Genomic DNA, 57,671 nt, shown 5'->3' on the forward strand with positions numbered 1-57,671 from the left:
GTTTTTTCACTCTGAGAAGCTTTCCAATTGTAAAAAAGTGGTTAAACAGTCTGGTCCCAACTGTTTAACCACTTCTGTGCATGCCTATTATTTCTTGCGGTGCTCTTACTCTAAGTGAAAATGGCAAATTAAAGCGCACCATCTCTCACCATACCATCAATCGAGTCCAAAACAGTCTGTTCTTTCGTGAATAATGGCCGCCAAGCGAGTATATCTTTAGCCTTTTGATTACTGATAGTATGGTTCAGATTCGGCAGAAGGATTTCCAATTTAGCAGGATCCTTAAACACGGCGGCAACATCTAATACCCTTTGAGGAATCTCTCTAGCGGCCAATTGGGCTGCCATTTCTGGACGTTCTTTACGGAGTAGCTTTTCAATCTTCCACATCGTAATCTTGCCCGTAGCAGCAATAAAGCGTTGATTTTTGGCTTCTGGAGTAATCATTGCACGAATATGGATATCTGCCAAATCTCTTACATCAACTATATTCAAAGGTAGATCGGGAAATCCTTTTACGAAGACCATTTTCAGCATACTAAAACTTCCTGATTTATAGCCATCCAGCGGAGGACCGAGAATTGCTACTGGATTGACTGTCACAAGCTCCATGCCACTAGGATCATTTTCGATAAATTCCCAAGCTGCTTTTTCTGCCAAAAGCTTAAACTTATCGTAGTAAGAGAGTCCTGGTTGGTTTTCCTCTGCCCAATCCTGTTCAGTAAATACCTTGCTCTTTTCCAAGCTTCTGGAAGCTATTGTATTAAAGCTAGAGGTCAGGATTATCCGTTTGACACCTGCTCTACTAGCAGCTGTCAAAACGCGTCGAACTCCTTGAACGACTGGGGGATTTATTTCGTTTCTATCTTCAAATGATACCTCAGAAGGATACGCAACGTTCAACACATACTCTTGATTTTCAACCGCCTGATCCCAACCTTCATCCTTCAACAAATCAGCTTCCACGAAGGTCAGCTTGCTAAGGTCGGTAATCCCGTTCGCACGCAGTGTTTCCTTTATATGATCAGCGCTTTTTAATGAGCGGACAGTTGTTCGAACCTTGTAATCCTGTTGCAGTAGTTGATAGATGATATGCAGCGCTAAATATCCATTACCACCAGTAACTAATACCGTTTTATTCATAGCGAATGCCTCCTCGCCAAAGCAGAATAACATAGGTTTAGTGGTAAGTCATCTATTTACTCTGGCAACTTGTTAGGATCGGTCTTTTGCCATTCGGTACTCAAGAATTTTTTATTATTGATTTGGTAGTTTACCTCTACTGGTTGTTTGTTTTCCAAAAATGGTTGGATCGACTGATCGGCTGTCAGCCAGCCCTTCCAGCCTAAATGAATCGTGTCCTGCATAAAATAAGGAACATTCGCTTTATCTGTCATGTCCACAACATTATTGAAGCCTTGAGAATTCAATTGGTACTTAATTTTGTGAGCAAATTGTTCCAGCATTGGCTGTGACAATCCAGTATAGGCAGCCCAACGGCCATTGACTGGCGGAATAATGAATAGACAATCCGTATGCTCTTTGGCTAATTGATCTAAGGCTAACTGAAAGTCAGAAAATTCAGTAGAATAGCGATAATCCCAATTCTTTTGTGAGCCTTCCATTTGCTTCAATTGCGGTTGAATCCGTTGCTTGAAGAAGTGGTGTTGGATTTCAAAGTTATTCCCTCTGGTTGCTTTGCGTCCAATTTGATCGGCTAGTTGATCCAGTGTTGCAAGGTCATACTTATCAGGCAATGCTTTGGTACTCTTATCAATCGACTCTTGCTTCGAGCGCATACCAATCGTACTAAATAATTCATCTTCACGACTAAGCATGTTGTATTTCAACTGGCTGATGCGCAAGTCTTCTTTATCTGGCAGCTTACCTTCCTTGATATTATCCAGCATGCGAGCTAAGCGATCATCTTTATTCACAACACCGTAGCTTAACAAACGGCCAGCTAAATATTGGTCACTTGCTTCAACTTTTTTCAAATCCAGCACCCAATTTAAGGTTTGTTCTGGTGAATAGTAGGCATCGAAATAATCTCGATTGATACCATCTTTGACGAACCATTGGGGTGAAATGACAAAGACAGCTTTCTTATCTTTTATTTCACTGCCCAAAGATTGCATCATCATAAATTGGGTCAGTGATTGCGTACCGGGTGCGCCCATTAGAAACGGTGTATAGCCTCGATGGTACTTTTCAGCTAGGACCGAAGGATGGAACGGACTGATACGGCTTAATTCTGATGAACCGAAAAACGGTACGTATTGTCCGGTTCGGATCGCGCCTCTTTTTATATCGTTGCCCCGCAAGACATTTCCTGACATTGAGCTGGATGCTTCTTTCAGCAATGCCGGATCACTCGTATTTTTTCTCACTGGAGAAAAGAACAGCAGCAGCAACAAAACCGCGGCAAGCAGGATCGGTCCGAAGATGCCGAACAGCTTTTTTTTCATTATTGCAATGCCTTTACTTGGGCAATAATTTTATTAGGGGTGTTCCATTGGTCGCGGTCAAACTCTGAAACAGGGACTTGGACATCCAGTTGTCCTTCTAATTCCACTAACAACTGAACAGTTGCTAGTGAATCCATCAAACCTTCGTCAAATAAATCCACATCAGGATTTGCCCTTACTTCGTCGGTACCAGTTATTTCTTCTAAAATGTTAAAAATACTTTCTTCCATGATAAATCGCTCCTTCTAATTATAGGTGGTGAAACAATAGCTTATCGAGAAATCCTGAGAAAATCAGGAAGCTAAAACATACAGCGTTGAACGTTAAAAATACTGCCAAGGCATGAGTCAAACGATTAGAAGGCAGCTCTTTATGCTTCTTCTTAAATCTCAACCAAACATCGGTTAAACAAATCAGCGTTGCATGATAAAAACCGTAAAGCAGATAATACCAGGTCAGCCCATGCCAAACGCCCATGATCATAAACAGGGCAAAGTAACCTACGTTTGAAGCCACAATACGACTCTTAAAGGTTTTCTTTTTCAGCAGGGTGAACATTAAACGCATATAAATATAATCACGGAACCAGAAGGACAAGGTCATGTGCCAGCGATTCCAGAATTCCTTAATATTCCAAGACAGAAATGGCTTATTAAAGTTCGGTGGTGTTTCAAAGCCCATCAGTTTACTAGTCCCGATTGCAAAGAGACTGTACCCAGCAAAATCGAAGAACAAGTACATGCTGTAAATGTACATGTAAGCAACCAAGGCCCATGAGAATCCACCATGCCGCATGGCAAGATGATCAGCAATTGGCAGCCATACTTGCCCGAAATAATAGCCAATAATGAACTTGTAAAGGAAGCCTAAGAAAATATTCTTAACTCCGTCTCCCAACAGATCGACGTATTTATCTGGTGTCGGCGGTTCTTCCAAATCTTTGGTGAATCGACGATACCGGTCAATTGGACCAGACGAAATCGTAGGAAAGAACAGCAAGAACTGGATGTAATGCAGCGGACTATATTCCTTGATCATACCGTCCCGCATTTCCATGATCATCTGTACCGACTTGAAGGTTAGGTAAGAAATTCCTAAAAAACCGACAATCGAAGCATTTCCATTTTCCAAAAACGGCGTAATCTTAACTAAGATGAGTGGCAAAATACTTAAAAATACCGCTGTATAAAAAACACCTGTTTTATTTTGCTTTGTACGATACCGATGATACAGCCAAACTAACAAGCTTTGATAAATGACGTATGCTATTAAGGCCAAACCTTGGTTAGCATCTGCTCCACCAAAGGAAATATAGAGAAATAGCAGCGTTACGATGGATTGATAGATTGGCAACCGTTTGCCCTTCCAAAGCAATGCTATGATAATCGGCAGCAATGCAATCACTAGATACACGAAATAGCTAGGTGCAGCGTACGGATTCATATGTGGCAATATCATGATTGATTCACCTCAGCAATCAATCCTTTACGATCCAGCTTGCCATTAGCAGTGCGAGGCAGCTGCTCCACATAGACAAAGCGTTGAGGTATCATGTAGTCCATCACACTATCTGCTAATTCTTCTTTAATAGCCTTGGTTAGCTGAAAAGCTTTCTCAAAGGAATTGTCTGTTGCAACGACATATGCTACCAGCTGTTGGACCTTATGCTGCTGGTACTTTGGCACAACAACTGCCTGTTGTACATAAGAAACTTGTTCTAAATGATGATCAATATCTTCCAATTCGATCCGATACCCATGAAGCTTCACTTGAAAATCAATTCGACCTTCATATAAAAGCAAGCCATCCTCAGTGATATGAATCGCATCACCTGTACGATAAACCCGGATACCCTCTTCGGTGAAGAACGCAGCTTCAGTTTTCTCAGGGTTGTTCATGTAACCCTTGGAAACACTGGGGCCTTTGATCAGCAGCTCATTGTCTTCAGTCAACCGAACTTCAGTATCAGCTTTTACGTAGCCAATTGGCACTCGATCGAACTTTTCCAACAAATCAGAGGTTACTTCCACCCCAGAGATAGCCACCGTTGCTTCAGTGGGTCCGTAGGTATTGAAAACCTTAGCGTCGGGGAAGCGCCGTAATAATTCTTGGGCTGTTTTCCGCGGCAGTTCTTCGCCACAAAACTGGAATATTTTTAAGGATGGAATATGTTCTCCATCGAACTTCTTTTCCATTAAACAAATATCCATAAATGAAGGAGTGGATACCCAGACATCTAAAGATAAAGTAGGCAAAAAGGCAAACAACGTTTTGAAATCATTAATGATTTGTTTTTCCATCGGTACTAGGGTTCCGCCACTGCACAATGCTGGATAGATACTCATGACTGATAGATCAAAGGAATACGGTGCTTGAGACAAAAAACGCATGCCTTCTTTAATCCCAAAATCTGCCAAGTCCCAGCTGACAAAGCTGATCAGATTGTCGTGGCTGATCTGAACCCCTTTAGGAACACCAGTGGTTCCTGAAGTAAAGATGATGTAGTAATTCTCGTCTCCTGCTACTGGTTGTAATGAAACCGGTGAGCAGCTTTTCATCTCTTCTTTCATTTCTACGAAGGGCAAGACAGGAATGTCCGTTTCTACACCTGATGGCCATTGACTGACACTTACTATTAATGCCGGTTTTGCTACTTCTAAGATTAATTGAATGCGATCAATCGGTGTAGTGGACTCGATGGGAATATACGCATGACCCGATTTTGCAGCGGCTAAAAAGCCTACCAGCATTTCAAATTCCAATTCACCAAATACGACAATCGGTGCTTTAGCTGGTACATTATCCTGCAAGTAATAGGCCAGCTGTTGAGATTGTTCTTGTAAAGTTTGATAGGTGAAAGATTCAGACTCAGATTGGTAGGCCAAGCGGTCAGGATCTTTTTGCGCCCATTGTTCAATTTGTTCAATAATTGTCATAGCTGCTGCCCTCCTTAAAACTCGTTGTAAATGAAATTACCACCATGAATGCTCTTGTAATGGTATAGGTAAATCAAAAATAAAATAATGGCAAAATAAAAGATGGTTTTGCCGACAAAGCCCAGCCAATACTTGACTGACGGCCGTTGTAGGATTTCTCGCATTGGTATGCCTCCCTTACTTTCGAACCCATTATAGTCAGTTTGGCAAGAAAAGACCATTTATTGGCCTTGTATTCAGCGAACAGTTTTGTCACATTAACCAATGTGGAGCTGTTTCAGCGATCAAAAACTCTTTTTGTTATAATTATAGAGAATAAACTAGAGAACCAGGAGTGATAGGATGAAGGATGCTACTTATTGGAGTGAACAATTTAAGCAAAAAGAAATCAGTTTAGCCGAATATTATCAAGCATTAAGCCAGCGGATAAAGCAGGAAAATTCTGCCTTGAATGCTTGGGTGGAATGGTCTGGAGAAGAACTGATGCAACAGCAAGTAGCTGATTTTGCAATTGCTGAAGATGCACCTTTTGCAGGTGTTCCCTTTCCGTTAAAAATGTTGGGCGGTCAAGACAAAGCGGGCTGGAAATCAACCAATGGCTCCCGGTTGTTGGCGGAGATACGCGCTCATAAAACCTCCAACTTCACCGAAAAAATTGAAGAACTAGGCTTTATTCCAGCTGGCAAAACCAATGCCCCAGAATTTGGTTTTAAAAATATCACAGATCCAGTGCTCTACGGACCAGCTCGCAATCCGTGGAATACCGAACATTCACCTGGTGGCTCCAGTGGCGGTGCAGCGGCAGCGGTAGCTAGTGGCATTGTTCCGATTGCCGGTGCCAGTGATGGAGGTGGCTCGATTCGAATTCCGGCTTCTTTCTGCGGATTAATCGGATTGAAGCCCACTCGCGGAGCAATGCCTAGCGGACCAGGCGGCTGGCGTGGCTGGCAGGGCGCATCGATTGATTTTGCTTTGACCGTTTCTATGCGGGATACGAAAAAATTATTTTATGCTTTACGAGGAAATGAGAAGGCTGCGCCCTATCATCCACCAATGGATGAGTGGCAATCCCACACAACTCCTAAGTCATTAAAGATTGCATATCTAACGGATTCGCCAATTGGCAGCAGCGTGTCGGATGAAGCGGTGAAGGCTGTGCAGAACAGCTTGAAACAGCTGATAGAATTAGGTCATGAGGTCACGGAAATTGCTTGGCCAGTGGATGGTCAACAATTGATTCGAAGCTATTATTCCATGAACGCCGCTGAGACTTCTGCGATGTTTGATGGCATTCAACAACGGCTAGGCAGACCATTAACAATTAACGATATGGAGTTGCTGACCTGGGGCATTTATCAATATGGTGAAAAGACACCAGTAAAGAACTACGTGAATGCTTTAAACTTATGGGATCGAGCCGCTGCTGCGATGGAGCAGCTATTTACTCAGTATGATCTATTCTTAACACCAACCACTGCTTTTCCAGCGCCGAGAATTGACGAGGAATTACAGAGCGACAATATCCGCGAACGATTGATGAATGCGGAAAGTCTGTCCGAAGAAAAATTAGCAAGTCTTGTTTATGAAATGTTTGAAAAGAGCCTGACATTGACACCTTTTACCCAGTTGGCGAATTTGACTGGACAGCCAGCGATTAGTTTACCTGCTCATTTAACGGCAGAAGGCTTGCCACTAGGGATTCAGTTTATGGCTTCTAAAGGTCGCGAGGACTTATTATTGGCGATTGGTCAACAGCTTGAGGAGCAGGGCTGCTTTATTTTACCGGAGGCTTATCGGGATAATTAAATAGTTGAAGTTGTAAAAAAGCCGTGACTGACAGTCACGGCTTCGTTTGAACATTTAGTTAAACGCCCAACTTTTCTTTTAGTGCTTCCGTTAGAACTAAAGAGAAATTAATGTTCTCTTCTTTACCAAGTGCATCGAGATAGCGCGGAATAGTCAGAGTCTTCTTAACTGCTTGGTTATCAAACTTTAGTCGATAAATATCTGTATTCACTTCAATTGGAATCAATAAGTCTCCCTTTGGAACTGAAATTTCAACTGGCTGCAACGGTTCAGGGATTGTTTCTCCATCATCCTCTGCGTTGATCAGCCAACCCGCTAATAGATCTTTAGCCATATATAAAGCATCGTGCATATCCGATCCGAAAGTAAAAGCACCATCTAATCCTGGAAATTCTATATTAATTCCATCATCAGCCAAGTTAAATAAAGCATAGTAAATATACATAGTATTGACCCCTTTCTAGTAGAAAATAGTGACACAGGTGTTCAAGAAAGCGAACATTTTTCATCTTAAACCTGCTTGGCTTAAGATGTTATTCGCAGTTCCTTTTGGGATATCTTTACTACCATGTTCAGGTACTGTAACTTTTCCCTTTTTTGTTGGATGAAGAAAATGTCTATGACTTCCTTTTTGATTCTTCTCGTACCAGCCATCAGATTCAAGCAGTTTGATCATTTCTTTTGCTTTCACACTCTATTCCTCTCTATCTACAGTATAGCACGTATAATAACACGTGTAAAACGAAAGTATGCCTATTTCTTAATCCTGACTTATCTTCCTTTAAAACCTCCGTTAATTTAATTACGTCATTCATCCCCACTCATCTTCAAGCTCCGCTACTTTATCTCTCCAGCTTTCGCCAAATACTTCTTCGACTGAGTAATATTTCTTAGTGGATATTTCAAAAGGAATTTTTTTCTTGTTGACAATTTGCTTGAAATACATGGTAATGGCAGTCGTGTAGTCTAAGCCTAATTCTTCAAGAACTTTTGCTGTTTCTTCTTTTAGTTCTTTGTCTAAATTAATATTTAACCTTTCTTTTGTCTTCATCGTGTTCTCCTTTCAAATCAAGACGTCTTTTACACACCATTTATACACCTGTTGTATTACTTTTTATATCCTTTACACATAAATTCCTTTCATTGCAGGCCTAAATATCTCGTGTATAAGCTTATTACAAAGAGAAAACACCAAAATGGACGAGCTTTTTCGCCATTTTGGTGTTTTCTCTTACTACTATAAGTTGTTAATTTGAGCTCAATGCGGTCTTGTCTTTGTCTCGCTAGAAAACAAGTTTCCCCGCAACCTTTGCTTTGATATTCACTGCTTGCTTCGGTAGATAAGCCAATGGAATAACTTCGATAGAAATAGTTGCTAGAGCTTCTTGCTTGGCACCAGATTCTATTGCCGCAGCTTCGGCTGTTTGAAGCGCTTGAGCTACTACCGCCTCTTGAGTGGTTCCTTCCAATGAATAGACAGAATTTACTTCACCAGAAACTTCTCCTAAAGCAGCCCCAATTGCATTGGCTGCATCATAATTTTCCGGAATAATCACTTCGGAGACACCACTCATTTCCTTTGGTAAAATAATGCTGCCGCCCCCCACAAGAATAACTGGAACTTCACCACTATCGGTTTTCATTTGATCGATAGCATCTTCAATCAAGTCCTTGATTTTTGCTTTAGCACCCGTCACTAACGCTTCGTCTAGGCTAGGTGCCTGAATACCAGCTATTTCATGATTTTCGCGATTGGCAATAGCAATGTCAGTCGCACACAACGTACTGCCGCCAAAGGCTAAGCTTTCTTCTAAAATACGGTACCCTAAACTTTCAGGTCCTACTTTGATTTCATCCTCTTGAGTGACGATCGTTCCGCCACCAAGACCAATTGACAAAACATCGGGCATTCTAAAATTGGTTCGAATGCCACCGATTACCGTCGCTAAGGAAGATTCACGAGGGAAGCCTTTCTTCAAAACACCAATATCCGTAGTCGTACCGCCAACGTCCACCACCAATGCATCCTTCAAGCCGCTTAAATGAGCAGCTCCACGAATCGAGTTAGTCGGGCCGCAACCGATAGTTAACACGGGATAACTCAATGCTTTAGTTAAATTCATTAGTGTCCCATCATTTTGACAGATATATACATCCGCAGAGATCTGATTTTTGGTTAGTGCCTGCTGAAGTCCTTGAACCATCTCAACAATTGTCTTGGTTAATGCTGCATTTAGAATACTGGCGTTTTCTCTTTCCAACAATCCGACTGAACCGATTTCACCAGAAAGAGTCACTGGGACATCCAGCTCTTCTGCTACTATTTTAGCGACTTCACGTTCCTGTTGGTTGTTGACGGGTGAAAAAACGCCAACTACAGCGACTGCTTCAACCTTACCTTTTAGCTTTTGACAAACCTGACGGATTTCAGCTTCATCAATTTCAGCGATTTTATCGCCATTGTATTCATAGCCGCCAGATACAATAAAGGATTGACAGTCCATTTTCTCGGCTAAATCCTCTGGCCAGCCGATCATCGGCTCTACCGAGGTAGTGGCTGGTTTTGCTAGGCGCAGAATCCCCACTTTACTTAGCTCTTTGCGTTGGACAATGGCATTGGTACAGTGCGTTGTTCCTAGCATGACAACCTTGATTTTTTCAGCAGGAATATTGGTTTCCTGCAGTACTTTTTGGATGGCTAAGTCGATGCCTTGGCTCACATCTTCCATGGTCGGGCTTTTAATTTTCCCGATGCAGTGCAGCTGTTCGTCTAAAATCGCGCAGTCTGTATTGGTTCCGCCAACGTCGATGCCTAATCTATACATGTACTTTTTCCCCCATCAATTTCTCTACCGGCACATAATCGATGTCGTAGCCGAAATATTTCGGTCCAGCCACCTCAATGCCTTTTTCGGTACGCCATTTGGGATCACAAGGTAAGGCGATCATGTGGATGCGAGCGCCATAGCGTAAAGTCTCTGTAGTGATCGGTCGGCCTGTTTCATGGTCCAGAGCGCAGATCAAGTCTGGAGTAGAAGCTACTACTTCCCCATTCTTTTTCGCTAAAAGCAGTTCATTTTGAAAAAGGACTTCCAGCTCTTCACCTTTATTTTGGTTAATTCCAGATAAGGTAGTACGGCCCCGAGTGAAGCCGCCCTCTACGTTGCGTTCAATGTGATTGATCTTACCTTCAAATAATGAATAACCCTTTAGTTTATTCAGTAAACTAGCCACTGGTGAAGCCGAGTCAGTTAAACGGGACAAGGTTGCCCCGATTTCTTTAGCTAGGCTTAGTGTCCCGCGGATAGCACATTCCTTGACGATTTCTCCTGGAAACACATTATCCACCATATTGGCATTTCCACCCATAACATCTGTGATGGAGCGAGCGATTTTTTCTGACCATTCGCCGTCCTTTGGATAATAAATAATTCGATTGCCTTGACTGTCGGCCATTGCTACTACTTCTGGCTGATAGCCCTTTAAGAAAAAGGTCACCATTTGCGATTCGGGGAAGGCCCGTCCCATGGCGTCTGCATCAACAATCGGCAGGCCCATTTTGGCAGCACAGGCAATTGGCAGCATCGAATTTCCTCCGCCAATTTCAATCGGCATGATTGCTTGGGTCTTTTCTTGAAAGAAGTCTTTTAATGCTTCTACTGGAGCAAAAAGTTCTTCTTCTGCCGCAATTTTTTCATTAGAAACTGAGGGTGCGCCAATCGCACCGACAGGCATCACCATAGCTTTATCATCTAGCTCATCAACGCTTAAAACCTTAACTGGTCCATATTTTTGCAGTGCTTGGAGAGCCATTAATTTACCGACGAAGGGATCGCCTCCACCGCCAGTTCCTAACAGGGTTGCGCCTGTAGCAATATCGTTTAAATCATCTACTGTGATCCATTCCATTAGCTATTTCCGTCCTTTAGTTAATTTGGTTAATACGAAGTAACAGATTCCAGCAGCAATAATACCGTCTAGAGCTGAAATATTAGTGATAGTAAACAAGCCGAAACCGGCAGGTGGGGCACTAGTCATAAAGGCTACGACACTGCCGATCACCCAAGAAATAATAGCAATCGGATAATAATCCTTCAGCTTGCTCTCATAGGCAAAATCATATTTTTCTTTATAGAACACATAGTCAATCATATAAATACCGGCAATTGGCGAAACCAGCACCGTAATAATCGAAAGAAAGGTTTCAAATTTGCCGTAAATTCCCAGCATAGCCATTAAAATTCCCAATGACCCGCTGATTACCGTAATTAACTTAGGATTCACTCGCCGAAAAACAATCGAAAAATCTAAAGAAGCCGAATACAGATTATTCGTATTAGTAGTCCACTGTGCTAAGGTTAAAACTAGAATTGACGGAATTCCTAATCCTAAAGCAAAGAAGACAGCAGTCAAATCACCGGTATCCATCACTTTCACCAAAATCAATGAAATGATAATCATGAAGCTGTTTCCGATAGTAAACCCAACAAAGCCGGCAATCATCGCCTGCTTAGGATTTTGGGCCCATCGAGCCACATCCGGTGCCATCACTACCCCAACCATATAAACACCAATAACCAACGAAACAGCTAAACCAAAAGAAATGGGTGTTCCTTGCGGCGCTGTTGCTAGGCCAGCAGTTCCGTTACTGCTAATCGACATAATTGTAGCTACAATGATCAATACAGCCAATAATGGCACTGAATACGTACATAGTTTTTCGATTGCTTGATAACCCCAAAAAGCTGACAGCATCATCAAGCCGCCGCCAATTAAAGAAAGCAGCCATAATGGTAAGGAGGCACCAGTTAATTGTGTAATGGCACCTCTAATATTTTCGGCAAAGAAACCAATTTGAACGCCAAACCAGCCTAACGAGGAGATCCCCATAATCAGCCCCATCAATGCTGCCCCATTTTTACCAAAGGCTACTCGGGAAATCATCCCGGTTGATAATCCGGCTTTAGCTCCAATATAGGTCGCACCAATGGCTAATATACCTAAAACAACTGAACCGATGACTACTGCAGCGATCGCTGTCCAAAATTCCATTCCTTGCGCCAAAGAAATCCCCATAAACATGCCGGATAGATCAATCCCGATTGCGATCCACACCATGCTGATGGAAAGCCAACGCTTCCGTTCACTTTCTGGTACCCGCTCTCTTTCATAATTTCCCGTATTCGTTTCCACAACCTCTTCCATGTATTCCCCTCATTTCTGAATTTTCTGATAAATAAATATTTTCAACATTATAGCGAAGGTCATGCGCAATCGCTATGTTTCAGGAACTAAAAACAAAACAGGCCTTTGTCTATTTTGACAAAGGCACTTGTTTATCAACGATATTTACGATAATAAATCAAACTTTTCACCAATAGATAACGAGAAGCAGTGTGAGAAAAAGACTGTCCTAACTGCTCTTGAGCCTTTTTCAATCGATACTTTATCGTATTATTATGCAAAAATAAAGCTTCAGCAGTATTGTTTATACTTTCATCATAATCCAAAAAGTAGGCAGCCAGGGTGTCGATCATTTCTTCGTCTTTTAAAGCTTGGGAAAGATCAATTGGAACAAAGTCAGCCGTTACATCTGTTACCAAACCTAAATCTTCAGGAATAAATAGCGACTTATTAGGAAATGCCCGCAACAAATCCTGCAAGTTTCTTTCAATTAGTTGCATTTGCTGATGAACGATTTCCAGCGTTGGAATTTGTTTGACTTGGAATAAAAACTCAGAAGAAGTCTTACGCTTTAAGCGTTCGCCTTTAGTAGTATCCACTGAATTTCCAATCAGCCATTCAAACTTGGCATCCTGATAATAAAGGTTATTGGAATACTCCTTGATCAATTCCTTTAACCGCTCTTCTCCCTGCTCTTTGTAAAAGCAATAGAAGTCCATTGGTTGATTCGTTGTAATCCCAGCTTTTTTTGCCAAAAGATTCGCCATCGCAAGATCTCCAGTTTGACAAGCGAAAAAGAATTGCTGGCTAGTATTCAGCAGCTGCTCTTCTCCGAAAAACTTAATCATCGTTTCAATCATTCGCTGCAGGCTGTTTAGCTGCGAGTCTGACAAGGGTTCTTTACGAAAAGCAGCCAAGAAATAAGGCTGAGACAGCGTCGGCAAATCCAAAGGAGCTTGTGTGTAGAAATAGACGGTCTGCTGCAGTTCAATTACCGCGTTCTTTTGTTTAACAGCTGTCGAATCCTGCAGATAATCTCTTAGATGATGATCTAGGCTTCTCGGCCAAGATTTCGAAACTAAAACATCCTGTTCCTTGTTCAGTAAAAAAAGGCTGCATTTTAATTTATCCGATAAAATACTTAGGCCGGTTTCAATTTGATGCTGGCCTTGGGGTAAGTTGCGAATAGTCTCGATTAAAATATCCTGCTGAGCTTCAAATTGAGACTCTTCATTGTTCACATAGCTTAATACTTCGGAAATGACTTCACTGTAACGCAGCTCCATTCGTTTCTCTGGCATCATAATCAAAACCATATTCAGCTCTTCCATTTTATCAATCAGCTGTTGTGAGACCTCAGGCATAATAATACCTACATAATAAAGAATAATTCCTAGTTGACTATGCTGATGCAAAATGGAAACGACTTCTAATTGCTTTTCGATATTATCGGCAATTTGAGCAAAAGAGGTGATTACAAACTCATTACCAGAATACTCCCCTTTGATCGGCATTTGGTTATAGGCAGCCGGTTCAGAAACTTCTAGGACTGAAATAGTCGTTACTAGTCGATCCAATTGATTTTCTCCTGCTAAAACCTTCGCCCCTTCCATGGATGGAATTTTTAGCATGTCCCTTACATTCATTAGAAGCCTCCCTTCTCTTATGAGCAGCATTCTCTACTCAGTTCGAATTTTTTCCTATACTAAATTAAACCACAAACCACTTAATTTCACTAATAAAGCGTTAGCAATTTATCCTTATATCAAATTAAATAAGTGTTCACCAGCTAAAAAGACACTAAAGAGATGAACACCCATCGCTTCAGTGACTTCTTGTCAAAAAACTATTTTAAAAATTTTACAGCCATTTTATAGTGTTCTTTATTCCCGGCATACCGATTTAAATGGTTAGTATATTTGTACAATTCATTTTCCTTAGCATCAAAGCGTTGATCGCTAAACAATACCTTTGGTTCAGATAGAAGCAATTTTAGGACTGCTTTTTGTTCCTTATAGCATTGGGAGTCTTTCATGTCAGATAAGCTCTTCAACTCTAGTCTTTGCAGGTTTAACTTTCTTAAGCCTAAGATTATTCTTGACATGTCGTCGCCTCCTATCGGTCACTATACTATAATGGTACAATGGTTTGTTATCGGTTGCAATGCTTTTGATTAGCCAGCTAGTCGCTTTCTTACATATTATTATTGACAAATTCATTCTATTTAGTTAGCATACTAACTAATTACAGGAGGATGAAGCTATGGATTCCGGCTATTTACTAATGAATATCTCCAAACAGTTAAAATACGATCTTAACCAAGCATTGCTTCAAAAAGGCGTGACTGTGCAGCAATGGGCAGTCATTCAACAGATCAATCAACGAACGAAAGCCACAGTCGCTGAATTATCTATTCAGCTGGATATGGATAAACCTACTGTTTCTGGGATTGTAAAGAGACTTGAAGGGAAACAGTTAGTGTCCAAGGTACCGCACCCTTCAGATCAACGTTCATCATTATTATTGCTAACGGAAGCAGGCAAGGTCATTTTGGAGGAATGTCAGAGGATTAGTGAACAGATTCTGCAAAAAAGTCTCTCTGTCTTATCTGTTGAAGAGCAGCAAACCTTGAACCATTTACTCACTAAAATCAACCAGGAAAGGAGGAAGCTTTAATGGATCATATTCTAATCATTGGCGGAACCGGCAATATTGGTTTTCCACTAATCGAATGCTTGTCAAAAAACAAAACTATCACAATGAATGTTGGCGTTCGTGACGTAACGAAATCTCAACAAAAGTTTGAAGGTATCGAAAATGTGACACTTGTTCCCTTTGATTTCCTAAATCCAGCTACTTTTCCGAAGGCTTTTTCCAAGGTGAACAAGGTATTTTTCATACGGGCACCGCAATTATCTAAGCCAAAGGAAGATATGGCACCCTTTTTAAACTATGCTCAGCAGCAACATCTTCAACAAATAGTGTTTGTTTCTCTACTAGGTGTTGAAAAAAATCCAGTAACGCCTCATCATCAAATCGAAAAAATGATTCGTGAGTTAGAGATTCCTTTTACTTTTATTCGTCCAAGCTTCTTTATGCAGAATTTGAACACGACCCACCGAGAAGATATTCAACACAATCATGACCTGTTCATTCCAGCAGGGCATGCGAAAACAAGCTTTATTGATACCCGAGATATTGGTGAGGCGGCTGCTATCTGTCTAACGGATTCTCACTATTTGAATCAAGCGTTGGAAATTACCGGCCCTGCTGCACTGACCTATGCTGAGATCGCCATTGAAATGAGTCGGATTTTAGGGACTACCATTACTTATAGCAAACCTAGCTTGCTAAGGTTTCGTCATACAATGATTAAACGCGGTGTGCCGAAGGAGTTCGTCAATGTGATGGTGATGCTTTATCTTATCACCCAGTTAGGTAATGCGAAAAAAAAACACCAACTCTAGAAAAAATTCTGAAGCATCCTCCCCGAACGATTCAAAACTATATCCATGATTATAAGGAGTACTTCGTAGAATAATACGTATGGCATGAAAAAGCAGTTTAATAGGGAACTGCTTTTTCTATTGGTCCAAAGAGGTTAGCAAAAACAAATGTGCTTTTATTCACAAGATCTATTGACAATGCTAGGGACTCTCAGGTACTCTTTTTATAGGTCAACAAGTTCGTTGATTCATCAAAATGTAAGCAGTTACTAAAAACAGATTGGGGATGGGTAAATGTTTGATTTAACAGGAAAAGTTGCTGTAGTTACTGGCGCAAGTAGTGGGTTAGGCCGTGATGCTGCAATCGCTTATGCTGAAGCAGGCGCAGATGTGGTCTTACTGGCAAGAAGACTGGAGCGTTTGGAAGAGGTAGCAGCGGAGATCAAAGAAATGGGTCGCGATGTTTTACCAATCAAGATGGACGTTACCGATGAAGAAAATGTAAAGGAAGGTATTCAAAAAGCCTTTGAGCACTTTGGTCATTTAGATATCCTCTTAAACAATGCTGGAATTGCTGTGCGTGGCGGTGTACATGAATTGTCTGTAGAAGACTTCGACAAATCAATGGATGTAAACGTTAAAGGGATTTTCTTGGTAAGCAAATATGTAGTCCCACACATGATGGACAATAAGTACGGCCGAATTGTCAATGTTGCCTCAATCAATGCAATTATGGCTGATAAATCGGATGTATTCATTCGTCATTCTTACAATGCCAGCAAATCAGCTGTTCTAGGACTGACTAAAGGGATGGCTGCTTCGTATGGTAAATACAATATTACCGTGAATGCGATTGGACCAGGTCTATTCGAATCGGAAATGACTGAAGACACCTTGTTCAAATCAGATGATTTCCTAAACCTATACAATGGAACAAATCCAATGTGCCGTCCAGGTAAACGGGGCGAACTCAATGGAACAATTATTTACTTCTCAAGTGACGGTTCAAGCTATACGACTGGTCAATTCATCGTTATCGATGGTGGAAGCTCAATCGTTTAATGTTCAAGTCATAAAGCGCTGACCAAATAGGTTAGCGTTTTTTGATTTGTCTATCCCCTAATTCTACCCTGTCCATCAATCACGTATTCGCTTCTCCTTATTATCATCGTTAGGAATTTCTAAATAATTCCAATTGATATTAGCGAAATCCACTAAATATTGATCAATATACACTTTGGAAAAAACATCCAATAAACGCATCCCTAATTCTGTAACAAAAATTTTTCTTCCTAAATTGGGCTTATGGATACTGCTTAATAAACCAGTAGCAAATAGCTTGCGCAAGTATTTAGTCATACTTGGCGAAACAATGTTGACGTCTTTCTTCTTTTTACCATAGATTTTTTCTTGATAAAAAACGATACCCATTTCCTCATTACTGAAAATATCATAAAGGTCATCAATGAGGATTGCTAAATGATATTTATAGGCAAACTTTAGCGTATACAAAAGGAAAAAATCATTGTATAAGAAGGTGTACCAAGAGCTTTTCGTCAAATAATCCGCAAGTTCTGTTTGTAAGAAAACCAGATTTTCTCGATTAAAGTTAAAGGTTCGATTGCTGTAAAAGCTCGTGCTGGCTAGATGGTCGCTGATTCTAAAGGTCAAATAATTATTTTCCCCTCTCACCAAACAAGCATACGCTGATTTCCGTTCCTTAGACATACTTAGTGCAACTAGCTGTTCGTCTTCACCTAGCTGTGAAATAATTGCCTTCTTAATGAATAGCTCATCCTCTAATTTCATGACGTTTCCTCCTCGCTCACCTTATTTTAACAATAGTTTCTGCTTTCACCAAAAAATCTTGCCGACTGAGAAACTTTAGCCGGCAAGATTTCATGGATTAAAGCAATAACTTTCTTTGGTAGCGATAAGTTAAATAGAAGAAAACACTGTAAACAATCAGCAAAATACCAAAGAACAGGTACACAAACCAGTAATCGGCACTTTCTACAACTTGTGAAAAGACATAGATGGCAAAGAAGCTGTGAAATAAACCTAAGATTACTGGTGGAAAAAACAGCATCTGATTTTCCCGGTATATCAACTGCTTCAAATCCCGTTGGCTGATTCCTAAATGACTCAATAAGCGGTAACGCTCTTTTTGGTCGCTCGTATCAGAAAGCTGGCGCAGACTAACTGTACTGGCGGTGATAACAATAAAAATCATTACTACGAAAGTAAAGACAAATAAATACAACCCAGCACTGCTGCGACTGGTACGATAAGTCTCATCGTAAGAAACGTAATTTGCCCGATACGTAGCATAACGCTTGAGATCATTGCTAGGATCATCCCCGGGGACTAGTTCCCCTGTCAGCTGCTTATTTTTCCAGCTTAACTCAGCTGTAATCGGATCAATCCAATCATAATTGATTCGTTTTTCTACTAATTGACTCAACTTGGCTTCCTGATTATCTGGTACATTCACAGCCTCTAGCTGATAAGTAATTCCCTGTACTCTTTGAAACAAATCATCCGATACTACCAGCAAATTTTGTCCGTAATGCAAAGAAGGATCACCCATATAATTTGTTTCTAACTGTCGGACCTCCAGCTTTTCACCGATTAAGTTTACGGTGCGGCTATAGTGCAAATACTCTCTAAAAACAGGCTGAAATGGCGTCAGCATCACTGCATCATTCGCCCCTTTCAAATGAATATCAGCTAAACGGTGGCTTAACTGCTGAAATTGCTGATACGTAGACAAAGCAACTAGATCAATCACCTCTGGACGCTCCTCTATGCCTTCTCCAGTAACCATCAGCGGCTGGATGCCCCCCACAGACTTAAAGGTGAGGGTCTGTTGTTCAAAGTTCGCCATTTTTTCTTGAATTTCAGGTGCTAGCTGTTCAAAGCTTCCACGATCCATCATCAAGGACACTGGAGCCACCTCGACTACTCGATTCATTTGAATCGAAACAGTAGCGGCGGTTGCCCCCAGAAAGGTTAATGCCAATCCTAAGAAAATCGTTACGGTACCTAAAAAATTCCGTTCACGATAAGAGCGAAACAGTCCTTCACTACGAGAAAGTACCCGCAATTTATGATAATTCCGACTCGTCTTACGGATATAAAACCAACGTAAGGTGTAATTGTAAAAGAGATAGGTTCCCACCACGCAAACAGCGAAAATTGCTAACATCGTATTAAAGTTCGCCCGCAGAAAACCAAATTGTTGAATAAATAGATTAACCACCTTGATATAGAAAACCGCCGCTGTCCATCCCGCAGCTAGCAGTAATGCACCTAAGACAGCCAGCATTTTTTGCCACCGATTCAAGTGGGAAATTCTACGTCGCGCCTTCTCTTCTTTACGCAGGGCGGATAAACGATAACCCGAAACCAGCCACAAGATTTGCAAGGAAACTAACCCTAGAATAATTAATAAAACCAAGCCGGTGGTACTTACCGCGCTAGCAGAAAAGAAGAATTTTACCTGCAATGACAAATCCATTGCCTTCAACAATACCATGCTGAACAATCGTGAAAACAGAATGCCCAATAAAATTCCGCTAATAAATGAAAGCAGTCCAATAAACAAAAACTCAAAAATAAACAGTAAACAGATCTGATAATACTTTAGACCATACAAATGAAAGATCGCAACGTCCTTCCGCCGGTTTTCAATTAGGAAGCGACTCGCACTCAGCATAAAAAAGATCAGGATCAAAACGATCAACAAGCCGCCAAAGACCAGCATGGCCACAATATTGTTGCTGGTATCTGCTCCTCGTTGAGCCAGCTGTTCATTACTCATAGTAGTGAAGGAATAATAAACCATTACGGCAAATACCATACTAAAGAAAAACAGCAAGTATCCTTTAGCCTGTTTCTTAAAACTCTTCCAGGCTAATCTGATCAGCATTGGTCTTCCCCCCTCCTCCGATAGTCGCCTGCATATCGATGACTTTTTCAAAGAAGGCCTGCCGTGAAGAACGGCGGACAATTTCAGAAAAGAATTTGCCATCCTTAATGAACAGCACCCGATTGCAATAGCTGGCCGTATAAGGATCATGGGTTACCATCAGAATTGTCGTATCCTCGTGCAGATTAATTTCTGCTAAGTAATGAAGGAAATCTGCAGATGATTTCGAATCCAGCGACCCCGTCGGTTCATCCGCAAACAAAATCTTTGGCTGAGTAATCAATGCTCTGGCAGCAGCAGTTCGCTGTCTTTGCCCTACGGAGATTTCTTCTGGGTAACGATCCAGAATTCCTCCAATATCTAAGATGCTGGCATAATGCTTCAACCGATGCTGCATTTGTTCATAGGTCATTTTGCTGACAGTCAATGGCAACAAAATATTATCCTCCACACTAAGACTATCGATTAAGTTAAACTCTTGAAAGATAAAGCCCAGGTTTTCTCGACGAAAATCCGTTAGCTGGCTGTCCCGCATCTGGGTAATGTTCTGACCATCAATACGGACTGACCCCATAGTAGGCAGTAAAATAGTGGATAGAATATTCATCAAGGTTGTTTTTCCCGCACCGCTGGGACCCATGATCCCAACGAACTCGCCTTCTTCAATGGAGAAGTTCAAATCATTCAACACACTGACCTTATTACTGCGATTTCCATAACTTTTGCTTAGATGTTGGACGTCAATTATTTTTTTCATATTCTTTCGCACCTCGACAAAACGCGTCAGTCCGTGCTTTTCACTTCCTTTAAAGAAATATTTGTAGAATTTCATACAAATTCTAATGTTTTCTTGGTTAGTTTTATGGTATCATATCTAAGGCTAAATAAGATGACGAACGCCTAATGATTGTCTGACAAATTTGTCATCTGACAGGATTTTTTTTTGCGTTATTTTTCACAAAAACCAAGACAACCAAATATGATGACCCGTAGTTTTCATTGAACTTTTCAATCACAAAGCACACTATATGTAGTGTGCTTTTTTGTTTTTTAAGCAAAATACCCACTATATATCGTTGCATCTTAGCGAAAAATACTATATGATTAAGTAGTCGAAATTAGAGAAAAGGAGTGGTTGATATGATGGAAATCCGAACCAAAGACGCGCAAGTCAACGATTTTCAACCTACTCTCAAAAGTATGAGAGTCATCAAACGCGATGGTCGTCACGTGGCCTTCGATGATCAAAAAATTTATGATGCATTGATCAAAGCAGAAACGAAAATTCATGGAACAATTGATCCTTTAGCCCATGGACGTATTCAATCAATTGTCGAACGAGTAGATGCGGAGCTTGCTCAACGATTTACAGATAATGTAAAAATCTACGAAATTCAAAACATTGTGGAGCATATCTTATTAGAAAGCAATGAGTATGAATTAGCAGAGGAATACATCAACTATCGTACACAACGGGATTTCTCCCGCAGCAAGGCAACCGATATTAACTTTACGATTGGCAAGTTAATTAACAAGGACCAGTCAGTTGTTAACGAGAATGCCAACAAAGACAGCGATGTCTTCAATACTCAACGGGATTTAACAGCGGGAATCGTTGGTAAATCTATCGGCTTAAAGATGCTGCCGCCACACGTTGCAAATGCGCATCAAAAAGGTGACATTCATTACCATGACTTGGATTACCATCCATACACACCGATGACTAACTGCTGTTTGATTGACTTCGAAGGTATGTTAAACAACGGCTTTAAGATTGGGAATGCTGATGTGGAAAGTCCAAAATCTATTCAAACAGCAACCGCCCAAATTTCACAAATTATCGCAAACGTAGCATCTAGTCAATATGGCGGCTGTTCAGCAGACCGTGTAGACGAACTGTTGGCGCCATTCGCCCGTTTGAACTACGAAAAGCATATGAAGGATGCTGAAGAATGGATCGAAAATCCTGAACGTCGTGAAGAATTTGCGAAACAAAAAACCCGCAAAGACATTTATGATGCTATGCAAAGTTTAGAATATGAAATTAATACCTTGTTTACCTCCAACGGTCAAACACCTTTTACTTCACTAGGCTTTGGTCTAGGAACAGACTGGTTCGAACGGGAAATCCAAAAAGCCATTCTGCAAATCCGGATTGATGGTTTGGGTATTGAAAAGCGTACAGCGATTTTCCCTAAGTTGATCTTCACTTTGCGTCGCGGCGTAAACTTAGATGCAGCTGATCCTAACTACGATGTGAAGCAATTGGCATTGGAATGTGCGACTAAACGTATGTATCCAGACATCTTGAACTATGATCGTTTGGTTGAGCTGACTGGCAGCTTCAAAGTACCAATGGGCTGTCGTTCTTTCTTGCAAGGCTGGAAAGATGAAAATGGTCAAGAAGTAAATGTTGGCCGCATGAACTTAGGGGTTGTTACCCTGAACCTGCCGCGAATTGCGATGGAAGCTGCTGGTGACCGTGATAAATTCTGGAGTTTGTTGGAAGAACGTCTGCAAACTGCTAAGGATGCCTTGGTTTTCCGAGTGGATCGTTGTAAAGAAGCAACACCAGCGAATGCTCCTATTCTTTATCAATACGGTGCTTTTGGCAAACGGTTGAAACGAACAGATTCTGTGGATGAATTATTCAAGAACAAACGGGCAACTGTTTCTCTTGGTTATATTGGCTTGTACGAAGTGGCTGCTTCCTTCTTTGGCGGCGACTGGGAAAGCAATCCTGAAGCAAAAGAATTCACCTTGGATATCCTAAAAGACCTGAAGCAGCATACTGATGCTTGGGGCAATGAATACGGCTACCACTTCAGCGTATACTCTACACCAAGCGAAAGCTTGACTGACCGCTTCTGTCGTCTAGACTTAGAACGTTTTGGAATTGTTGAGAACATTACTGACAAGGAATACTATACAAATAGCTTCCATTATGATGTTCGCAAAAATCCAACACCGTTTGAAAAATTGGATTTTGAAAAGGATTATCCAAAATATTGCTCAGGCGGCTTCATTCACTATTGTGAATACCCAGTACTGCAGCAAAATCCAAAAGCGTTAGAAGCCGTTTGGGATTATGGCTATGATCGGATCGGCTACTTAGGAACAAATACTCCGATTGATCACTGCTACGAATGCGGCTTTGAAGGAGACTTCAAGCCAACCAAACGTGGTTTTGAATGTCCACAATGCGGCAACCACGATCCAAAATCTTGTGATGTTGTGAAACGTACCTGCGGTTATCTAGGTAATCCGCAACAACGCCCAATGGTTCATGGACGTCATAAAGAAATTTCATCTCGTGTTAAACATATGAACAACTAAATTTATTAATAAAAACCGGACAGGGATAGCATTGCTTATCCCTGTTTCTTTAAAGAAATCAGGTGAAACTATGCGTAATCCACAGCCGAAGGAATGGCTGGCTAGTGAATTAAGCCAACAATTTATTGCCGATTACAAAGCGTTTAACTTTGTAGATGGTGAAGGCGTGCGCAACAGTCTTTATGTCAGCGGCTGCCCCTTTGCTTGCGAAGGCTGCTTTAATGTCGCTGCTCAAAACTTCCATTACGGCAAGCCTTATACGATGGAATTAGAAAATCAAATTATTCAAGATACGGCCCATAACTATGTCCAGGGGATTACTTTACTAGGTGGAGAGCCTTTCTTAAATACCCAAGTCTGCCTGCAGCTGGTTGATCGCATTCATGCTGAGTTTGGCGATACGAAGGATATTTGGTCGTGGAGCGGGTATACCTTTGAGGAATTGCTGCTGGACAGCGAAGACAAGCTGGAGCTGTTAAGCAAGATTGACATTCTGGTAGATGGACGGTTTGATATCAATAAGAAGAATTTGATGCTGCAATTTCGCGGCAGCTCTAACCAGCGCATCATAGATGTGAAACAATCCTTGGCAAAAGGCGAAGTTGTCATTTGGGAAAAGCTGCATGATTCAGAGAAAGCCTTTGAACAAATCAAAAAAAGTGAACTCATTTAAAAATAACCAGGCTTGAAGGCTTTCAACAGCTTTCAAATCTGGTTATTTTTATTGACTCAGCTTTACTAATTTATTTACGGTGTTGGCATTTCTGATCGTTACATGATTGTTAACGGTTGAACTGGCAATCTTTGACCATCTGGATTTAGCAAAGGTTTTTGCCGGTGCTGACCAGTAAATCACTCGTTTATGATGCGCAATCCTTTCATATTCCGGTTTGATCGCGCCTACTGCGTCAAAGACCTCTTCCATACTGATTGGCGGAATAAGAAAAATAGCATAGTGGATAATATCCTTATCCTCTCCCCACCAGTCCGGCGCATGCTTTAAAGTCTTAGCTAACTCACTGGCGGAAATAACATTAACTGGAACCGTCAACGAAAACGCTGAAGTAATTGCTGCTTCACACTGCTTGATCAATTCGGTTTTATCCAGACAGTCACTGGAAAAAACAACGTTCCCGCTGTTGATATATGTAACTACCTCTGTAAAACCAAACTCTTCAAAAGTCTGTCTCAAAAGGGGCATAGCAATTTTATTTTTGCCTCCGACATTTATCCCTCGTAAAAGGGCAATATATCTTCCCATATCATGTGCCCCCTTTTTTTCTCTGACTTAGTACTAGTAGGTTCGTTCTTCCCACAAAGGCAAGACAATATTTTCATACGCCATGGGATCTAGATTGGTTAAGGTAATTCCCAACAAACGAATGCCCTTTTCGATACCGCCAACCTCTTCCCAAATTAACCGGGCCTGGGAATACAACTCTTCTTTTTTCACTATGTAATAGGGCAGAGTTACCCGCTTCGTTACAGTTGTATAGTCAGTATAGCGAATCTTGACCACTACTGTCTTGCCGTGACGTTGAACGCGTCGCAAGGCACCTTCAACCTTTTCAGCCAATTGGCGTAGCTGTGACAGGACTTCATCTTCGGTCGTTAACGAACGGCCATACGTATGCTCCTTGCCGACCGATTTCCGTTCCCGAGTCACCGACACTGGCGAATCATGAATTCCCCGTACCTTCCGATACAAAGAGTAACCCATCTTGCCAAATTCCTGAATCATGAACATTTCACTTTTTTCGTATAAATCAGCGCCGGTAAAAATACCTAGGTCATTCATTTTTGGAACTGTTTTTTTCCCTACACCATGGAACTTCTCAATGGGCAAGCTTTTTAAAAAGTCTACGGCTTCCGCTGGTGAAATGACGGTTATGCCCCGAGGCTTTTGATAATCTGACGCCAGCTTAGCTAAGAACTTATTGTAGCTGACTCCCGCTGAACAGGTTAAATGCAGTTCCTGCCAAACATCTCGCTGAATCATGCGGGCAATCCGAATTGCTGAGATGGTGTTTACTTTGTTTTTAGTCACATCTAAGTAAGCCTCATCAATCGAAACCGGCTCAATCACATCGGTATAGCGATGGAAAATTTCCCGAACCTGTTTGGAAACTGCACTGTATTTTTCGTGATTTCCTGGTTTAAAAATGGCATGCGGACAGAGCTCATAAGCCTTTTGAGCACTCATGGCGGAATGAATACCATACTTGCGAGCCTTGTAATTCGCTGTAGTAACTACTCCTTTTCCCCCAGTGTCTGAAGGATGACGGGCAATCACTAAAGGATGCTTCGCCAGCTCAGGATCATCTCGCTCCTCTACCGAAGCGAAGAAGGCATCCATATCAATATGTATAATTTTTCTTGAGGTATCATTTTTCAGTGGAAAATATAGCTCTGCCATTTTAAAATCACCTGCCTTTACACTCTCATTATAACCGAACGTGCGTTCATAGACAAATTAAGAAAAGCGATCATTAGAGAAGTTTTAACGGTTTGATGGACTTGAATCGTCTACTTGCTTCATGAAAAAAAGCATTTAAAGGACCTCTCCCTTCAAATGCTTCTACTCATGATTGTTTAACGTTCAATCAAGTTTACTTTGCGAATGAGTACCTTATCTGTTCCTCGAGGCAGCTCTTCCAATTCAGCTACAATTTCGGCGTAAATAATCTTATTGTTTTCACGACGTCTCAGCTGATAAATGATTTTGCCAGTTTCAACTAATTCCCGCAACATTTCTGTCACACCGCCAAACCCGGTTTTCTTAGTAATGAAGCCCATAGCAACCATCCGCTCATCTAAGTAACGAGCCGATAATATTGAACCCATAGATACTGCTGAACGTAAAGCGTCCGCCAACTCCTCCAGCTCTTCTGGCACCGGCAGTTCATGCTCCACAGGCTGATATTGTTTATCTCGCAGATCGGTTAATTCTTCTAATAATTCTTCGTATTGTTCTTGGGTCAGCATCACACCTGCGATTTTTTCGCGGTTGAAGACATACACGCCAGTCCCCGCTTTGCGCGCTTGCGCGAAGACATCCATTGGTGACTTCTTTACTTCCGTGATGGAAGATGTGGGAACATCTAATTTCTTCAATTCCATAACTCTCTTCCCTTCAGACTGATTCATTCAATTATAGCATATTAGGGAATTGTAAAGACAGTATCTCCTTTTTTACTAGGAAAATATCGGACAGCCAGCTGAATTAAATCGCCAAAGGAAGGGTCCTCAATATAAATAATTTCATTTGGCTCATCCTCATAGGCAGGAGGACCTTCCACAATTAACAAATCATACTTTATGGCTGGAGTCCTTACGGGAAAAAAAGCAATGGGATGACCAAACTGGATCGCCTGATTCAGTTTGACACACGTATGCTCAATTTCTTCTAAAGAACCATTTAGCTTCAAACCGATAGAAAAAAGCGGCTGCCCCATCGAAACTGGATAAATTCGTTTTAAGATTGCATACAGCAGCAGAGAGACCTCTGAAGCGGAGCAGTTATCAAAGTAATACCAATCCCTTTTAATTTGATAGCTTACTTCAAGTAAATGCTGCGGGATTGCTACTGGTTGTTGACTATTGCTGTAATAATTGATTGGAATGCCGATATACAGCTCGACTAATACATTGAAAAAACGAATCTGCAAAATCGTCTTGAATTCCGCCGACACTTCTAAATAATGCAGCACATTTTTAGTAATGTCACAGGCTGCTCGATAAAGGAAGGTCGCTTTACGTTCGTGACTTTCGTAAAACTGCTGCTGGCGAAGCGGGTCTGTTTTTTGGTAATCAAAATACAGTAAATAGCTAAGCTCCTTAGTTGGTTGAATCGCTTTAACAAATTCTTCGAAGAGCTCTTTTTCGACAATTAAACGCTGCCATTTTTGTATATCTATCTGTGAAATCTTCGGAACAGCTAAATACTTCCAACAATCTGTAGAGCTTAAGCCCAGGGTCTCCTGGTTAAATTCTTGCAGGTAGCGCAGCTGCAATTTGAATACTAGCGCCCGCGAAGCTCTCAAGCGCTGTCTTTGATGGTCAATCCACATATTATAAGGCAACAAACTCTCATTTAATCGGCGAATCACCGGCCGAGTTGTCTTCAAGGGTCTCTGCCACAAAGCATCGCAGAAAACTGTGAATTGCTTGCTTTGATTCAAAATTGCTTTGTAGGATTGACTATATTTTTGCGGGTTATTCCAAACAATCGTTTTTTTGGTTTCAATATCCAAATCATAGCTTTTTTGCAGGTATTCCAAATCACGCCGCAAGGTTTTTATGCTTACACCTAATTCGTTGGTTAATTCCTCTAGTAAGTAAGTTCTTTTTTTCAATAATGATAATAGATACAAATAATGTTGTGTTTTTTTCTCAGTAATATTGTTCCAAAACATACTTCCACCCCTCACTATTAAACATACCATAGAGGTAAAAAGCTGGTTATTGAACTTTTTTAATTTTTTTAAACAAAAAAAATAAACGCCTGATAAAAATCAGACGTTTAACAGTAGTGCATTGATTGCAACGATTACTGTACTTAGGGACATAAGCACTGCCCCCACTGCTGGGCTTAAGATAATTCCAATCGGCGCTAAAATACCAGCTGCCAAAGGAATCGCAATAATATTGTAGCCTGCTCCCCACCACAGGTTTTGGATCATCTTGCTGCGGGTTTTCTTCGCCAATTGAATGAACTTAAGAATATCACCGAGGTTGTCATTGGTTAAAACAACATCGGCTGAGTCAATGGCAATATCTGTTCCCGCACCGATCGCCATCCCAATCGAGGCACGTACTAATGAAGGGGCATCATTGATTCCATCCCCAATCATCATGACTTTCTTGCCCTTTTCGGTGTAGGACTTGATGATTTTTTCTTTGTCATCCGGTAACAGCTCACCGTAAAATTCATCGATTCCCAAATAATTAGCTACCGCTTTGGCTGCCTCTTGATTATCACCTGTCAGCATAACCGGTTGAATGTGCTTAGCCTTCAAATCGGCAATAAAGGTCTTCGCATCTTCCTTAATCGTATCCCCCATTGCAAAGAATGCAACTAGTTGGTCATCTAGCAGCAGGAAGGAAATCGTGTTGCCCTGCTGCTGGTATTGTGTTAATTGCTTTTCATCAATCGCTAAGCCGCGTTTTTCAATTTCCTTTTGATTGGCTAACAGGACTTGTTTACCTTCCACAATACCTTGCACGCCAACTCCGCTGATGGCTTTTACTTCACTGGCTTGATAAGCAGTGATATTTTCCTTTTTCAGGTAATTCATAACACCGATTGCTAAAGGATGATTGGTTTGCGCTTCTAGGGCACCGATATATTTTAAACTTTGTTCCCTAGTAGTATCTGGTTCGACTACTTCTACACCCGTTACCGTAAATTCCCCTTTGGTTAACGTACCTGTTTTATCGAGAAAAATGTAATCCATTTCGTTCGCTTGTTCCAGAGCTTGACGGTTCTTCAACAACAGACCATTACGAGCAGCCAACGATGTGGAGCGCGCAATGACTAAAGGAATCGCTAAACCTAACGCATGAGGACAGGCAATAATAAAGACCGTCACCATCCGATTCAAAGCCTCCGGCAGGTCTGCCACAAATAACCAAGCTACAAAGCTGAGAATCCCCGCTGCTAAAGCGACATAAAAGAGCCATTTAGCCACTTTATCTGATAAGGTTTCCAGCTTAGATTTTTCACTTTGGGCTTGACGAACCATCTTCATCACCTTAGCCAAGTAGCCGTCCTCGCCAGTACCAGTAACTTTAATTTCAACGGTCCCATTGCCGTTAACTGACCCACCAATAACTTTGTCGTTTAAATTTTTACTGACACCCTTCGATTCGCCAGTGACCGCTGATTCATCAACTGTCGTGGAACCTTTAGTAATTATTCCGTCCGTTGGCATTTTATCGCCAGCACGTACCAACAGATGATCGCCATTTTTTACTTCCTTCAGCTTCACTTGTTTTGTGCTGCCATCAGACTGAAGTAGATTGACTTCATCGGGTAAAAGCTCAGCTAATTTTTGCAACGCGCTGCTGGCATTAGATACAGCGTTCATTTCTACCCAGTGTCCTAGCAGCATAATCACTATTAAGGTTGCCAATTCCCAGAAGAAATCCATTACGTGGGCTTCAGGATTGATCATATTAATGATAAAAGAATACAAGCTATAAACATACGCCACTGTAATCCCCATGGTGATCAGCATCATCATAGCTGGACTTTTGGCCTTTAATTCACTTTTTGCTCCTGAAAAGAAGGGCTGCCCTCCATAGAAGAAGAGAATTGTCGCTAAGATCATAACAATCCATTCTGAACCTGGAAAAGTAAACTGAAACGGCAGATTAATTCCCATCATAGGAGACATTAAAATAATCGGGATTGCCAGTACAAGAGAAATCCAGAACTTCTGCTTAAAATTTCCCATGTGCATCGAATGGTCCATCCCTCCCATATCGCCATGATCCATGTGGTCCATCTGTGAATGATCCATATGATTCATTTCCTTCATGGAATGGCTCATTTCGTTGTGATCGTGATGTTCATGGTGCATTTGTTGTTCTTCTGATTCTTGCTCCTGTTTCATGATAATCCCTCCATGGTTAGATTTTTTTCCGGTTCAAACTCAAGGAATTGATTAACACACTAACTGAACTAAAGGCCATCGCTGCTCCAGCAATAATCGGATTTAAAAATCCGAATGCCGCAAATGGAATGCCAATAACGTTGTACAAAAATGCCCAGAATAGATTCTGTTTAATTTTATTCAAGGTTAATTTAGACAGTTGAATGCTTTGATTAATAGAAGACAAATCGCTATTCATCAAGGTCACATCCGCTGTTTCCATGGCAATATCCGTGCCGCTGCCCATCGCAATGCCTATGTCTGCTAAAGCTAAGGCTGGGGCATCATTGATTCCGTCTCCAACCATGCCTACCAGCTCGTTGCCCTGATGAAGCTGCTGAACAACCTCAGCCTTATTTTCTGGCAAAACCTCCGCCACGATTTCCTCTTGGCTGAGTCCTACCTGCTGACCAATAAAGCCAGCTGCCCGTTGGTTGTCACCGGTGACCATTTTGACTTTAATGCCATTATTCTTCAATTCCTGAATTGCTGCTTTTGAGCTTTGCTTAATCTGGTCGCTCACCGCAACTGCGGCTAAGACCTGTTGGCTGTCAGCTAAAAACATGACTGTTTTGCCTTCAGCTTCTAAATCCAGCAGCTTTTCCCATTCTGTTAGAGCTAATCCCCTAGCAGCAATGCCTCGTTTTGAACCGACAAAATACTGTTCATTATTTATTTCACCAACTATTCCCAAACCTGTCAAACTTTCGAACTGAGTGACTGGTAAAAGATTGGTTTGTTCTTTGCCAAAAGCTACAATCGCTTTAGCTAACGGATGCTCTGATTGGTTTTCTAAGCTGGTTAGAATCGCCAAAGCTTCAGGATTGTTGCTTTCAAACTCTGTTACTACCGGCTTACCTTCCGTGATGGTCCCCGTTTTATCTAAAATAATCGTAGTTAAGTGTGCGATCTTTTCCAGCGCACCGCCACCCTTGATCAAAATACCATTTTTGGCACCTAATCCAGTCCCAACCATAATGGCTGTCGGAGTTGCCAAGCCTAAGGCACACGGACAAGCGATGACTAAGACGGAAACACTGTGAACGATGGCTTGCTGCCAATCCCCAGTAATAAGGCCTGTTGCAAGCAACGTGATCAAGGCCACACCTAAGACCGTCGGCACAAATACTTTTGAGATCCGGTCAGCAATTTGCTGAATCGGTGCTTTTTGTCCCTGGGCATCTTCTACCATTCGGATGATCCGAGAAAGCACAGTCATACTACCGACTTGAGTCGCTTTCAGTTGGATCGTGCCTGTGGTATTCATCGTGCCGCCGAAAACTGAATCCTCTATTTTTTTATCCACTGGTAAACTTTCACCGGTTAACATACTTTCATCAATGGTAGTTTGGCCCGAAACAATCAAGCCGTCCACCGGAATTTGTTCTCCAGGACGAACCAATACGATATCATCCACCACTACTTCTTCTACTGGTATAGTAACTTCCTGACCTTCCCTCAAAACAGAAGCGGTTTTTGCTTGCAAAGCCATCAATTGCTTAATGGCTTCACTAGTTTTGGTTTTAGCCTTTTGCTCCAAATATTTCCCTAATAATATCAGGGTTATAATCATTGCACTGCTTTCAAAATAAAGGTCAGAATTGTATGGATTGAAAAATCCGTTATAAATACTCAAGGCATAAGCAGCTGAAGTTCCCATCGCCACCAGAACATCCATATTAGGTGCTTTGGTTTTCAACGCATGGTACGCCCCCTGATAAAAACGCCAGCCAATCCCAAACTGCACGGGTGTCACTAAAATCAGCTGAACCCATGGAAGATGGAAGAAATGCACCCAACCGGCATGACTTCCCAGCAGCATTGCAATCATCGAAATCATTAATGGTGCAGTCAGCACAGCACTTATGATTAAATCCCGCTGCATTTTATTTAAGTAACGAGCTTTTTCTTCAGCAATTTTTTGCTTGTGGGCATCATCAAAAAGAATCGCTCCATAGCCGATATTTTCAACTCGTTGAATGATTTGTTCAGAGGTCAGAGAATCGGCGAACTGAACAGTCGCTTTTTCAGTTGCTAGATTTACTGTCGCTTCAACTACACCCGGGGTTTCTTTTAATTCTTTTTCCACTCGAGCCGAGCAGTTGGCACAGGTCATGCCTGTGATTACATAAGTTTCAACTGTAGCTTCTGACAATTAAACCACCTCAGTATCAAAACCTGCTGCGGTAACTTTTTCCGCGATTTGCTGCGCATTGATTTGGCTTTCGTCAAATTTCACAACACCTTCATTTTTCTTCAAGTTAACCTTCACCTTTTGAATCCCAGGTAATTCGTTAACCGCATTTTCAACTGTTGCTACGCAGTGATTACAGCTCATTCCATTGATTGCAAATTTTTGTTTCATGATGTTTATCCCCTTTTTTTGTTTTTTTATTTTTCGTGTCACATACCATTCCACTAGGTTTTTTTATTAGTGAATAGGTTATGCTTTGCTTAACTTACTTTTTTACTTTAATTACTGCTGGCATGATGCTTACATTCGCATTGACCGGGTATACAGTTGCATTGAATGGTGGCAACTGGTTTTTTGTTGGTTAATTGTTGTTGGATAAAAGCTATGTCTTCCTCGGTCAACTCGGCTTGTTCGATTAATTCACCGATGGTATGACCGATTCGTTTGGCACAGATATGCGAAAAAAGATTTTCGGTTGCACTTTGAACTGTTTCAGCTTCACTGACATTTGGATGGTAAATATATTTCTTACCTTCTTGTTCTGTACGAAGAGCTTCTTTTTTTACTAAACGGCCTAGCAAGGTTTTAATTGTTGCAGGCTTCCACTCCTTGCTTTCACCTAAAACTTCAATAATTTCTTGAGCAGTTGCGTTCTGCAGTGTCCAGACAACTCGCATGATTTCCCATTCGGAATCACTGATCTTCACTGGTTCTAACGTCACAGACATGCTATTCCTCCTTTCCGATTACATTTGTAATTACAAACATAGTTTACATTTGTAATTGGAAAAGGTCAAGTGATATGAATACTAAAAAATAAACTTTTTTGACCGCAAATAAAAAAAGGCAGCTGAGGAATTCGTTTATTCCTCAACCGCCTAAAAGCGTTGCTGCTATTTCCCACTATTCAAACACCGCATAGCATTTAATACTGCTAATACTGTTACGCCGACATCGGCAAAAACCGCAGCTCCCATCGAAGCTAGTCCAAGAGCGCCTAAAATCAAAACAAAAACTTTCACTCCAATAGCAAAGACAATATTCTGCTTCACAATCCGCATGGTTTTGCGAGCGATTTTAATGGCTGTAGGAATTTTGGCAGGCTGATCATCCATGATCACCACATCCGCGGCTTCAATTGCCGCATCACTGCCTAAGCCCCCCATAGCAATTCCTAAATCAGCTCTGGCAAGAACCGGCGCATCATTCATTCCATCACCTACAAAAGCCACCTTCTGATCCAAAAGCTTTTCCAATTGTGAGACCTTATCTGCTGGCAATAGTTCACTATATACTTTATCAATTCCAATCCTGTTGCCGATAGTTTCAGCAATTGTCCGATTATCCCCTGTCAGCATAACCGTTTGCTTAATGCCGGATTGTTTTAATTCAGATATGGTTTCAGCCACATCAGCCTTCAATTCATCAGCAATCAACAAATACCCGATGTACTGTCGATCTATAGCGACATAGATTACCGTACCAATTTCGTTCACCGGCTCAAAGACTACATCAGCCTGTTCCAACAGCTTGGCATTACCAACTAAGTATCGCTGTTTCTCAACCATTGCGTCAATTCCGTAACCAGCCCGTTCTTCTAAAGAAGTAACTGGCAATAGTGGTGCTTGGTTAGCCTTTAAAATTGATTGAGCAATCGGATGACTAGAGTTTTGTTCAACACTAGCGACACCCTGCAGGAATTTTTCCTGATCCATCGATGTTTCGATTTTTTGAATAGCAAATACACCTTTGGTTAAGGTACCTGTTTTATCAAATACCAAGGTTTCAATAGTTGCCAGACGTTCAATATAGTTGCTGCCTTTGATAAGAATTCCAGCCTTGCTAGCTCCGCCAATTCCACCAAAGAAGCTTAGCGGAACCGAAATAACCAAGGCACAGGGACAAGAAATAACTAAGAAAGTCAGCGCTCGATAGACCCACATTTGGAAAGGTTCATTTAAAATCATCGGCGGTACAACTGCCAATAGAACAGCCAATCCAACGACAATTGGTGTATAGTAACGAGCAAAACTGGTAATAAAGTTTTCGGCTGGGGCTTTCTTGCTGCTGGCATTTTCCACTAAGTCCAAAATTTTATTTACAGTAGATTCACCAAAGGTTGTGGTTGTTTTAACGGTTAAGCGGCCACTTTGGTTCACAAAGCCGCTCAAAATTTCTTCCCCGGTGACAACTTTTCTAGGAACAGATTCCCCAGTCAATGCTGATGTATCTACAAACGATTGACCATCAATAATCTCTCCGTCTAATGGTACTCGTTCGCCAGGATTAATCACGATGCTTTCCCCAATTTTGACACGTTCAGGTGCGACTTTTTCTACTTGCCCATCGACTAAACGATTGGCATAATCCGGGCGAATTTCCAGTAACGCACTAATAGATTTTCGGGAACGGTTGACGGCATAATCCTGGAAAAATTCTCCGACTTGATAAAAGAGCATGACACCAACAGCTTCAGGATATTCTCCGATTGCTAAGGCACCAATCGTTGCAACAGACATTAAGAAGTTTTCATCAAAAACTTGCCCCTTTAAGATATTGGTCGCTGCTGTTTTTAAGACATCCCAACCAATCCATAAATAAACGGCCAAGTACGCCACAAACTTCCAAGGCATTGCTGGTTCAAGCAAAACAAGACTCAAGGTAGCAATTAAGGCCACTGCGATTTGAATGATCTTTCCAGTTTGACTTTCCTCTTCCTTAGGGGCAGTCAAATCCTTCAGCTCAACGTCTGGCTCAAACTGATGGACCGCCTTCTCTGCTTCATCACAAATACGCGGCATTTCCTTTTCCGGTGCTTCAATGATCATTTTGGTAGTCATAAAATCAACAGTGGCTCTTTTTACTCCATTTATCCCCTGTACTGCATGTTCGATTTTCGCGGCGCAATGAGCGCAATCCAAACCGTCTAAACGATACGTCTTTTCCATGATTCGTCCCTTCTTCCCAAAACACATGAGTACTTCCTCATAGATAATTATATATGATCACAAATTCATATGTCAATCGAATCAACTAACTTTCTTTTGTGTTAATTAAACTACTTTAAAAAAGCGACCCTATCTCAATAGGATCGCTTCATTTATTTTCGTAAAATCTTTTCCATCTTCTTGCCCTTAGCCAGCTCATCAATCAGCTTGTCTAAATAGCGGATTTCTCTCATTAATGGATCCTCAATTTCTTCTACCCTTACGCCGCAAACGACACCTTTAATCAATTCACGGGATGGATTCATCGCAGGTGCCTCTGCAAAGAAGGTCCTGAAGTCAGCCTTATTTTCCAGCTGAGCTACCAATTCTTCCTGACTATAGCCGGTTAACCAGCGGAAGATTTCATCCACTTCTGATTTGGTACGATTTTTCTTCTCTGCCTTAGTCACATAATGAGGATAGACACTGGCTACACTCATGGTAAAAATACGATGCTCTGCCACACACGCACCTCCATCTCTTTAGTAAAACAGCCGTTCTGCTACACTTCCGCGGCTTTACGTTTGGCTTCTGTTACAAATTGATCCATTTGCTGGTATAAAGCTGCTCGCAAAGTTTGTACATCTTTTTGAACCAATTGTTTTTCTTTAACTAGCTGCTGCCCGTTTACCCATACGTCTGATACATTGCTGGCATTGGCTGAATAAACCAAGGCTGAGTAGGCATCGAAAATGGGAAACATGTTGATAGACTGAGTTTCTACCAAGGTGAGATCGGCTTGTTTTCCGATTTCTAAAGACCCCACTTGATCAAATAACCCTAATGTCTTAGCTCCGCCGGCTGTGGCAAGGTGGACAATTTCCTTGGCCGGAAAAGCGCCACGGTCGGCTAAATGAGTTTTATGGAAATTAGCAAACATGCGCATCTGAGTAAAAAGATCCAGTGTATTGCCGCTGCTCGGTCCATCTGTGCCTAGACCGACTGTTAAATGGTTTTCCAGCATCCCACGAACGGGTGCTACGCCCTTAGCTGATTTGGTGTTGGCACCAATACAATGGGCAATCCGTACGTTGTCTTTATATTTCTTCACTAACGCCATATCTTCCTCAGTCATAAAAATGCAGTGAGCCATAATAAACGTCTGATCAAGATAGCCTAGTTCATGAAGATAAGCGATGGGGGTTTGCTGAAACTTCTTGGCAAACTCCTCCATTTCATAAGTCATTTCCTCCACATGCATCGTAATCGGTACATTGTATTTCCGACTCAAAGCAACAATAGCTGCTAAGGTTTCGGGATCGTTTGTATTAGGAGCATGAGGTGCAATGATGGGTGTAATCATTGCATGATTTTGCCATTTTTGAATGAAGGCCTCACAATAAGCTAATGCTTCTATGGAATCTTTGGCATCACAGGTAGCCATATCGATAATGGTTTCTCCTAATAAAGCGCGAACCTTCATTGCTTCAGCAGCCTGAGCCACTTCATCTTCGAAATAGTACATGTCGCAAAAAGCTGTCACACCACTTAGCAACATTTCGGCCATGGCATATTCCGCTGATGCTCGTACTAATTTCGGTGTCATTACCTGCTCCAAGGGAAAAAGGAAACGTCGCAAGCGATCAGGTACATCATCACCTAAAGAACGAAAGGGAATCATGCCGGCATGCGTATGGGTATTGATCATACCTGGCAATAAAATTCCCTTTTTCCCATCAATTACTTGATCAGCCTGCGGAAGCGGATCCGTCATCGCTCCCAGCTGACTGATGCGGTTTTCTTCTATTAAAAGATAGCCATCCTTGTACTCTGTCCACTCCTCATCCATCGTAAGGATCTGAACATTTTTAATCAGCTGCTTCATTGATTAACACTCCATCTTCAGGAAATACCAGCGGATAGAAGGTTTGATTTTTCGTATCCATCATTCCCTTGTCAGTAACTTTAATCGCTGGTGAAACCGGCAATGATAACGTAGAGAAGGACATAATTTCGTTCATGTTTTCGTAACCTAAGGCTTGCATAGCTGATCGAACCTGCTGCAAATCTTGCCCTAATTCACTTATCGGTGCTTGAGACAGGATTCCGCCAATTGGCAGTGGACAGGTAGCAGTGACTTTCCCAGCCTCCACTACTACATAGCCTCCCTGCATTTCCAAAAGTTTATGTTGAGCTGCTAAAATAGACGCTTGATCATTGCCCATCACCATCAGATTATGATGATCATGTGCCCAAGTGGTTGCAATAGCACCTTTAGATTTAATCGGTTGGTCCATTAATGCATAAGCAATATTTCCATTAATACCATACCGTTCCATTACTAAAAGCAAACTGCAGTCAGCTGCTTCTAAATCAAGAACGCCGTTTGCCACTGGAATTTCCTTAACAATCGGTTGGGTAAAGGTTCCAATTACTTGCTTCTGAATCACGTTGCAGCGAACGATTTCCTTATCCGTTTGAATCTTCAACTGCAGGTCGTCTGGCGTCAACTGACGACAGCGGACACTTCTTTGATACTCTGCCGGGAAGGCTTCAACAACTTCTGGGTGGTGGAAGGCATCTCCCTCTTGATAAACTTGTTGACCGGATTTGTAAACAGCTGCAATCGCAAAATCAGCTAAATCATCCAGCAAAATGAAATCCGCCATTCTGCCTGGCGCAATCATGCCGCGATCGTTTAAGCTCATGCGACGTGCTGGAGTATAAGTGGTCATGTAAATCGCCTGCTCCATTGGCAACCCACTGGCAACTGCCTTTTTCAAATTCTCATTCAGGTGACCCTTTAGCAGATCATCCGCCATTACATCGTCAGTAATAATACAAGCAAAATCATATAATTGGTGCTCATTGATCACTGCCATATTTTCTGGAGTAATCGATTTATTTTGAAACTGAATAAATAATCCGGCTTGAATTTTTTCTAATAAATGCTCAGGAAATTGATGCGTATGATCTGAAGTGATGCCGCTGTATAGAAAATCAGCCAATTCTTGATCGTAAATCTTCGGAATGTGCCCTTCCAAAGGCATAGTTGGCCGTTCCTTTTTACATAAAGCAATAATTTCAGCGATTAAGGAATCCGGTTCATAGGCGATCCCCTTAAAGTTCATAGCTTCCCCTAAACAAATAACCCGCGGATCCTTCAGCAGCTCTTTGACTTCCTGCAAGCCGATAACTCCGCCCGTTGTTTCCAGTTCAGGGGTGGTAGAAGGCACGGAGGACGGAATTGCATGGAAAATATCCAGCTTGGTTTTCGCTGCCATGAAATGCTTCAAGCCTTCTAGGCCAAATACGTTTGCCATTTCATGAGCATCGGCAACCACGGTTGTCACCCCATAACGCATGACAGCTTCCGAGAAAATAGTTGGTGTCGTCATCGAACTTTCAATGTGCATATGGATATCCAGCAAGCCGGGAATCATATACTGATTTTCAGCATCAATGATGACCTCGCTGGATAGCTGATTTAAATCAGCTGAGCTGATGTAATAAAATTTGTCGCCTTTAATAGCAACATTTTGTTTGGTGAATGTCCGCGTGGGCGTTTGAAACACCTGGGCATTTTTAATGATCTTGTCTACATGCATGATTGTTTTCCTCTAATTCTTCATTTTCTTTCCCTCATTTTAGCAAACCAAAGCATCCTTGCCAAAAAGAATTTAGTTTTTCACACAATAAAAGCTAGTTGGAAGTTCATTCTTTCCAGCTAGCTTAACTGATTAGTACTAAGCTTACATCGGCTTCAAATTTTGATTTAAACGCTCCACCATCCAGGCCAAACGTTTTTCCCGACCTGCGTCTGTTTTGGCATCCAAATAAGCTCGGGTGTAGGTTTTTCTCACAGAAGGTGACATATTTTCAAAATTCGTAAAGGCTGGTTCATATGCCTGAAGCAACCCTGCTACCCTTGCAATATCTTCTTCTGTGATTTGCGGTGCTTTAGGCTTATCCCATTGACCATTTTCCTTAGCTTCACTGATTTTAGCTCTGCCTAGGTCGGTCATTATCCCTTGTTCTTCTAGCTTTTCAACCAGCTTTTTATTCTTCTCTGACCATTTACTGTTGGTCCGACGACAAGCAAAGTATTTCTTATAGGAATGATCATCTAGACTTTTCATCTGGCCATCAATCCAACCGAAGCATAACGCTTCCTCTAAGGCGTCATTTGCAGAAAGTGTTTTGGGACCGCCCTTTTTCCCAAAAAGCAGCCAAACACCTTCACTAGTAGTTCCATTTTCTGCTAACCAAGCCCGAAACTCAGCTCGGTCAACAAATGTAAGCAGGTCAGTCATTTTCTTCACCTTTTATTCCTTTCATCGGCTCTCCCCAATCACCTGGAGAAGTTCCATCCCAATTAAAATAAGTTTGTCTGATAGATTGGACAGGTAGAATTCTTTGCATTCGCTGCTCCACTGTCAACGTCTCATCACAGACATAATCATCCACTAGTACATTTCGAATTTTACATAAAAAGACATCGCCGCCATCCAACACAATCGAACGATCTACTTCCAATTCATAAACCCAAGGACTTTTTGCAAGAACTGGCACATCTAGAACTCGACCCTTCTCCACTTCTATAGGGATATTCATTTTGTCATCAGTATAGCCATTGGTATTACCAAAATAATCCGCCATTGGCAGCAGTTCTTCAGTAACCAGACTAGCAGAAAAAATTTTAGTTGTTCGAATCCGATCCTTGGTCAGCTTTTCGTCGCCAATACAGGCCATGACCCCCATCTCTTGATCGAAATAATAGCTGAACCAGCTGAATAAGCCAAAATTGGGCGTCCCATCCTCCTTTGTTGTACCATACACAAACAGAGTTTGGGGACAGAAGTGATTGGAGATGTCGATTGATTTTTTCATAGCTGATGCTCCTTTTCGGTAAGATTGGACAATATTTTTTGCAGGTTTTGCTCAAAAGCTCTAACCTCTGCTTCCGAAAAACCTGCGTAGTACACGTCATTCATTTCCTGAGATATTTTGTTGTAGTCATCGTTTAATTTACGTGCTGTGTCTGTCAGGGAAATACGAATCTTCCGCTTATCTGTTTGATCGGATACTCGCTTAATCAAATTGGCCTGTTCCATTCGTTCCAACATACTGGTTAAGGTTGTTTTCGCTAAACTGGTTTTTCGCGACAGCTCTACAATTGAAATATTGTCCTCCTGCCATAGAACATAAAGAATACGTCCTTGTGCTCCATTGAATTCCTCCACCCCAGCCTTTACCAGCAGCCTTTCAAAGATTCTGCCGCTGATTTGCGTAATCTGAGTCATTAAAAATCCGCCTTGTGTTTCCATAATTAGCTGCTCACCTCTATTTAATTCAATAGTACTATATAGTACTATTTGGTGCAATTCTTTTTTTGTGTGTCCTTTGACAGAAAAAAAACTGGCTCATCCCTTCATGTAGGTGGGATAAGCCAGCTTTTCTTACTTGTTTAATTATTCATGGTACGGTTCCATTGATCGATCCAGTTTGGCAGGTTTTTGTTGATCATTTTGAAATCAACTGCTTCTGCGCGATCAGCAATTGCTCCGTAGGTTTTATTTTCTGCTTCTGCTTCAGTCAATTCAACGTCTTTGTTGGTTGGACCTTCGTTTAACGATAAAGCTTTTGTTTTTTGTGATTCTTCACTGATACGGTGATTTACAAAAGCTAAGGCCAACTCTTTGTTTTCTGTTTCTTTTGGAATGTTTACAGTGTTGTAGTTTGCGTAAGTGCCTGATTCAGGTACTACGTATTCAACATTGTCAGTTGCACCTTTAATAATGTCTACAGCAAAGTCTGCCACCACTGCAACTTCAATCTCACCTGACTGGAACATATTTGCCAAGTCAGAAGATTTAGAGTAAGTTTTTACTACGTTTGGTTTCAGTTCTTCCATTGCTTTGAAGGCTGCTTCGCCATCGTCAGAAGCAATGTCTTTACCTGCATGGTCGCTTGCTACGTAAAGCATTAATGGACCTGCAGTTACAGTAATATCTGGAACAGAGATTTTGCCTTTTAAATCAGCACTCCAAAGATCATCCCAGCTAGTAATTTCTTTTCCTACTTTTTCCTTGTCATAGACGATACCAATACTGTTTACGGCAATTGGTACACCAGCTCCGCTTTCATATACTTCTTTCGCACCATCTGTTAAGTTTGCTAAATTAGGTACATCTTTTTCAGTAATATTTAGGAACATATCATCCTGGTTTCCTTCAGTTGAATTGTTTTGAGCCAATTCAATGACATCCACACCTGATTTTGGATTATTTTTCAGCTTGGTAAAACGGTCAGCACTGTTGCCGACTTCTAATGTAACCTTTGCATCATTTTCCTTTGAGAATGGATCCATAATGTCTTTTTTGACGATGTCTTCGCTCAATCCAAAAGTAGAAACTACCAATGTTTTGCTGCCGGCACTTGAGCTGTTGTCATCTGAACTTCCTGTACTGCCGCCGTTGTTTGCCGCACTGTTGCCGCATGCTGCTAGGGCAATACTTGTTAATGCCACCATACCTACTAAAAATTTCTTTTTCATCCTTTTAGCTCCTTTTATTTTTCTAAAATGACTAATTTTTCAGCAGGGAAGCTCAGCGCAATGCTGTCCCCTGTTTGAAACACTTGTTGGTCACTGCCGTTCACCAGCAGCTTGCCTAATGATGATTCCACTTCATACTGATGGCTCTTACCTAGGAAGGTTCGAACGCTGACCTTGCCTTTGATTGGACCATCTGCCGTAATTTCGATATCTTCTGGACGAATCGTCGCTACTGCTGTTTCCATCGTTCCTTGTGACAGCTTGCTGGAAATAATCGTCCCATCTGCTGTTGTGTAGGTCCCATCAGTATTCTTTGTTACTTCAAAAAAGTTTTCAAATCCGATAAAATGAGCCACAAACTGTGTCTTAGGCAACCGATAAATGTTTTCCGGCGTATCGTATTGTTCAATTACGCCCCCGTTCATGATTGCCACCTTATCAGAAATTGAAAAGCACTCCTCTTGATCATGCGTTACAAAGACTGTCGTAATCCCTAATTGACGTTGAATTCGCTTAATTTCGATCCGCATTGCTACCCGCAGTTTTGCATCTAGATTACTTAATGGCTCATCCAATAGTAATAGCTTCGGCTCGATAATCAGAGCCCGTGCCAAAGCCACCCGTTGACGTTGGCCACCAGACAGCTGCTTAGGATACCGATCGCCTAGATTTTCCAAGCCACAGATTTTTAACATGTCTGCAACTTTTTGATCCATAACTTCTTTTTTCTCTTTGCGCAATTTTAGTCCGAAGGCTACATTTTCTGCGATGGTTAAATGGGGAAACAACGCATAGCTTTGGAATACCATGCCGAAGTTCCGTTTATGAACTGGAACCTTAGTTAAATTATCATTATCTAAAATAAAATCACCATCGTTCGGTTGAATCAAGCCGGCAATTACCCGCAAAGTGGTTGTTTTCCCACACCCACTTGGTCCCAGCAAAGAAACCAGTTCACCCTTTTCCATGGAAATATTTAAATCCTTTAGAATATCTTGCTTGCCGTCATAGCTGACACGAATGTCGCTTAATTCTACAAATGACACGATAGTTTCGCTCCTTGTTTATTCTTAGTTTGTTAAGGGAAGTAATTTTTCTCTGGAAAAATTACTCTGATTTTCGTACGCATACCATTCTGCTAAGTAGATTTATCCTGACAAATCTACAAAACAAAATCCGGCATTTATCTTGAATAACTGCGAAAAGCAGAACTGGCATTACACAATCGATGCCAATCCCAACGTTCGTTCGATCAAGAACATTAAGCCAATTGTCAAAAGCATCAACATGACTGAAATCGCTGAAACTGTTGGATCGTAATTGTACTCCATGTAGCTCAACAACGAGGTTGGCAGCATGGTAACTCCTGGGCCAGACAAGAACATCGACACTGGCACGTTATTGAAGGAATTAACAAAGGCCAGCATAAAGGAAGCGAATATCCCAGATGAAACATTGGGCAATACGATTTGAACAAATGCCCGAAATCTTGTACACCCTAGCGTCCAGGCAACTTCTTCCATGGAATAATCCAGCTGATCCATACTAGAACCGACTACCCGAATAATGTATGGCAGACTGATTAGAAAATGTCCCATCAACAAGCCTTGAAAAACCGGCAAACCTAAGGACACCACAATAAATTGGAACAAGGTATAACCCACCACGATTCCCGGAATTACAGTAGGTGATAAAAAGAAGCTTTTAATTAAGCTGCGGCCCTTCATTGGAAAACGAGCCAGGGCATAAGAAGCTGGCACACCGACTAATAAAGCCAAAAAGGTGGCTAGAACACCGATTAACAAGCTCAGCTTGAAGCTGCTCATGATAGATTCATTGGACAAGGCATTGGCATACCAATCCAGAGTGAAGCCCTTAATTGGAAACTGGATAGCCGCTGCGGTACCAAAGGAGGTAATCGCAATCAAGACTAACGGTAAAAATAGAAACGCGAACACTAAGATCGCAATGATAGTCATCCCTTTTTGTCTACGCATTATGAAACTCTCTCCTATCCACTTGTTTCGCAATGAAATTCAAGACCTTCATCACCACTAAGGTCGTAACAATCATTATTAAAGCAATCACAGCTACACCATTCCAATCCCCTAAGGTGGCCGCACGCTGATACAAGAAGGTCGACATCAACATTTTCTGGTTCCCACCTAACAACTGTGGCGTTGTATATGCCGTTAATGTACCAGTAAATACAAGAATACTTCCGACAATTGCTCCCGGAATAGATAGGGGCAGCACAATTTTTATGAAAGCCGTGAATGGTGAAGCGCCTAATGTTTCAGCAGCCTCCAGCATCTCGCCTTCAATATTCTCCATCACCCCAACTAATGTCATTACCATAGTTGGCAAAAATAAATACACCGAGCCGATAATTATGGCAAACTCTGTGTATAGCAGATTCAATGGTTGCTCAATTAATCCACTTTTTAATAATAAGCTGTTTAACACACCATTTTTCCCTAAAATATTGATCCAAGCAAAGCTTCGAATTACTGAGTTGGTCAATAAAGGAAACAAGGTCATCGCCATTAAAATACCACGCCACTTTTTGTTCAAGCCCGCGATAAAATACGCAGTAGGAATTCCAAAAATTAAAGAAGCAATGGTTACAATACTTGACACACGGATGGTACGCCAGAAAATCCCTCGGTTGTACTCATCTTGGAAAAAAGATACATAATTGCTCAGTCCACCATTTTCTGGCAGAAAACTTGGGAAAATACTTGCCACTAAAGGAAGAATCAAAAAAAACACCAATAGCACAAATCCCGGTAAAAGAATGAAATAAGGAACATTTTTCTTCATTTTAAACTCCTCGTTCGTTTTTAACATAGCTGTAGTATATCTGATTTTTTTAACGCGGACAATACAAATTTGCCAATAAAAATGCTTTCAATTTAATATGGTCAAAAAGCTCTAATGTTTTCTTTTTTTATGACTAAATAAACACAAAAAGTCTCTCTCATATTTTATTCGAATAGTAATCTTATATTTAAATGTTCGTGTTTTACCTATTTTCAGAATTTTTAGTTTTTTATTGCTAAAAAAAGATCAAAAGAGTTAAATGTCTTTTGATAACTTAAACTATTCCAGTTTCCTTCTATATAAAATAGCTTTCCAATTTCTAGTAATCCTTCGCTTATCTTGAACCTCTTCCCCACTATAAAAAATCGTCATCGCAAGAGCTTACGATGACGTAATTGGGGAATACTATAGCTTACTTAAAAAAGCATACAAAGAGTTTATGATACCTATTGTTGTAGCTCACTTATTTTTCGTCTTTATTCTCCATCCAATCCATTCTTTTTATAAGCATAGATGAACAGTCCAAAGCTAACTGCCAGCCAAGCCATTAAAACCATAATATCCTTACTGTTCCATTGATAACCGCTGCCAGAAAATGCCTGATCAGCAAATTGACTAATGACACCTGAATAGGCGTAGCTAACTACCTTCGATAAAGTAGGATTGAAAATACGAAACATGGGAGCTAGCGTAAGCGATAGCAAAATTGGCATGCCAATTAGACTTGATTGCATCTGGCCTTTAGCATAAATGCCGATAATGTAACCAATCAGAATGCTAATTAAACTCCCCACCGTAGTTATGGTTAAATAAGTACCCAACTGAATACTTCCAAAGGAGGCGCCACTAACAGGAATTAACAAGAGATTAACGATGATCATAATCATCAATGATGGCAGCATACTGCCGATGAAAAACTCTGCTCCATTCACTGAAGAGGTCATCAAGACGCGCAAGGTGTTTTTCTCTTTTTCCTCAGCTAGCGGATGGCTGCTCATCATAATACCACCCATAATGATATTAAACATAAGTCCAAAGCTTAATAAAAATGAATCTTTAGAGAAATGCATCCCACCTTCTGTAGCATCCACTTCTGGCATTATTGACTTCATTACTACAACAAAGCCAATCGCCATAAAAGGAGCCACCATAATACTCATATTGCGTACGATTGACTGCAGCTTCATCACAAAAATAGCATCGATTTTTCTAATAGATAATTTCACACTAATTCCCTCCCAGTTACTTCTAAAAAGACCTTTTCTAATGTCGGTTCGCAGGAATGGATCGCCGCCAAGCTATCTTCTGCTAGCCATTGGTCAATTTTAACTCTTGTTTCAGTCGAATGAGCCAAGGTTAATTCCTGCCCGTTTTTTAAGGTGACCTGATAAAATTTGTTGCGATTGAATTTCAAGCATAACTCTTTGGGACTGCCGCTTTCCACAATTAACCCATCATTGAGTAACGCTACCTGATCACATAATTTAGCAGCTTCCTCCATATTATGAGTGGTTAGAAAAATAGCGGTTCCCTTTTGTTTTAACTCCAGCAGCAATTGATGAACTGCTTCTGAGGTGCTGGGGTCTAGTCCGCTGGTTGGCTCATCTAGGAAAAGCACCTTGGGCTCATGTAAAATCGCTCGGGCCAACACTAAACGCTGCTTCATCCCTTTTGAAAGTTTACCGGCCAGCTTTTTCTGATGCTCCCATAAACCAACCTTTCTCAGAAGTAATTCAATACGTTTTTTGTCAATTTCTAACAATCGAGCAAAAAAAGCGAGATTTTGATAGACACTCATTTTTTCATATAATCCGCTGTTGTCGGTAATAATACCTATCTGCTCGTAAATTGTTTCATTAATTTGTTCAACGGGCTTTCCTAAGACTGAGGCATTACCTGCACTCTGTGTAAGCTGTCCAGTCAAAATTTTAATAGTAGTAGTTTTTCCGGCTCCCGACGGTCCCAAAAAACCAAAAATTTCACCTGACTGGACAGAGAAGCTGATGTCTTTTAAAGCTGTTTCCTTTTTAAATTGTTTTGCTAAATGATTCACTTGAATCACTGCTGAATTTTCCATGTTGATTCTACCCCTTCACTAGCGTCAATTGAGTAATCGTTGTTTTCGACTTCTCTGATACCTATCTTAGCGAAGTGGGCAAAAAAAGACGTAAAAAAAGGGGCGAACAGTACTCTATTTCGCCCAAATGTACGAAATCAAAGCTGAAAACAGTCTATTTCAACCTGAATTGTACCTTTATCCTTCAATCAATTGCTTCATTTCCTCTAAACGAGTTCGGGATAGCGGAAGCTTATTAGCAGATGTGCCTTTCAAAATAAGCGTATAACTATTTTTGGAATAGCTGATCAATTCAGAAATCCGCTGCAGATTAACTAAATAAGAACGATGACAACGGAAGAATCCAAAGTGAGCCAGCTTTTCTTCTAATTCAGTCATCGTTAAAACTGAAGGAAAGTATTCTTCCCCAATTCGAATATTGCTGACACTATTGATGCTTTCAATATAGTCAATTTCGTTGGGACTGAAGAAAATCGTTTTGTCAGCTAATTTGCAAGCTACTTTAAAAACATTCTTTGGCTGTAACTGTTGGCTTTCATTCTCTGATGGTAGTGCTGAGTCTTCTGAAAGTAGATCGGTTTTTTCCAGGCCCGTATTCCGTTGATAGCGGTAAATGTCTTTACTAACCAAGAACAGCTCTTCAATATAGTAAGCAGTAAAAAGAATCGCTATTTTCTGTTGGCGAATATACTCTAATGCTCTCAGATACAATTCAATGCCTTCATCAGTCAAATTCGTTAGGGGACTCTCAATTAACAGCACTTGCGGTTGAAATAAAAAGAGTCGAAATAAGCTGACTCGTTTTCTCTGATCCGGATTCAGCTGTTTAATCTTCGTTTGCCAAACATCCAACAACGAAAAAGCTTCCAGCTGAGAATCCAAGCTGGCAGGATAATTGGCGATTTTTTTGAAGAATTTTAGATAGCTGCTGACAGTCAAATGCTCATAAAGTCCATCATCCTTCATCTCTGAAAGCAAGCCTGTTGTCTGGCATTCAATGGTACCACTGGAGGGGGCAATCTTCCCCATGATTAATTTGAACAATAACTGGCTTTCTTCATGAGTCATTTTAATGCCAATTTGATCATTTTCATTAAGGATTAAGCTAATATTTTTCAGGATGAACTGATTATTTTTTTGCTTCATCACGTTTTCAAGAGTAACTAGGGTCAATCTATCTTCACTTCCAATAATTTGTTTTTCCCATTATACCTGATTTTTTCGCCAAATAAGTGGAAAGAACCAATTATTCTGTTAAATCATGAATGGTTCAGGTGTAAAAAGGCTGGGAGATACTCCAAACTTCACCTAAAAATGTAGTCAAAGTCGCAAAAGTAATTTTGGTTTCTATTTTTCAAGAGCTTCTTTTCGCTGATTGCAATTATGGCATTTCCCATTTCACCTTGTTTATCTCTCGAACAAATGCGCATTTCCAGCCTAAACAAATAGGCAGCAGAGAAGATCAATGATTTTCCCTGCTGCCTATTTTTATGGGGTTGGATTTATGTCCCCCATTTCAACGCTATTTTACTTTTCCTTCTATTAAGTAGTTTTCCAATTTGGGAATACTAACCTCTTCTTTCCAATAACAAATTGGACAAGCGATAAAATATTCCGCTGAAGCTGTAAATATCGGAATAAAAAATAAGGTAAATTTACTGCCGATTTTAAGTCCTTCCATTGTTACCCAGTTTTTACAATTAGGACACTCACACTCCAAATGCGTCTTCCCTAGACTTTCCGCAAATCCTTTACTTCCCCAAATTACAAACATAAAACCCTCTCTTTCAGATTAACTCCTTAGATCCCTCATTTTGTTAAAAATCTTCCCATTTGTCTTGATCGTCTGTCTTCTCTGTTTTGTCTTCCTTTGCATCCTTTTTAATGAACAAGAAGTAAACCAGATAGGCTGCCCCACCAGCTAACATCAAAGCAATGAGAATTTTACTGATAAAAAAGCTCATGATTACTCACCTTGCTGCGTTACAACTGTATCTGTTCCGTTAACTGTAACCCACCCGTGTTTCTTTCTCGCCTGAGCTTCTTCATAGCGAATCAGTTCGTCTGTCACTGATTCAGCAATTTTTTGATTGGCTGCTGCTTCTGCTTCGGCAGCTTTAGTGATTTTATACGCTTCACTGTCCGCTTGCGTTTTAGCTGTTTCAGCATCTAGCTTGGCTTTTTCGTTTTCTTGACCGGCACGAATAATCGCATCAATGGATTTTTGCGTTTCCGGATCAACGTCAGGAACACCTAAAGTTACATCTTCTACTTCAAAGCCTTTTCCTTCTACTGACTTAGCAAAATTGGTTAATACCTCAGCTTCCACCTTGGAAGACTCTCCTGAAAGGATATCCAATAAGCTGTATTTTGCATAGACTTCTCGAGATACCTTTTGCAGCTTCGATTTTAGCCAGCCGTTTTCAATATCGGTACTGGTAATATTCCCGAATTCCTTGTACATTTTTGCAGCTTTAGTTGAGTCAACCTTATAGTCATATTTGATATTAATAGACGTTTTCTTGCCGTCACTTGTTGACACTGAGACATTTTCAGCCTGAATTGTCTGCAAGCGAATCGGATATTGGATGACCTTATCAATCCCAACAAACTTTACCCCCTGCGTAAGGGCTTGATCTTTGATTCCGCCGTTCATTGAGTAACGAACGCCTACGTATCCGTTATCAATTCTCTCGAAGAATTTGAAAGCTGCGATAACGCCTACTACGACAACAATTAAGAAGATGATGAATCCTTTAAAGCCTTTTGAATTTTTCATTTCAGTCATTTTTGGTTTTTTAGCTTGTTTCATTTAAGAATCCCCTTTATTTCTTTTTTATTCCCCACCATAGAAAAATCCGCCATCGCAACAGCTTACGATGACGTAATTTGAGAATACCATAGTTTCCTTTAAAGAAAAATACTATTTTGTGAAAAAGAAAACAGTGAATAAAAAATTCATGATCAATACTTTTATAACATCTCTTATATTCGTCTTTATTCTCTATCTATTCTATTTATAGGTAGAGTGGAACAGTTCAAAGCTAACCATTAGACAAGAATATCTTTACTGTTCCATTGATAACCGCTGCTAGAAATTGCCTGATCAGCAAATTGGCTGATTACTCCTAAGTAAATGTTGCTAACCATCTTCGATAAAGTAGGATTGAAAATTCGAAACATAAGAACTAAAGTAAGCAAAAAAAGACTAGGCAAATTTGCCTAGCCATTGCTTGCTTATGGATAAATTCGGTTCAACAAACGTGGGAATGGACTTGCTTCACGAACGTGCTCGATTCCTGCAAGGAAAGTAATCGTACGTTCTAAGCCTAGACCAAAGCCGGAATGGGGAACACTGCCGTATTTACGCAAATCTAAATACCATGAGTATTCTTCTTCATCTAAACCAGCTTCACGAATTTGTTCTAACAAGTATTCATAATCGGTTGCCCGTTCAGAGCCGCCAATGATCTCACCGTAGCCTTCTGGCGCAATCATATCTGCACAAATAACCAAATCTTCTCGTGTTGGATGTGGCTTCATGTAGAACGGCTTAATTGCTTTTGGATAGTTCAGGATGAAGACTGGACGGTCAAAGGAATTAGCGATAAAGGTTTCATGAGGAGAACCAAAATCATCGCCCCACTCAATATCGTCAAAGCCGTTTTCCTTCAATAGTTCTACCGCATCATCATAAGAAATCCGTGGATAAGGTAATTGTGTGTAGCGTTTCAAGACTTCTTTGTCGCGGCCTAAGACATCTAGTGAGTATTCACAGTTATCTAAAACACTTTGTACCAGATAAGCCACATATTGCTCTTGAACTTCCAGACTTTCTTCCTGATGCATGAAGGCCATTTCTGGTTCAATCATCCAGAACTCGATTAAGTGACGACGAGTTTTCGATTTTTCTGCCCGGAAGGTTGGTCCAAATGAGAAAACTTTTCCTAAGGCCATTGCAGCTGCTTCCATATAAAGCTGTCCGCTTTGTGACAAGTAAGCTTTTTGATCAAAATAGTTGGTTTCAAATAGATCTGTTGTGCCTTCTGGTGCTGAGCCGGTTAAGATTGGCGGATCAATTTTTACAAAACCATTGTTGTTGAAAAATTCATAGGTTGCACGAATGATTTCGTTACGGATCAGCATAATCGCGTGCTGATGCGATGAACGTAACCATAAGTGGCGGTGATCCATTAAGAAATCAACGCCGTGTTCTTTCGGTGTGATTGGATAATCATGACTTTCGCCAACGACTTCAATTGATTTGACACCTAACTCATAACCGAATTTGGAACGAGTATCTTCACGAATTTCTCCTGTTACCCAAATCGAGGTTTCTTGTGTTAAGTCTTTGGCAAGCTGAAAGATTTCTTCGCCAACTTCATTTTTTACCACAACAGCCTGAAAATAAGCTGTTCCATCACGAAGCTGCAAGAAAGAAATTTTCCCGCTGGAGCGCTTGTTAGCTACCCAAGCACCAATTTTTACGGTCTCGCCAACATGGTTTTTGGCATCAATAATTTGAATCTGTTTCACAAATGTCTCTCCTATCTTTTATCCCGAACCGTCTTTTTTTACTTTTGACTATTTTCGATGAATCGTCGGATGCGAACTACTGCTTCTTCTAGATCCTCCATGCTGCTGGAGTAGCTCATCCGAACGTTCTCTGGTGCGCCGAAGCCTTCACCAGTAACTAAAGCAACGTGCTCCTGCTCTAAAAGATCATTTACCCAGGTAGTTACATTGTCGTAGCCGCCCATTTCCATAGCACCCTTAATGTTAGGGAACAAATAGAACGCTCCTTGTGGTTTCTTCAGCTCAAAGCCTGGCAATCCAGCAACTTTCGGATAGATAATATTCAAGCGTTCTTCAAAAGCAATCCGCATTTTCCGAACGGTTGATTGATCTCCTAATAACGCTTCAACAGCAGCAGCCTGGCTAACGGCTGTTGGATTACTGGTTGATTGAGAAACGATATCAGACATGCCTTTGATGATCTCTGCATTTCCAATCGCATAGCCAATTCGCCAACCAGTCATTGCGAAGGTTTTCGAAACACCATTGATAATGATGGTTTGTTTTGCAATCTCGTCAGATAATGACGCCATATATGGCGCATGCTTGCCATTATAAACCAATCGTGCGTAGATATCATCGGAAATGATCAAGATATCTTTTTCTACGGCCCATTCACCAATTACTCGTAATTCATCCTCTGTGTAGATCATCCCTGTTGGATTAGAAGGAGAATTCAGCAAGATAGCTTGAGTTTTGTCAGTTAATGCCTCATTCAGCTGTTCTACAGTGATTTTATAATCATTTTCCTGCTTAGTTTCCACTAACACAGGGACACCTTCAGCCAGCTTGACTTGTTCGCCGTAGCTAACCCAATAAGGAACTGGAATAATTACTTCATCGCCCTTATCCAAAATTGTTTGGAACAACGCGTACAAAGCAAATTTAGCTCCGCTGGTCACAATCACTTGGTTTGGTTTAAGATCCAAGCCGTAATCGCGTTTAGTAACTTGAATAATGGCATCCTTTAATTCAGGTGTACCGCCGGCAGCTGTATAGAAGCTGACCTTGCCACTTTTAATGGCTGCAATCGCAGCTTCTTCAATGTTATCTGGTGTTGTGAAGTCAGGCTCGCCGACTGTTAAACCAATCACATTGTGCCCTTGTGCTTTTAGTTCTCTTACTTTTGCGGTTGCTGCTAGTGTTACTGATGGTTCCAGGTTTTGTATACGTTTTGATAATTTCATCGCCCATAACTCCCCTACCAAGTTTTTTTAACTAACGTTTTGTATTTCTTCACCGTCTTCAAAAGAAAACAGGTAATAACTGATATTTCCTTCGTCATCCTTACCGGTAATTTCCCAGACCGGCTGATCCTTGAATTTGCCTAAATTAGCTTTTTCAATAGTGACCTCAGGATGGGCTGCTTGCATTTGCTTTGTTACAGCCTCTTCCGTCAAACCATCGGCAGCATCCAACACCTGGATGTTTTGGCCGGATTTAGGAATAATCACAACAATCTCTTTGCCCGACTGGTTCTCGCCAGTGACTGTAAAGTATGTTTGATCGCGATTGAACCAATAGAAATGCTCTACTGTTTCCAGGTTGGCATGTTGCTTAGCCAATTCAACTGCTTCATTTTTCGCTTGCTGCATCGGACGGTTGGAACGGATGAAAAGAATCGTTCCCGACACAATGATAATCAGCAGAACAGCAACTAAGCCGATGATCCATTTATTTACTTTTGATCTCCATGTATCCAAAAAGCATGACTCCTTTCAGATAAGCCCCATTATACCAAAAGAATTCACGTTCCTCACTCATTCTCAGCAGTTTTCTTAGAATTTAAAAAATTGTGGGTCTTTTCAATAATTTCCGGCAGGCTGGCTTCTTCGATCGGCAGCTCTTTTGGCAAAGCCTTACGCAGTCGTTGACCATAGCCGGCAGTTATAAAGCGACGATCCAAGAGAATCATCACTCCTTTGTCCGTTTCAGAACGAATCAGCCGTCCCAACGCTTGGCGCAATCTCAGAGCGGTATGCGGAACTGCTTCTTGGAAAAAGGGATTCACACCCTGTTCCTCTAAATACTCATTACGGATTTTCACCAGCGGTCGTCGTGGATTTTCAAAGGGCAGTCTAGTCACTACCATAATTTGCAAGACCTCACCTGGCAGATCCACACCCTCCCAGAAGCTGTCAGCACCAAACAGCAGGGCATCCTCTGAAAGCAAAAAGCGTTTCAGCAGTTTTTCCCGACTGCCGCCGATTCCTTGGGCTAGCACTTCCCGACCCTCATTCAACAGAGGCACCTTCAAGTGGTGATAGACCCGATTCAAAATTTCATGAGAAGTAAACAAGACTAAAATCGGCTTTTTCTCCGCTTCGGCTAGATCACGAATGACTTCAGCCAGGTATTGAGCATAACGCTCTGATGAAGATTCTTGAATCGCAATCCCCTCATCTGGCAGAAAAAGACGCGCTTGGCTGGCATAATCATAAGGACTTGGGATCACCTTGAGCGAAGCATCCGGAATGCCCCAGCGTTTCGGAAAATACTGACGATCACTGCCGGATTTCAAGGTTCCACCAATATAAAGAATCTGTTCATAGCGGTCATACCACTTTGCTTCTGGCAGCAATGAAGCAGTCAAATCTTGAAAATGCAAGGTTTGCCCACGGTCATCCAGCCAGTGTACGTAACGAGCAGCCCATTGTTCGCAAAAGGCTTCAAAGGCCTCCTGCTGCTGCTGCAAACTCTCGAACCAGTCGATAAACGTATTCCAGCGTGTTTGCTGTACAAGTGCAAAGCTTTCTTTATGCGTCATAAAATAGCTTTGACTTTGGCTGGCTAGGCTTAGAGCATCCTCGTACAAACGTTCTATTCGTTGAACCAGCTGTTCACCGGTTACTGATAAAGTATCCATCTGTTCTTTCGTAATAATCGTTGAATCCTTCGTTACCAGCTGTCCCAGCTCAGCATATAAATCGGTCAAGTCTTCGATTAATTCTTCACCTATGTCTTCCAGCAGCTCAATGCCATGAGACACAGCCTGATCTCCGGCAGCTAACTCCTGCCATTGTTGAAAGGCACCGACATCCTTTAAGCGATTGATTTCTCGCTGAATTCCGGTCACACTCAGTTGCCGAGTGCTGACCCGTTCTAGTACGCGATTCAAATGATGAGCTTCATCAATGATTAAATACGGACTAGCTGGCAGCTGAAAGGTTTTCCGCTGATCTTCCTGAGCTAAGAAAGCATGATTGGTAATAATGATATTGCTTTGCTTCAGCTTAGCCTGACGATGGCGTAAAAAGTCGACTTGATAAAAAGGACTGTGAGCGACCAACGTATCCATTCCTTGATGACCTACCTCTTGCCAAAAGGTATGCTGCAGGCTAGTCATATTCAATTCATCAAAATCACCAGATTCAGTTTGCGTTAGCCATACCAGCACAGCCATTTGATAAAAGGCATACTGCTTTTGTTCCGTTTCCTTCTGCAGGGTTTGATAAAAACGAGCCAAATCGATGTAATGGCTGCTGCTTTTCATCACTACCGCCTGCAACGGCTGATGCAATAGTTGATTTAAAGCTGGTATATCATGCTCCAGCATCTGCTCCTGCAGCAACAATGAAACGGTACTGACAATCAACGGCTTCTCTGGTGTTGCCAGATAACTCATTGGCAGCAAATAGCCCATGGTCTTTCCCAAACCAGTAGCTGCCTCCACTAAAACATTCTTCGCCGTTTTCTTATTGAAAAAATCAAACACCAAATTCATTAGCCGAGCTTGTTCTTTTCGAAAAACTAGCTGGCCTTGATACAGCCCTTCCTTGGCTTTCTTCGAGCGGGGATACGCTTTTTTCTCATAATAGGTTTCTTCATATAAAGGAACTGTTTTCTTCTTTAGTGCTAAGCCGTGAACAACTTCTAGCTTTGGTGACAGCGGCGTTGGATCATTCTTCATCTCCTCCGCCAGCTCAATTAAGTATTCTTGCGTTTGAAAAGCCATATGATCCGACAGACGAATAATTTCTTCCACCGTCACCAATGGCAAACTCTTGATCGTTTTCTCAATTTTTAACAATAATTGCGCTGTAACTTCGGCATCACTGTCTGCTTGGTGAGGGTTATCATGGGCTAATTGAAACTCATGAGCCAAGTCACTTAAGCGAAAGCTCAACGTTGTCGGAAAAAAGACCTGTGAAAGCTCTACGGTGTCAATCCCGGGAATACGCAGCTCAGGCATCCCGCAGCGAGCCAACTCATTGCTTAAAAAAGGATAATCAAAAAATATATTGTGTGCGACAAAGGTGGTGTCAGCTAATAGATTATAAATAGTTAAGGCCACATCTTCAAAATAAGGGGCTTTACGAACACGCTGGTTGGTAAGTCCGGTTAGATGCTGGATCTGTTTGGAGATCTTCTGATCCGGGTTAATATCGGTGGCAAATCGGCTGACAATTTGTCCATCTTCTACTAGTACACAGCCAAATTGAATAATTCGATCCGTCTTTGGATCTGTTCCAGTAGTTTCAATATCAACCACTGCATAAGTTTTAGTCATACTGCCCCTCCTCCTCTAGCATTATAGCTGAATTTCGATGCTTTTAACAACTTTCCAATTGAAGAAAAAAAGAGCCTTGAAAATTCTAGACAAAAAAAACCGAGTGCTAGTAAGCACTCGGCATAAATGTTGGTTTTAATTAAGCTTTTTCAACGTTAGTAGCTTGAGGTCCACGTTGTCCGTCTTCTACATCAAAAGTAACCGCTTGGCCTTCTTCTAATGTTTTGAATCCGTCACCTTGGATAGCTGAGAAATGTACGAATACGTCGTTTCCGTTTTCAGCTGTGATAAATCCGTAACCTTTTTCTGCGTTAAACCATTTTACTGTACCTTGTTCCATGTTAAACATCCTCCTAGGATAAAAATTGTTTTGTAATTGCTTGATTGGTGAATAAGGAAGATGTTGTTGGAAACAAGCTTGCCATATATTACCGTACAAAAAACTACATTCATTACTATAACACAAATTGTTTGAAAACTCTACCATGAACTCCTAAAAAACGCTTATTTTTTTAAAAGCGCAGGATTGCTAATAAGCTTTTCTCATCTGGCGCATCCTTTTGGTCCAGGACGAAAACCTGTCCGCCATTCTTGATTACATGGTCGGCTGTTTCGTTTAGTACCTGACGGCGATCGTATTCGGTATCTGGATCATCGCCAAAACCTGGTGTCAAATTGGAGGTTGCGATAAACAAATGAGAGACTCTGCCTTCCTTGGCAGCTTGCACAATATCTACCAATTGATCGATAAATTTCTTATTCATCATGGTTTGGTAGCTATCGGTTTCCTCCGCTGCTAATTCTTCAGCAATCTTGTCCGCACCTTTTTCAATATCGCTTAAGGCTGCTTGAGCCGGAGATGCTGATACGGCCGCTTTATCGGAATAGAATTTGTTTTTCGCTACCTTTTTAAATTGGGTTTGATTTTCTGGCAAAGCATAAAGATAGATTGGTAAATTTTCTGGGTTGTCAAACTCATTTTGCAGGAAGCTGTCCACTGCTTGATAGTAGTTGATCCAGTCGATTTCCACTTCTTCGTCTTTTGCATTTACACCGTGATAAGCTACACCTTCTTTAGAGCCCTGACCGCTGCCCTGTGCAGAGTAGTTCAGATTCCCGCCAGTTAATTCGTCACCTAAAGCTGTTACAACATCCACTGGTGCTCCTTCAGGCAGGTCAACTTCCTTCACAGACTTATTTTTAACGGAGTAAAGCTTCATTGAATCACGATTCAACGCCATTAAATAGTAAGGATAGTTGAATTGAGTATTTTTGATAATTGCCAATAAATATGGCAGATCACTTACATAATATTGATTGTCTACTTCTATACTAAGCCGATGAATATACAAGTCTTCGGCAGTCATAATGATTGCAACACTTTTGCTTCCGCTGCGCCAGAAAGACTGATCAGCTAGTAGTCGTTCGATTTTTTCTTGGAATGGTGCAAAGCTTTGATCGGCGTAACGTTTTTCAAAACGCTGCTTCGCTTCTTTTGCAAAGTTCTTGAAAAGAAGTTGATCCTTTTCGACTTCTTGGTGTGCTACGTGCGTGTTTAACATGAATGTTATGAACGGACCGTGTGCTTCCTCTGAAGTCAGTTCAGCGAGTAATTTTTTACTGATGTTTGCCATAAATGAACCCCTCCTAATAAAATCTTACAACTTCAGTTTAACACAGCTCTATCTTTACTTGAAATAATATGAAGCGAAGGATTTTTTATCAAAAGAAGAAAAGTATGGATAGCATTTATCTGCAAACTTACTCGCTTATTCCGGTAAAAGCCTTTTTTACTATAAGATGATGGAAATCGTCTAAGATATTTCTAATAGATTTCTTAGCATTTCGATAAGCAAGTTTCATGATTTTTTGAAGCGTTTCCTTTATGATATAAATATACCAATTATCCCGAATTGGTTTTTTCATACTTACTCCTACCAAGAGTAAATAACAACCTTCATTTCCACCATAGTGACGGCTATGGTGGTTTTTTTGTGATTGTTCCGCCTCGGGTGTTTTGCTACAATGAGAATAGGAAGCTACACCCCAAGGAGGATATGCATGAAAACAGCAGAAGAAATGTATAATTATTGCAGAGATAAGGGCTATTTTTCCGGATCTGACCGCAATTTTACTTTAAAGCTCTTTAACGTTATCGCAAACCATTTAGGCCAAGATGAAGAAGTAGTCGTTTGTTTTATTGGCGTACATAATCGCAAATCACCCACCAAGGATGATGGTTTTTAT

The 57,671-nt window shown here is 41.1% G+C and carries 55 protein-coding genes and 1 pseudogene (1 of these 56 cut by a window edge); 7 read left to right on the forward strand and 49 right to left on the reverse strand.

Features of this window, described 5'->3' with window-relative positions; all coding sequences use genetic code 11:
* Positions 1-128: 128 nt before the first annotated feature.
* Genes I588_RS07500 through I588_RS07525 form a run of 6 tightly spaced genes read right to left on the reverse strand, consistent with a single transcriptional unit; the run spans position 129 to position 5,567 of the window.
* A complete protein-coding gene (locus I588_RS07500; protein WP_010755652.1) occupies positions 129-1,142 on the reverse strand; it encodes an NAD-dependent epimerase/dehydratase family protein in 1,014 nt (337 codons plus the stop codon).
* A 56-nt stretch (positions 1,143-1,198) separates the two neighbouring features.
* Positions 1,199-2,467 (reverse strand): D-alanyl-lipoteichoic acid biosynthesis protein DltD, encoded by a 1,269-nt coding sequence (gene dltD / locus I588_RS07505; RefSeq protein ID WP_010755651.1) that lies wholly within the window; start codon positions 2,465-2,467, stop codon positions 1,199-1,201.
* The gene (dltC, locus tag I588_RS07510) at positions 2,467-2,697 is read right to left on the reverse strand and encodes a D-alanine--poly(phosphoribitol) ligase subunit DltC (RefSeq protein WP_010755650.1); all 231 of its coding nucleotides are present in this window, start codon (positions 2,695-2,697) and stop codon (positions 2,467-2,469) included. Before dltC ends, dltD begins: the two co-directional genes overlap by 1 nt.
* A 19-nt stretch (positions 2,698-2,716) precedes the next feature.
* Positions 2,717-3,925 (reverse strand): D-alanyl-lipoteichoic acid biosynthesis protein DltB, encoded by a 1,209-nt coding sequence (gene dltB / locus I588_RS07515; protein ID WP_010755649.1) that lies wholly within the window; start codon positions 3,923-3,925, stop codon positions 2,717-2,719.
* A complete protein-coding gene (gene dltA / locus I588_RS07520) occupies positions 3,922-5,403 on the reverse strand; it encodes a D-alanine--poly(phosphoribitol) ligase subunit DltA (protein WP_010755648.1) in 1,482 nt (493 codons plus the stop codon). Before dltA ends, dltB begins: the two co-directional genes overlap by 4 nt.
* 14 nt (positions 5,404-5,417) lie before the next feature.
* Complete coding sequence (locus I588_RS07525) at positions 5,418-5,567, reverse strand: teichoic acid D-Ala incorporation-associated protein DltX (protein ID WP_010755647.1); 150 nt, start codon at positions 5,565-5,567, stop codon at positions 5,418-5,420.
* Between the two features lie 178 nt (positions 5,568-5,745).
* Between I588_RS07525 and I588_RS07530 the strand changes: the two genes are divergently transcribed.
* A complete protein-coding gene (locus I588_RS07530) occupies positions 5,746-7,209 on the forward strand; it encodes an amidase (RefSeq protein WP_010755646.1) in 1,464 nt (487 codons plus the stop codon).
* A gap of 58 nt (positions 7,210-7,267) precedes the next feature.
* Here the strand turns inward: I588_RS07530 and I588_RS07535 are convergent, their stop codons facing one another.
* The 8 genes from I588_RS07535 to I588_RS07570 all read right to left on the reverse strand — a co-directional run bounded on the left by I588_RS07535 (position 7,268) and on the right by I588_RS07570 (position 14,497).
* Positions 7,268-7,654, reverse strand: coding sequence for a type II toxin-antitoxin system HicB family antitoxin (locus I588_RS07535; protein WP_010755645.1), 387 nt, complete (start codon positions 7,652-7,654; stop codon positions 7,268-7,270).
* Positions 7,655-7,714: 60 nt separating this feature from the next.
* On the reverse strand, positions 7,715-7,900 hold the full coding sequence (locus I588_RS07540) for a type II toxin-antitoxin system HicA family toxin (protein ID WP_010755644.1): 186 nt from the start codon (positions 7,898-7,900) through the stop codon (positions 7,715-7,717).
* A gap of 120 nt (positions 7,901-8,020) precedes the next feature.
* A complete protein-coding gene (locus I588_RS07545; protein WP_010755643.1) occupies positions 8,021-8,260 on the reverse strand; it encodes a type II toxin-antitoxin system RelB/DinJ family antitoxin in 240 nt (79 codons plus the stop codon).
* A 232-nt stretch (positions 8,261-8,492) separates the two neighbouring features.
* Positions 8,493-10,034, reverse strand: coding sequence for a hydantoinase/oxoprolinase family protein (locus I588_RS07550; protein WP_010755642.1), 1,542 nt, complete (start codon positions 10,032-10,034; stop codon positions 8,493-8,495).
* Positions 10,027-11,118 (reverse strand): S-methyl thiohydantoin desulfurase family protein, encoded by a 1,092-nt coding sequence (locus tag I588_RS07555; RefSeq protein ID WP_010755641.1) that lies wholly within the window; start codon positions 11,116-11,118, stop codon positions 10,027-10,029. Before I588_RS07555 ends, I588_RS07550 begins: the two co-directional genes overlap by 8 nt.
* 3 nt (positions 11,119-11,121) lie before the next feature.
* A complete protein-coding gene (locus I588_RS07560) occupies positions 11,122-12,414 on the reverse strand; it encodes a cytosine permease (RefSeq protein WP_010755640.1) in 1,293 nt (430 codons plus the stop codon).
* Positions 12,415-12,548: 134 nt separating this feature from the next.
* Positions 12,549-14,039 carry a PucR family transcriptional regulator gene (locus I588_RS07565; RefSeq protein ID WP_010755639.1) on the reverse strand — a complete coding sequence of 497 codons (1,491 nt, stop codon included), beginning with the start codon at positions 14,037-14,039 and terminating at the stop codon, positions 12,549-12,551.
* A gap of 200 nt (positions 14,040-14,239) precedes the next feature.
* Positions 14,240-14,497, reverse strand: coding sequence for a hypothetical protein (locus tag I588_RS07570; protein ID WP_010755638.1), 258 nt, complete (start codon positions 14,495-14,497; stop codon positions 14,240-14,242).
* 158 nt (positions 14,498-14,655) lie between these two features.
* On the opposite strand from I588_RS07570, the gene I588_RS07575 reads away from it, so the two are divergent.
* The 3 genes and pseudogenes from I588_RS07575 (at position 14,656) to I588_RS07585 (ending at position 16,901) form a co-directional block, all read left to right on the forward strand.
* Positions 14,656-15,069: a MarR family winged helix-turn-helix transcriptional regulator gene (locus I588_RS07575; RefSeq protein WP_010755637.1), complete on the forward strand. Its 414-nt coding sequence runs from the start codon at positions 14,656-14,658 to the stop codon at positions 15,067-15,069.
* Positions 15,069-15,934, forward strand: a pseudogene (locus I588_RS07580) (SDR family oxidoreductase). Before I588_RS07575 ends, I588_RS07580 begins: the two are co-directional and overlap by 1 nt.
* 199 nt (positions 15,935-16,133) lie before the next feature.
* Positions 16,134-16,901, forward strand: coding sequence for an SDR family NAD(P)-dependent oxidoreductase (locus I588_RS07585; RefSeq protein ID WP_010755635.1), 768 nt, complete (start codon positions 16,134-16,136; stop codon positions 16,899-16,901).
* 75 nt (positions 16,902-16,976) lie between these two features.
* Here the strand turns inward: I588_RS07585 and I588_RS07590 are convergent, their stop codons facing one another.
* The 3 genes from I588_RS07590 to I588_RS07600 all read right to left on the reverse strand — a co-directional run bounded on the left by I588_RS07590 (position 16,977) and on the right by I588_RS07600 (position 20,527).
* Entirely contained in the window at positions 16,977-17,648 is a 672-nt protein-coding gene (locus I588_RS07590; protein ID WP_010755634.1) for a hypothetical protein, read from the reverse strand.
* A 97-nt stretch (positions 17,649-17,745) separates the two neighbouring features.
* Positions 17,746-19,770 (reverse strand): FtsX-like permease family protein, encoded by a 2,025-nt coding sequence (locus tag I588_RS07595; protein WP_010755633.1) that lies wholly within the window; start codon positions 19,768-19,770, stop codon positions 17,746-17,748.
* Positions 19,739-20,527, reverse strand: coding sequence for an ABC transporter ATP-binding protein (locus I588_RS07600; RefSeq protein ID WP_034692381.1), 789 nt, complete (start codon positions 20,525-20,527; stop codon positions 19,739-19,741). Before I588_RS07600 ends, I588_RS07595 begins: the two co-directional genes overlap by 32 nt.
* A gap of 383 nt (positions 20,528-20,910) precedes the next feature.
* Between I588_RS07600 and nrdD the strand changes: the two genes are divergently transcribed.
* Entirely contained in the window at positions 20,911-23,106 is a 2,196-nt protein-coding gene (gene nrdD, locus I588_RS07605; RefSeq protein WP_010755631.1) for an anaerobic ribonucleoside-triphosphate reductase, read from the forward strand.
* 70 nt (positions 23,107-23,176) lie between these two features.
* Positions 23,177-23,779 carry an anaerobic ribonucleoside-triphosphate reductase activating protein gene (nrdG, locus tag I588_RS07610; RefSeq protein ID WP_010755630.1) on the forward strand — a complete coding sequence of 201 codons (603 nt, stop codon included), beginning with the start codon at positions 23,177-23,179 and terminating at the stop codon, positions 23,777-23,779.
* A gap of 48 nt (positions 23,780-23,827) precedes the next feature.
* Here nrdG and I588_RS07615 read toward each other — a convergent pair whose 3' ends face one another.
* The 32 genes from I588_RS07615 to I588_RS27260 form a co-directional block, all read right to left on the reverse strand.
* On the reverse strand, positions 23,828-24,367 hold the full coding sequence (locus tag I588_RS07615) for a DUF1697 domain-containing protein (protein WP_010755629.1): 540 nt from the start codon (positions 24,365-24,367) through the stop codon (positions 23,828-23,830).
* A 33-nt stretch (positions 24,368-24,400) separates the two neighbouring features.
* Positions 24,401-25,522 (reverse strand): DNA polymerase IV, encoded by a 1,122-nt coding sequence (dinB, locus tag I588_RS07620; RefSeq protein WP_010755628.1) that lies wholly within the window; start codon positions 25,520-25,522, stop codon positions 24,401-24,403.
* Between the two features lie 176 nt (positions 25,523-25,698).
* On the reverse strand, positions 25,699-26,226 hold the full coding sequence (locus I588_RS07625) for a hypothetical protein (protein ID WP_010755627.1): 528 nt from the start codon (positions 26,224-26,226) through the stop codon (positions 25,699-25,701).
* Positions 26,227-26,267: 41 nt separating this feature from the next.
* Complete coding sequence (locus I588_RS07630) at positions 26,268-27,521, reverse strand: DeoR family transcriptional regulator (RefSeq protein ID WP_010755626.1); 1,254 nt, start codon at positions 27,519-27,521, stop codon at positions 26,268-26,270.
* 99 nt (positions 27,522-27,620) lie between these two features.
* Positions 27,621-29,723, reverse strand: coding sequence for a heavy metal translocating P-type ATPase (locus I588_RS07635; RefSeq protein ID WP_010755625.1), 2,103 nt, complete (start codon positions 29,721-29,723; stop codon positions 27,621-27,623).
* Between the two features lie 16 nt (positions 29,724-29,739).
* The gene (locus I588_RS07640) at positions 29,740-31,878 is read right to left on the reverse strand and encodes a heavy metal translocating P-type ATPase (protein ID WP_139244015.1); all 2,139 of its coding nucleotides are present in this window, start codon (positions 31,876-31,878) and stop codon (positions 29,740-29,742) included.
* Between the two features lie 39 nt (positions 31,879-31,917).
* Positions 31,918-32,127: a copper chaperone CopZ gene (copZ, locus tag I588_RS27860; protein ID WP_010755623.1), complete on the reverse strand. Its 210-nt coding sequence runs from the start codon at positions 32,125-32,127 to the stop codon at positions 31,918-31,920.
* A 107-nt stretch (positions 32,128-32,234) separates the two neighbouring features.
* Positions 32,235-32,684, reverse strand: a complete 450-nt coding sequence (locus I588_RS07650) for a CopY/TcrY family copper transport repressor (protein WP_010755622.1) — start codon at positions 32,682-32,684, stop codon at positions 32,235-32,237.
* A 165-nt stretch (positions 32,685-32,849) separates the two neighbouring features.
* The gene (locus I588_RS07655; RefSeq protein WP_034692379.1) at positions 32,850-34,904 is read right to left on the reverse strand and encodes a heavy metal translocating P-type ATPase; all 2,055 of its coding nucleotides are present in this window, start codon (positions 34,902-34,904) and stop codon (positions 32,850-32,852) included.
* Positions 34,905-35,056: 152 nt separating this feature from the next.
* A complete protein-coding gene (locus I588_RS07660) occupies positions 35,057-35,407 on the reverse strand; it encodes a DUF2200 domain-containing protein (RefSeq protein ID WP_010755620.1) in 351 nt (116 codons plus the stop codon).
* Between the two features lie 38 nt (positions 35,408-35,445).
* Positions 35,446-36,768 carry an amidohydrolase gene (locus I588_RS07665; RefSeq protein ID WP_010755619.1) on the reverse strand — a complete coding sequence of 441 codons (1,323 nt, stop codon included), beginning with the start codon at positions 36,766-36,768 and terminating at the stop codon, positions 35,446-35,448.
* Complete coding sequence (locus tag I588_RS07670) at positions 36,752-38,491, reverse strand: adenine deaminase C-terminal domain-containing protein (RefSeq protein WP_010755618.1); 1,740 nt, start codon at positions 38,489-38,491, stop codon at positions 36,752-36,754. Before I588_RS07670 ends, I588_RS07665 begins: the two co-directional genes overlap by 17 nt.
* Positions 38,492-38,635: 144 nt before the next feature.
* On the reverse strand, positions 38,636-39,196 hold the full coding sequence (locus I588_RS07675; RefSeq protein WP_010755617.1) for a YdeI/OmpD-associated family protein: 561 nt from the start codon (positions 39,194-39,196) through the stop codon (positions 38,636-38,638).
* A complete protein-coding gene (locus tag I588_RS07680) occupies positions 39,189-39,773 on the reverse strand; it encodes a flavin reductase family protein (protein ID WP_010755616.1) in 585 nt (194 codons plus the stop codon). The genes I588_RS07675 and I588_RS07680 overlap by 8 nt, the downstream gene beginning before the upstream one ends.
* Positions 39,770-40,186, reverse strand: coding sequence for a MarR family transcriptional regulator (locus tag I588_RS07685; RefSeq protein WP_248628225.1), 417 nt, complete (start codon positions 40,184-40,186; stop codon positions 39,770-39,772). Before I588_RS07685 ends, I588_RS07680 begins: the two co-directional genes overlap by 4 nt.
* A 164-nt stretch (positions 40,187-40,350) precedes the next feature.
* Positions 40,351-41,439 carry an ABC transporter substrate-binding protein gene (locus tag I588_RS07690; RefSeq protein ID WP_010755614.1) on the reverse strand — a complete coding sequence of 363 codons (1,089 nt, stop codon included), beginning with the start codon at positions 41,437-41,439 and terminating at the stop codon, positions 40,351-40,353.
* 14 nt (positions 41,440-41,453) lie between these two features.
* The gene (locus I588_RS07695; protein WP_010755613.1) at positions 41,454-42,485 is read right to left on the reverse strand and encodes an ABC transporter ATP-binding protein; all 1,032 of its coding nucleotides are present in this window, start codon (positions 42,483-42,485) and stop codon (positions 41,454-41,456) included.
* A 171-nt stretch (positions 42,486-42,656) separates the two neighbouring features.
* Entirely contained in the window at positions 42,657-43,436 is a 780-nt protein-coding gene (locus I588_RS07700; RefSeq protein ID WP_010755612.1) for an ABC transporter permease, read from the reverse strand.
* Entirely contained in the window at positions 43,429-44,262 is an 834-nt protein-coding gene (locus I588_RS07705) for an ABC transporter permease (RefSeq protein WP_010755611.1), read from the reverse strand. The genes I588_RS07700 and I588_RS07705 overlap by 8 nt, the downstream gene beginning before the upstream one ends.
* 476 nt (positions 44,263-44,738) lie before the next feature.
* Positions 44,739-45,488, reverse strand: a complete 750-nt coding sequence (locus tag I588_RS07710; protein WP_010755610.1) for a hypothetical protein — start codon at positions 45,486-45,488, stop codon at positions 44,739-44,741.
* On the reverse strand, positions 45,485-46,339 hold the full coding sequence (locus I588_RS07715) for an ABC transporter ATP-binding protein (RefSeq protein ID WP_010755609.1): 855 nt from the start codon (positions 46,337-46,339) through the stop codon (positions 45,485-45,487). Before I588_RS07715 ends, I588_RS07710 begins: the two co-directional genes overlap by 4 nt.
* Positions 46,340-46,516: 177 nt before the next feature.
* Complete coding sequence (locus tag I588_RS07720) at positions 46,517-47,512, reverse strand: LytTR family transcriptional regulator DNA-binding domain-containing protein (RefSeq protein ID WP_010755608.1); 996 nt, start codon at positions 47,510-47,512, stop codon at positions 46,517-46,519.
* A 349-nt stretch (positions 47,513-47,861) separates the two neighbouring features.
* Positions 47,862-48,113, reverse strand: a complete 252-nt coding sequence (locus I588_RS07725; RefSeq protein WP_010755607.1) for a zinc ribbon domain-containing protein — start codon at positions 48,111-48,113, stop codon at positions 47,862-47,864.
* A gap of 43 nt (positions 48,114-48,156) precedes the next feature.
* Complete coding sequence (locus tag I588_RS27255) at positions 48,157-48,303, reverse strand: hypothetical protein (protein WP_010755606.1); 147 nt, start codon at positions 48,301-48,303, stop codon at positions 48,157-48,159.
* A gap of 2 nt (positions 48,304-48,305) precedes the next feature.
* Positions 48,306-49,118: a prohibitin family protein gene (locus I588_RS07730; protein WP_139244014.1), complete on the reverse strand. Its 813-nt coding sequence runs from the start codon at positions 49,116-49,118 to the stop codon at positions 48,306-48,308.
* A gap of 458 nt (positions 49,119-49,576) precedes the next feature.
* Complete coding sequence (gene asnS / locus I588_RS07735; protein WP_010755604.1) at positions 49,577-50,875, reverse strand: asparagine--tRNA ligase; 1,299 nt, start codon at positions 50,873-50,875, stop codon at positions 49,577-49,579.
* A gap of 38 nt (positions 50,876-50,913) precedes the next feature.
* Positions 50,914-52,101 carry a pyridoxal phosphate-dependent aminotransferase gene (locus I588_RS07740; RefSeq protein WP_010755603.1) on the reverse strand — a complete coding sequence of 396 codons (1,188 nt, stop codon included), beginning with the start codon at positions 52,099-52,101 and terminating at the stop codon, positions 50,914-50,916.
* 27 nt (positions 52,102-52,128) lie between these two features.
* A complete protein-coding gene (locus I588_RS07745) occupies positions 52,129-52,617 on the reverse strand; it encodes a cell wall elongation regulator TseB-like domain-containing protein (protein WP_010755602.1) in 489 nt (162 codons plus the stop codon).
* 53 nt (positions 52,618-52,670) lie between these two features.
* Entirely contained in the window at positions 52,671-55,424 is a 2,754-nt protein-coding gene (locus I588_RS07750) for a helicase C-terminal domain-containing protein (RefSeq protein WP_010755601.1), read from the reverse strand.
* 139 nt (positions 55,425-55,563) lie between these two features.
* Complete coding sequence (locus I588_RS07755; protein ID WP_010755600.1) at positions 55,564-55,764, reverse strand: cold-shock protein; 201 nt, start codon at positions 55,762-55,764, stop codon at positions 55,564-55,566.
* Positions 55,765-55,936: 172 nt separating this feature from the next.
* The gene (locus I588_RS07760; protein WP_010755599.1) at positions 55,937-57,058 is read right to left on the reverse strand and encodes a baeRF6 domain-containing protein; all 1,122 of its coding nucleotides are present in this window, start codon (positions 57,056-57,058) and stop codon (positions 55,937-55,939) included.
* 127 nt (positions 57,059-57,185) lie between these two features.
* Positions 57,186-57,350 carry a hypothetical protein gene (locus I588_RS27260; RefSeq protein WP_010755598.1) on the reverse strand — a complete coding sequence of 55 codons (165 nt, stop codon included), beginning with the start codon at positions 57,348-57,350 and terminating at the stop codon, positions 57,186-57,188.
* Positions 57,351-57,485: 135 nt separating this feature from the next.
* On the opposite strand from I588_RS27260, the gene I588_RS07765 reads away from it, so the two are divergent.
* Positions 57,486-57,671 carry the beginning of an SHOCT domain-containing protein gene (locus I588_RS07765; protein ID WP_010755597.1) on the forward strand. Its footprint extends 363 nt past the window's final position, so 186 of the gene's 549 nt are visible here — the first part of the coding sequence; its start codon is at positions 57,486-57,488; its stop codon lies beyond the right edge, outside the window.

Source organism: Enterococcus pallens ATCC BAA-351 (assembly GCF_000407485.1).
GTDB lineage: Bacteria > Bacillota > Bacilli > Lactobacillales > Enterococcaceae > Enterococcus_A > Enterococcus_A pallens.

What these genes read in the sequence shown, in the direction of transcription:
- I588_RS07740 (WP_010755603.1), bottom strand. Translation starts at nt 52,101, where the DNA reads ATGAAATTATCAAAACGTATACAAAACCTGGAACCATCAGTAACACTA.
- I588_RS07640 (WP_139244015.1), bottom strand. Translation starts at nt 31,878, where the DNA reads ATGACCTGTGCCAACTGCTCGGCTCGAGTGGAAAAAGAATTAAAAGAA.
- I588_RS27260 (WP_010755598.1), bottom strand. Translation starts at nt 57,350, where the DNA reads ATGAAAAAACCAATTCGGGATAATTGGTATATTTATATCATAAAGGAA.
- dltA (WP_010755648.1), bottom strand. Translation starts at nt 5,403, where the DNA reads ATGACAATTATTGAACAAATTGAACAATGGGCGCAAAAAGATCCTGAC.
- I588_RS07705 (WP_010755611.1), bottom strand. Translation starts at nt 44,262, where the DNA reads ATGAAGAAAAATGTTCCTTATTTCATTCTTTTACCGGGATTTGTGCTA.
- I588_RS07730 (WP_139244014.1), bottom strand. Translation starts at nt 49,118, where the DNA reads ATGAAAAATTCAAAAGGCTTTAAAGGATTCATCATCTTCTTAATTGTT.
- dinB (WP_010755628.1), bottom strand. Translation starts at nt 25,522, where the DNA reads ATGGCAGAGCTATATTTTCCACTGAAAAATGATACCTCAAGAAAAATT.
- nrdD (WP_010755631.1), top strand. Translation starts at nt 20,911, where the DNA reads ATGATGGAAATCCGAACCAAAGACGCGCAAGTCAACGATTTTCAACCT.
- I588_RS07760 (WP_010755599.1), bottom strand. Translation starts at nt 57,058, where the DNA reads ATGGCAAACATCAGTAAAAAATTACTCGCTGAACTGACTTCAGAGGAA.
- I588_RS07595 (WP_010755633.1), bottom strand. Translation starts at nt 19,770, where the DNA reads ATGCTGATCAGATTAGCCTGGAAGAGTTTTAAGAAACAGGCTAAAGGA.
- I588_RS07685 (WP_248628225.1), bottom strand. Translation starts at nt 40,186, where the DNA reads ATGACTCAGATTACGCAAATCAGCGGCAGAATCTTTGAAAGGCTGCTG.
- dltB (WP_010755649.1), bottom strand. Translation starts at nt 3,925, where the DNA reads ATGATATTGCCACATATGAATCCGTACGCTGCACCTAGCTATTTCGTG.
- I588_RS07550 (WP_010755642.1), bottom strand. Translation starts at nt 10,034, where the DNA reads ATGTATAGATTAGGCATCGACGTTGGCGGAACCAATACAGACTGCGCG.
- I588_RS07590 (WP_010755634.1), bottom strand. Translation starts at nt 17,648, where the DNA reads ATGAAATTAGAGGATGAGCTATTCATTAAGAAGGCAATTATTTCACAG.
- I588_RS07500 (WP_010755652.1), bottom strand. Translation starts at nt 1,142, where the DNA reads ATGAATAAAACGGTATTAGTTACTGGTGGTAATGGATATTTAGCGCTG.
- I588_RS07585 (WP_010755635.1), top strand. Translation starts at nt 16,134, where the DNA reads ATGTTTGATTTAACAGGAAAAGTTGCTGTAGTTACTGGCGCAAGTAGT.
- I588_RS07690 (WP_010755614.1), bottom strand. Translation starts at nt 41,439, where the DNA reads ATGAAAAAGAAATTTTTAGTAGGTATGGTGGCATTAACAAGTATTGCC.
- I588_RS07670 (WP_010755618.1), bottom strand. Translation starts at nt 38,491, where the DNA reads ATGCATGTAGACAAGATCATTAAAAATGCCCAGGTGTTTCAAACGCCC.
- I588_RS07750 (WP_010755601.1), bottom strand. Translation starts at nt 55,424, where the DNA reads ATGACTAAAACTTATGCAGTGGTTGATATTGAAACTACTGGAACAGAT.
- I588_RS07530 (WP_010755646.1), top strand. Translation starts at nt 5,746, where the DNA reads ATGAAGGATGCTACTTATTGGAGTGAACAATTTAAGCAAAAAGAAATC.
- I588_RS07725 (WP_010755607.1), bottom strand. Translation starts at nt 48,113, where the DNA reads ATGTTTGTAATTTGGGGAAGTAAAGGATTTGCGGAAAGTCTAGGGAAG.
- I588_RS07570 (WP_010755638.1), bottom strand. Translation starts at nt 14,497, where the DNA reads ATGTCAAGAATAATCTTAGGCTTAAGAAAGTTAAACCTGCAAAGACTA.
- nrdG (WP_010755630.1), top strand. Translation starts at nt 23,177, where the DNA reads ATGCGTAATCCACAGCCGAAGGAATGGCTGGCTAGTGAATTAAGCCAA.
- I588_RS07575 (WP_010755637.1), top strand. Translation starts at nt 14,656, where the DNA reads ATGGATTCCGGCTATTTACTAATGAATATCTCCAAACAGTTAAAATAC.
- I588_RS07650 (WP_010755622.1), bottom strand. Translation starts at nt 32,684, where the DNA reads ATGTCTGTGACGTTAGAACCAGTGAAGATCAGTGATTCCGAATGGGAA.
- I588_RS07565 (WP_010755639.1), bottom strand. Translation starts at nt 14,039, where the DNA reads ATGAATGTAAGGGACATGCTAAAAATTCCATCCATGGAAGGGGCGAAG.
- I588_RS07615 (WP_010755629.1), bottom strand. Translation starts at nt 24,367, where the DNA reads ATGGGAAGATATATTGCCCTTTTACGAGGGATAAATGTCGGAGGCAAA.
- I588_RS07635 (WP_010755625.1), bottom strand. Translation starts at nt 29,723, where the DNA reads ATGAAACAGGAGCAAGAATCAGAAGAACAACAAATGCACCATGAACAT.
- dltD (WP_010755651.1), bottom strand. Translation starts at nt 2,467, where the DNA reads ATGAAAAAAAAGCTGTTCGGCATCTTCGGACCGATCCTGCTTGCCGCG.
- I588_RS27255 (WP_010755606.1), bottom strand. Translation starts at nt 48,303, where the DNA reads ATGAGCTTTTTTATCAGTAAAATTCTCATTGCTTTGATGTTAGCTGGT.
- I588_RS07700 (WP_010755612.1), bottom strand. Translation starts at nt 43,436, where the DNA reads ATGCGTAGACAAAAAGGGATGACTATCATTGCGATCTTAGTGTTCGCG.
- I588_RS07600 (WP_034692381.1), bottom strand. Translation starts at nt 20,527, where the DNA reads ATGAAAAAAATAATTGACGTCCAACATCTAAGCAAAAGTTATGGAAAT.
- I588_RS07680 (WP_010755616.1), bottom strand. Translation starts at nt 39,773, where the DNA reads ATGAAAAAATCAATCGACATCTCCAATCACTTCTGTCCCCAAACTCTG.
- I588_RS07755 (WP_010755600.1), bottom strand. Translation starts at nt 55,764, where the DNA reads ATGGAACAAGGTACAGTAAAATGGTTTAACGCAGAAAAAGGTTACGGA.
- I588_RS07625 (WP_010755627.1), bottom strand. Translation starts at nt 26,226, where the DNA reads ATGGAATTGAAGAAATTAGATGTTCCCACATCTTCCATCACGGAAGTA.
- I588_RS07715 (WP_010755609.1), bottom strand. Translation starts at nt 46,339, where the DNA reads ATGGAAAATTCAGCAGTGATTCAAGTGAATCATTTAGCAAAACAATTT.
- I588_RS07560 (WP_010755640.1), bottom strand. Translation starts at nt 12,414, where the DNA reads ATGGAAGAGGTTGTGGAAACGAATACGGGAAATTATGAAAGAGAGCGG.
- I588_RS07545 (WP_010755643.1), bottom strand. Translation starts at nt 8,260, where the DNA reads ATGAAGACAAAAGAAAGGTTAAATATTAATTTAGACAAAGAACTAAAA.
- I588_RS07655 (WP_034692379.1), bottom strand. Translation starts at nt 34,904, where the DNA reads ATGGAAAAGACGTATCGTTTAGACGGTTTGGATTGCGCTCATTGCGCC.
- I588_RS07535 (WP_010755645.1), bottom strand. Translation starts at nt 7,654, where the DNA reads ATGTATATTTACTATGCTTTATTTAACTTGGCTGATGATGGAATTAAT.
- copZ (WP_010755623.1), bottom strand. Translation starts at nt 32,127, where the DNA reads ATGAAACAAAAATTTGCAATCAATGGAATGAGCTGTAATCACTGCGTA.
- I588_RS07675 (WP_010755617.1), bottom strand. Translation starts at nt 39,196, where the DNA reads ATGACTGACCTGCTTACATTTGTTGACCGAGCTGAGTTTCGGGCTTGG.
- dltC (WP_010755650.1), bottom strand. Translation starts at nt 2,697, where the DNA reads ATGGAAGAAAGTATTTTTAACATTTTAGAAGAAATAACTGGTACCGAC.
- I588_RS07665 (WP_010755619.1), bottom strand. Translation starts at nt 36,768, where the DNA reads ATGAAGCAGCTGATTAAAAATGTTCAGATCCTTACGATGGATGAGGAG.
- I588_RS07630 (WP_010755626.1), bottom strand. Translation starts at nt 27,521, where the DNA reads ATGTTTTGGAACAATATTACTGAGAAAAAAACACAACATTATTTGTAT.
- I588_RS07525 (WP_010755647.1), bottom strand. Translation starts at nt 5,567, where the DNA reads ATGCGAGAAATCCTACAACGGCCGTCAGTCAAGTATTGGCTGGGCTTT.
- I588_RS07555 (WP_010755641.1), bottom strand. Translation starts at nt 11,118, where the DNA reads ATGGAATGGATCACAGTAGATGATTTAAACGATATTGCTACAGGCGCA.